General features: G+C 74.2%; 40 protein-coding genes, 2 pseudogenes and 1 riboswitch. Of the genes and pseudogenes, 25 read left to right on the top strand and 17 right to left on the bottom strand.

The features are described 5' to 3' along the window. From ABZ948_RS32930 to ABZ948_RS32920, 3 genes and pseudogenes are all read right to left on the bottom strand, one after another. Positions 1–96, bottom strand: a pseudogene (locus ABZ948_RS32930) (GatB/YqeY domain-containing protein); the annotation flags it as partial. 4 nt (positions 97–100) lie between these two features. Next, positions 101–505, bottom strand: a pseudogene (locus tag ABZ948_RS32925) (FAD-dependent oxidoreductase); the annotation flags it as partial. A gap of 1 nt (position 506) precedes the next feature. Continuing rightward, positions 507–695 (bottom strand): ferredoxin, encoded by a 189-nt coding sequence (locus ABZ948_RS32920; RefSeq protein WP_359765758.1) that lies wholly within the window; start codon positions 693–695, stop codon positions 507–509. Between the two features lie 339 nt (positions 696–1,034). Between ABZ948_RS32920 and ABZ948_RS32915 the strand changes: the two genes are divergently transcribed. Together ABZ948_RS32915 and ABZ948_RS32910 are read left to right on the top strand one after the other, a co-directional pair. Beyond that, complete coding sequence (locus ABZ948_RS32915) at positions 1,035–2,384, top strand: glutamine synthetase family protein (protein WP_359765756.1); 1,350 nt, start codon at positions 1,035–1,037, stop codon at positions 2,382–2,384. A gap of 41 nt (positions 2,385–2,425) precedes the next feature. Continuing rightward, positions 2,426–3,712, top strand: coding sequence for a cytochrome P450 (locus ABZ948_RS32910; RefSeq protein WP_359765754.1), 1,287 nt, complete (start codon positions 2,426–2,428; stop codon positions 3,710–3,712). A gap of 181 nt (positions 3,713–3,893) precedes the next feature. On the opposite strand, the gene ABZ948_RS32905 is transcribed toward ABZ948_RS32910, so the two are convergent. Continuing rightward, the gene (locus ABZ948_RS32905; RefSeq protein WP_359765752.1) at positions 3,894–4,517 is read right to left on the bottom strand and encodes a sigma-70 family RNA polymerase sigma factor; all 624 of its coding nucleotides are present in this window, start codon (positions 4,515–4,517) and stop codon (positions 3,894–3,896) included. A 237-nt stretch (positions 4,518–4,754) separates the two neighbouring features. Further along, positions 4,755–5,414 (bottom strand): hypothetical protein, encoded by a 660-nt coding sequence (locus ABZ948_RS32900; RefSeq protein WP_359765750.1) that lies wholly within the window; start codon positions 5,412–5,414, stop codon positions 4,755–4,757. A gap of 144 nt (positions 5,415–5,558) precedes the next feature. On the opposite strand from ABZ948_RS32900, the gene ABZ948_RS32895 reads away from it, so the two are divergent. Then, positions 5,559–6,698: a winged helix DNA-binding domain-containing protein gene (locus ABZ948_RS32895; protein WP_359765748.1), complete on the top strand. Its 1,140-nt coding sequence runs from the start codon at positions 5,559–5,561 to the stop codon at positions 6,696–6,698. Positions 6,699–6,761: 63 nt separating this feature from the next. Here the strand turns inward: ABZ948_RS32895 and ABZ948_RS32890 are convergent, their stop codons facing one another. Beyond that, positions 6,762–7,238 carry a DUF4396 domain-containing protein gene (locus tag ABZ948_RS32890; RefSeq protein WP_359765746.1) on the bottom strand — a complete coding sequence of 159 codons (477 nt, stop codon included), beginning with the start codon at positions 7,236–7,238 and terminating at the stop codon, positions 6,762–6,764. 103 nt (positions 7,239–7,341) lie between these two features. Between ABZ948_RS32890 and ABZ948_RS32885 the strand changes: the two genes are divergently transcribed. Further along, on the top strand, positions 7,342–8,148 hold the full coding sequence (locus ABZ948_RS32885; RefSeq protein ID WP_359765744.1) for an SDR family NAD(P)-dependent oxidoreductase: 807 nt from the start codon (positions 7,342–7,344) through the stop codon (positions 8,146–8,148). Between the two features lie 15 nt (positions 8,149–8,163). Here the strand turns inward: ABZ948_RS32885 and ABZ948_RS32880 are convergent, their stop codons facing one another. After that, positions 8,164–9,012: a class I SAM-dependent methyltransferase gene (locus ABZ948_RS32880; protein WP_359765764.1), complete on the bottom strand. Its 849-nt coding sequence runs from the start codon at positions 9,010–9,012 to the stop codon at positions 8,164–8,166. 233 nt (positions 9,013–9,245) lie between these two features. On the opposite strand from ABZ948_RS32880, the gene ABZ948_RS32875 reads away from it, so the two are divergent. After that, positions 9,246–10,043, top strand: coding sequence for a VOC family protein (locus tag ABZ948_RS32875; RefSeq protein WP_359765742.1), 798 nt, complete (start codon positions 9,246–9,248; stop codon positions 10,041–10,043). Positions 10,044–10,053: 10 nt separating this feature from the next. On the opposite strand, the gene ABZ948_RS32870 is transcribed toward ABZ948_RS32875, so the two are convergent. After that, the gene (locus ABZ948_RS32870; protein ID WP_359765740.1) at positions 10,054–10,782 is read right to left on the bottom strand and encodes a carbonic anhydrase family protein; all 729 of its coding nucleotides are present in this window, start codon (positions 10,780–10,782) and stop codon (positions 10,054–10,056) included. A 292-nt stretch (positions 10,783–11,074) separates the two neighbouring features. Between ABZ948_RS32870 and abc-f the strand changes: the two genes are divergently transcribed. The 9 genes from abc-f to ABZ948_RS32825 all read left to right on the top strand — a co-directional run bounded on the left by abc-f (position 11,075) and on the right by ABZ948_RS32825 (position 21,186). Then, the gene (abc-f, locus tag ABZ948_RS32865) at positions 11,075–12,760 is read left to right on the top strand and encodes a ribosomal protection-like ABC-F family protein (RefSeq protein ID WP_359765738.1); all 1,686 of its coding nucleotides are present in this window, start codon (positions 11,075–11,077) and stop codon (positions 12,758–12,760) included. 7 nt (positions 12,761–12,767) lie between these two features. Then, a complete protein-coding gene (locus ABZ948_RS32860) occupies positions 12,768–13,304 on the top strand; it encodes a GNAT family N-acetyltransferase (protein ID WP_359765736.1) in 537 nt (178 codons plus the stop codon). 71 nt (positions 13,305–13,375) lie between these two features. After that, complete coding sequence (locus tag ABZ948_RS32855; protein ID WP_359765762.1) at positions 13,376–15,223, top strand: ABC transporter permease subunit; 1,848 nt, start codon at positions 13,376–13,378, stop codon at positions 15,221–15,223. Further along, complete coding sequence (locus ABZ948_RS32850) at positions 15,220–16,527, top strand: MDR family MFS transporter (RefSeq protein ID WP_359765734.1); 1,308 nt, start codon at positions 15,220–15,222, stop codon at positions 16,525–16,527. Before ABZ948_RS32855 ends, ABZ948_RS32850 begins: the two co-directional genes overlap by 4 nt. Positions 16,528–16,733: 206 nt before the next feature. Further along, positions 16,734–18,158, top strand: coding sequence for a serine/threonine-protein kinase (locus ABZ948_RS32845; RefSeq protein WP_359765733.1), 1,425 nt, complete (start codon positions 16,734–16,736; stop codon positions 18,156–18,158). Positions 18,159–18,285: 127 nt separating this feature from the next. Further along, positions 18,286–18,471: riboswitch (cobalamin riboswitch) on the top strand. Between the two features lie 30 nt (positions 18,472–18,501). Beyond that, positions 18,502–19,203, top strand: a complete 702-nt coding sequence (locus tag ABZ948_RS32840) for an energy-coupling factor ABC transporter permease (protein ID WP_359765731.1) — start codon at positions 18,502–18,504, stop codon at positions 19,201–19,203. Then, the gene (locus tag ABZ948_RS32835) at positions 19,200–19,574 is read left to right on the top strand and encodes an energy-coupling factor ABC transporter substrate-binding protein (protein ID WP_359765729.1); all 375 of its coding nucleotides are present in this window, start codon (positions 19,200–19,202) and stop codon (positions 19,572–19,574) included. Before ABZ948_RS32840 ends, ABZ948_RS32835 begins: the two co-directional genes overlap by 4 nt. Positions 19,575–19,579: 5 nt before the next feature. Then, a complete protein-coding gene (gene cbiQ / locus ABZ948_RS32830) occupies positions 19,580–20,329 on the top strand; it encodes a cobalt ECF transporter T component CbiQ (protein WP_359765727.1) in 750 nt (249 codons plus the stop codon). Continuing rightward, positions 20,326–21,186 (top strand): energy-coupling factor ABC transporter ATP-binding protein, encoded by an 861-nt coding sequence (locus tag ABZ948_RS32825; RefSeq protein WP_359765724.1) that lies wholly within the window; start codon positions 20,326–20,328, stop codon positions 21,184–21,186. The genes cbiQ and ABZ948_RS32825 overlap by 4 nt, the downstream gene beginning before the upstream one ends. Before the next feature lie 39 nt (positions 21,187–21,225). Here the strand turns inward: ABZ948_RS32825 and ABZ948_RS32820 are convergent, their stop codons facing one another. Then, positions 21,226–22,362: an amidinotransferase gene (locus ABZ948_RS32820; RefSeq protein WP_359765722.1), complete on the bottom strand. Its 1,137-nt coding sequence runs from the start codon at positions 22,360–22,362 to the stop codon at positions 21,226–21,228. 166 nt (positions 22,363–22,528) lie between these two features. On the opposite strand from ABZ948_RS32820, the gene ABZ948_RS32815 reads away from it, so the two are divergent. The 5 genes from ABZ948_RS32815 to ABZ948_RS32795 all read left to right on the top strand — a co-directional run bounded on the left by ABZ948_RS32815 (position 22,529) and on the right by ABZ948_RS32795 (position 27,895). Next, a complete protein-coding gene (locus ABZ948_RS32815; RefSeq protein WP_359765720.1) occupies positions 22,529–23,206 on the top strand; it encodes a maleylpyruvate isomerase N-terminal domain-containing protein in 678 nt (225 codons plus the stop codon). Positions 23,207–23,342: 136 nt separating this feature from the next. Next, positions 23,343–24,146 (top strand): alpha/beta fold hydrolase, encoded by an 804-nt coding sequence (locus tag ABZ948_RS32810; protein ID WP_359765718.1) that lies wholly within the window; start codon positions 23,343–23,345, stop codon positions 24,144–24,146. Continuing rightward, positions 24,146–25,567 carry a PP2C family protein-serine/threonine phosphatase gene (locus ABZ948_RS32805; RefSeq protein ID WP_359765760.1) on the top strand — a complete coding sequence of 474 codons (1,422 nt, stop codon included), beginning with the start codon at positions 24,146–24,148 and terminating at the stop codon, positions 25,565–25,567. The genes ABZ948_RS32810 and ABZ948_RS32805 overlap by 1 nt, the downstream gene beginning before the upstream one ends. After that, complete coding sequence (locus tag ABZ948_RS32800; protein WP_359765716.1) at positions 25,564–25,896, top strand: STAS domain-containing protein; 333 nt, start codon at positions 25,564–25,566, stop codon at positions 25,894–25,896. Before ABZ948_RS32805 ends, ABZ948_RS32800 begins: the two co-directional genes overlap by 4 nt. 184 nt (positions 25,897–26,080) lie before the next feature. Beyond that, positions 26,081–27,895, top strand: coding sequence for an ABC transporter ATP-binding protein (locus ABZ948_RS32795; RefSeq protein ID WP_359765714.1), 1,815 nt, complete (start codon positions 26,081–26,083; stop codon positions 27,893–27,895). Positions 27,896–27,954: 59 nt separating this feature from the next. Here the strand turns inward: ABZ948_RS32795 and ABZ948_RS32790 are convergent, their stop codons facing one another. Continuing rightward, the gene (locus ABZ948_RS32790; RefSeq protein ID WP_359765712.1) at positions 27,955–35,328 is read right to left on the bottom strand and encodes an SDR family NAD(P)-dependent oxidoreductase; all 7,374 of its coding nucleotides are present in this window, start codon (positions 35,326–35,328) and stop codon (positions 27,955–27,957) included. A 183-nt stretch (positions 35,329–35,511) separates the two neighbouring features. Between ABZ948_RS32790 and ABZ948_RS32785 the strand changes: the two genes are divergently transcribed. The 6 genes from ABZ948_RS32785 (at position 35,512) to ABZ948_RS32760 (ending at position 40,830) form a co-directional block, all read left to right on the top strand. Continuing rightward, the gene (locus ABZ948_RS32785; protein ID WP_359765710.1) at positions 35,512–36,516 is read left to right on the top strand and encodes a 3-oxoacyl-ACP synthase III family protein; all 1,005 of its coding nucleotides are present in this window, start codon (positions 35,512–35,514) and stop codon (positions 36,514–36,516) included. Between the two features lie 17 nt (positions 36,517–36,533). Further along, complete coding sequence (locus tag ABZ948_RS32780) at positions 36,534–37,457, top strand: alpha/beta fold hydrolase (protein WP_359765708.1); 924 nt, start codon at positions 36,534–36,536, stop codon at positions 37,455–37,457. Beyond that, complete coding sequence (locus ABZ948_RS32775; RefSeq protein WP_359765706.1) at positions 37,454–39,049, top strand: AMP-binding protein; 1,596 nt, start codon at positions 37,454–37,456, stop codon at positions 39,047–39,049. The genes ABZ948_RS32780 and ABZ948_RS32775 overlap by 4 nt, the downstream gene beginning before the upstream one ends. Then, on the top strand, positions 39,046–40,026 hold the full coding sequence (locus tag ABZ948_RS32770; RefSeq protein ID WP_359765704.1) for an NAD-dependent epimerase/dehydratase family protein: 981 nt from the start codon (positions 39,046–39,048) through the stop codon (positions 40,024–40,026). The genes ABZ948_RS32775 and ABZ948_RS32770 overlap by 4 nt, the downstream gene beginning before the upstream one ends. Positions 40,027–40,092: 66 nt before the next feature. Beyond that, positions 40,093–40,506: an SRPBCC family protein gene (locus ABZ948_RS32765; RefSeq protein WP_359765702.1), complete on the top strand. Its 414-nt coding sequence runs from the start codon at positions 40,093–40,095 to the stop codon at positions 40,504–40,506. Between the two features lie 15 nt (positions 40,507–40,521). Next, complete coding sequence (locus ABZ948_RS32760) at positions 40,522–40,830, top strand: hypothetical protein (RefSeq protein ID WP_359765700.1); 309 nt, start codon at positions 40,522–40,524, stop codon at positions 40,828–40,830. 16 nt (positions 40,831–40,846) lie between these two features. On the opposite strand, the gene ABZ948_RS32755 is transcribed toward ABZ948_RS32760, so the two are convergent. From ABZ948_RS32755 to ABZ948_RS32725, 7 genes are all read right to left on the bottom strand, one after another. Next, positions 40,847–42,025 carry a Rieske 2Fe-2S domain-containing protein gene (locus ABZ948_RS32755; protein ID WP_359765698.1) on the bottom strand — a complete coding sequence of 393 codons (1,179 nt, stop codon included), beginning with the start codon at positions 42,023–42,025 and terminating at the stop codon, positions 40,847–40,849. Positions 42,026–42,196: 171 nt separating this feature from the next. Continuing rightward, positions 42,197–42,862 (bottom strand): hypothetical protein, encoded by a 666-nt coding sequence (locus tag ABZ948_RS32750; protein ID WP_359765696.1) that lies wholly within the window; start codon positions 42,860–42,862, stop codon positions 42,197–42,199. A 71-nt stretch (positions 42,863–42,933) separates the two neighbouring features. After that, a complete protein-coding gene (locus ABZ948_RS32745; RefSeq protein ID WP_359765694.1) occupies positions 42,934–43,566 on the bottom strand; it encodes a potassium-transporting ATPase subunit C in 633 nt (210 codons plus the stop codon). A gap of 5 nt (positions 43,567–43,571) precedes the next feature. Beyond that, the gene (kdpB, locus tag ABZ948_RS32740) at positions 43,572–45,650 is read right to left on the bottom strand and encodes a potassium-transporting ATPase subunit KdpB (protein WP_359765692.1); all 2,079 of its coding nucleotides are present in this window, start codon (positions 45,648–45,650) and stop codon (positions 43,572–43,574) included. Continuing rightward, positions 45,647–47,326 (bottom strand): potassium-transporting ATPase subunit KdpA, encoded by a 1,680-nt coding sequence (gene kdpA / locus ABZ948_RS32735; protein ID WP_359765690.1) that lies wholly within the window; start codon positions 47,324–47,326, stop codon positions 45,647–45,649. The genes kdpB and kdpA overlap by 4 nt, the downstream gene beginning before the upstream one ends. A gap of 1 nt (position 47,327) precedes the next feature. Further along, positions 47,328–47,417 carry a K(+)-transporting ATPase subunit F gene (gene kdpF, locus ABZ948_RS32730; protein ID WP_009326374.1) on the bottom strand — a complete coding sequence of 30 codons (90 nt, stop codon included), beginning with the start codon at positions 47,415–47,417 and terminating at the stop codon, positions 47,328–47,330. After that, a complete protein-coding gene (locus tag ABZ948_RS32725) occupies positions 47,414–47,542 on the bottom strand; it encodes a hypothetical protein (RefSeq protein ID WP_359765688.1) in 129 nt (42 codons plus the stop codon). Before ABZ948_RS32725 ends, kdpF begins: the two co-directional genes overlap by 4 nt. Positions 47,543–47,729 lie beyond the last annotated feature (187 nt).

Below are 47,729 nucleotides of genomic sequence, written 5' to 3'. Positions count from 1 at the left end.
GGCGAGCGTCAGCCGGAGCGTCGAGGAGCGGAGCTCGTCGCGCTCCTTGATCGCGGCGTTGAGGTCATCCTGCAGCTTCGACTTGAGCGTGGTCACCGGCGCGCAGGGCCCGGGCGTCGTCGATCGTGCGGAGGGTGTGCCGGCCGGCGACCGGCCCGGGGCAGCGCAGCCGGCGGGGCCGCATCCCGGTGGCGACGACCAGTGAGTCGTAGGAGAGGACCGAGCCGTCGTCGAGTGTGACGGTCCGCTCGGCGAGGCGCGCCGCGGCGACCCTGGTGCCCAGCCGCCATTCCACGTCGGCGGCGGACGGCTTCGGCGTGAAGGCGAGGGAGGCGAAGGACGCTTTGCCCGCGAGGACCTCCTTGGAGAGCGGGGGCCGGTTGTACGGCGGGTGCGGCTCGTCGCCGATCACCGTGATGCCGCCGGTCCAGCCCGCGGCGCGCAGCTGCTCGGCGGCGCGCAGTCCGCCGAGGGAGGCGCCGGCGACGACGATGCGCCCGCTCATGTCAGTCCTCGATCCGGATGGCCTGGAGCGGGCAGACGTCCGCGGCCTCCTCGACCTCGTCGCGCAGGGCGTCGTCGGGGTCGGGGACGTAGGCGAGGCGGCCGTCGTCGTCCAGCCGGAAGACGTCGGGGGCGGCGAAGACGCACTGGCCGTGGTCCTGGCACTTGGTCATGTCGACGACGACCTTCATGGCCGGTCCTCCTGGAGGTGAGGGCGTCGAGGGGAAGGGGGAGAAGGGGCCCGGCGGGAAGGGGCCGGGCCCCGGCCAACGGGGTGCGGTGATCCGCGCCCCGAACTCGTTTGGCTTCAAACAAGGTAGGCAGGGGCAGGGGTCTGGTCAATAGCTATCCGGATGGATAAATTCTTGCCCCCGCCCTCTTGCGGACCCCTCCCCTCACCCCTACCGTTTGGCATCAAACGAGACTTGGGCGGTCCTGGCTCCGCCGCGCCCGGCCGCTCGCTCCCACGCCACCCGCCTCCCCGGCCCCGTGTCCCGGAGGTGTCCCGACGTCCGCCCGAGGAGACAACGGTGAGCGCTCACGACCTTGAAGAAGTCCGCCGCCACATGGACCGGCTCGCCGCCGACGGCATCGACGTGGTCCGGGTGACCTATCCCGACCTGATCGGCACCGACCGGGCGCGGGACGTGCTGCTGGACGAGCTGCCCCGGGCGTGCGAGCACGGGCTGGCGTTCTGCCGGGCCGTCTACCACACCAGCCCGCAGGGCGATGTGGTCCCGGTCAGCGGCGGGCTCGACGCGGGCCTGCCGGACATCTGCGTCCGGCCGGACCTCGACACGCTGGTGCCGCTGCCCTGGGAGCCGGGGGTGGCCGCATGCCTGGGCGAGGTCGTCGACCCGGCGACCGGCGCGCCGGCCCCCGAGTCGCCCCGCGACCTGCTGCGCGCGGTCCTCGCCCGGTGCGCCGAGCACGGCCTGCGGCCGGTGGTCGGGCCGGAACTGGAGTACTTCCTGTGCGACCCGGACCCGTCGGGCGGCTGGCGCCGCTACGCACCCGGCCCCGGGGTCGTCTACACCGCCGGGCTGCGCGCCGACCCGGACAACCACCTGCTGCGCACCCTGCGCCACGTGCGGGACCTGAAGGTCCGCGCCATCAGCGGCAACCACGAGTTCGACGGCGGCCAGATCGAGATCAACCTAGCCCACTCGGACGCCGTGTCGGCCGCCGACCGCTCGTTCCGCTTCAAGGCCGCGATCAAGGAACTGGCGCGGAAGGAGGGCCGGCTGGCCACCTTCATGGCCAAGCCCTTCAACGACGCGGGCGGCTCCGGCTTCCACCTCCACCTGTCCTGCGACGACGAGCAGGGCCGCAACACCTTCGACGACCCGTCGGGCCCGTACGGCCTGTCCGCGACCGCCCGGCACGCCGTCGCCGGTGTCCTGGCGCACGCGCCCGCCCTGGCCGCGCTGCTCAACCCCACGGTCAACTCCTACAAACGCTTCGGGCCGGACACGCTCGCGCCCTGGCTGATCGACTGGGGCCTGGACAACCGCAGCGCCATGGTGCGCATCCCGCCCGAGCGGGGCTCGGGTGCCCGGCTGGAACTGCGCCTGGGCGACGCGAGCGCCAACCCGTATCTGGCGATCGCCGCGACGACGGCCGCCGCCCTGCTGGGTGTCCTCGCCGGCGAGGAGCCCCCCGCCCCGCTGGAGGGCTACGGCTACGACACCGCCCGCTCGGCCGTCCTGCCGCAGACCCTGTCCGCCGCGCTGGACGCGCTGGAGGCGGACACCGCCCTGACCGACCTGCTCGGCAAGGGCTTCACCACGTCCTTCCTGTCCTACAAGCGCGACGAGGTCGAACGCTTCCACCGGCACGTCACGGACTGGGAGTTCACCGAGTACGCCTACCACCTGTGACGCCCCCTGTGACGACCCCTGTGACGCCGAGGAGCACGCCGATGACGACCGAGACCCTGCCCGACGCCGTGCGCGAGCCGCTGCCCCTGGCCGACGTGGACCTCACCGACCTGGACCGCTTCACCGACGGTGTCACCCCCTGGCGGATGTTCCACACCCTGCGCCACGAGGACCCGGTGCACTGGCAGCCCGAGGAGGCGCCCAACTCCGGTTTCTGGGCGGTGACCCGGCACCAGGACATCGTCCGGGTGGACCGCGACGCCGAGACCTTCACGTCGACGAGGTTCGTCAACCTGGAAGAGGTCGACGACGACCAGATCAAGAAGCGCGCCTCGATCCTGGAACTGGACGGGGTCCGGCACCGCGCGCTGCGCAGCCTGATCCAGCGGCAGTTCGGCGCGAGCGTGATCAACGGCTACACGGACTTCCTGCGCGGACTGACCGCGAGGACCCTCGACGCCGCCCTCGCCAAGGGCCGCTTCGACTTCGTCGAGGACGTCTCGGCGGACTTCCCGATCAACGTCCTCGCCCGGCTGCTGGACGTGCCGCCGGAGGACAACCGGAAGCTCATCGACTGGGGCAACCGGATCATCGGGCACACCGACCCCGACTACGCGGACGTCCTGCTGCACAGCGAGGAGAGCGAGCGGTACCGCGATCTGCCGTTCCGCTCCCCCGCGTCCCTGGAGGTCTTCGAGTACGGCCGCGAACTGGCCCGGCAGCGGCGCGGCGGCGACGGCACGGACCTGGTCTCGCGCCTCGTCAACACGACGCCCCGGGACGGGGTACCGCTCTCCCCGCAGGACTTCGACAACTACTTCCTGCTCCTGGTCGTCGCCGGCAACGAGACCACCCGGCACACCATCTCCCACTCCATGCTGGCCCTCATCCAGCACCCCGAGCAGCTCGCCCGGCTCCAGGAGGATCCCTCCCTGATCCCGGTCGCCGTCGAGGAGTTCCTGCGCTGGGCCTCCCCCGTCTACCACTTCCGCCGCACGGCCACGCGCGATGTCGAGCTGGGCGGCAAGCAGGTCAGGGAGGGCGACAAGGTGGTGATGTGGTTCGCCTCCGGCAACCGGGACGAGGAGGTCTTCGGCAACCCGTACGACTTCGACGTCACGCGCGCGGACAACGACCACGTCACCTTCGGCAAGGGCAGCCCCCACCTGTGCCTGGGCAATCTCCTGGCCCGCACGGAGATCCGCATCATGTTCGAGGAGCTGATCCCGCGCCTGGCGGACATCCGTCTGACCGGTGAGGTCCCGCGCGTGCGCTCGAACTTCGTCAACGGCGTCAAGAAGCTGCCGGTGGAGGTCACCCTCGCCTGAGTTCCACCCGGCCGCGCCTTGCCGCCGAGCGGTCCGGACCCGAACCGAGTTGGCCGGAATCCCACTGCACGTCACCAAGATCGCGAGAGTGGAGGTGAACAACACGGCGGCTGAGCAGCCGCGGGTCTTCCGCCGTCCGAGAAGGCGCGAGCGGCAGGGGGCGCCTGCCGCTCGCGCCGTGTCAGGCCGCGACCGGCGCTGCGGGCGCCGGGGGCCGGGCCTCCTCCTCCGCCTCGGCCAGCAGCGCCAGGAGCGTGGCCCGGGCGCGGGACACACGGGAGCGGACCGTGCCGACCGGGCAGTCGCTCAGCTCGGCGGCCTCCGCGTACGGCAGTCCGAGCAGCTGAGTGAGGACGAACGCCTCGCGCCGCTCCTCGGGCAGCCCGGCCAGCAGCTCCCGCAGCGCCACGCCGTCGTCGAAGCCGGGCAGGCCGCGCGGCTGGGCGTGCTCGACCGCCAGCTCCCAGTCCGGCAGGTCGGCCGGACGGGGGCGCACGGCGGTGTGGCGGATGCTGTCGGCGACCGCGCGGCGGGCGATGGCGAGCAGCCAGGCGCGGGCCGAGGAACGGCCCTCGAACCGGTGCAGGCTGCCGAGCGCCCGCAGGAACGTGTCCTGCGCCAGATCGTCCACGGCCTGCGGGTCGGCGCACAGGTGGGCGACGTACCGGATGACGTCGCGGTGCAGGGCGCGCACGAACCGGTCGACGGCCACGGAGTCGCCGCCCCGGGCGGCCAGCGCCCAGGCGGTCGCGGACTCGTCGGCCGTGGCCGGTCTCGCGGCGAGGGGCGGGGCAGGAGTGATCATCTGATGTCCTTCTCGGGTGTCCGGGACCACGGGCGCGCGGGCGGGCACGCGGACACACCGGGGTGTCCGGCGTGCGGGCCCGGCCGCGTGGTCCGGTGAGCGGGGATGCGGCCGTACCGGTACGACGCGCCCGGGCCGAGCAGGCCCTGGCTGCCGCGGGCAGTGCGGCGCGGCGACGTACGCGGGGACGACCGGGACCGGGGCGCACACGGGCTGCCCCGGAACGACCGGCTGCCGTCAGGCGGCAGCGGCCCCCACCGGTGGCCCCCGGGAGGTGATCGCGTGGACGAGGGGACAGAGGCGCGGTGCCCGGTCCGAAGACGCGCGCCGGGCCCGCACGGGCGGGGGCGGCGGCGCCGGCAGGGCGAGCAGCAGCCGCAGGGGCGCGGCGAGCCGGCCGCCGACGGCGCGCAGCAGCCGGAAGGCGGCCCGTTCGCCGTGGCCCAGCCACAGTCCGCACAGCAGCGCGGCCAGGAGGTGGGCGGCGAGCATGCCGAGGGAGGAGTCCCCACCGGGGGTGTGGCCCATGTGCCCCAGGTGCTGGGCGGACATGGCCTCCATGGATCCCGTGCCGTGCCCCGTGGCACCCCTGTCCATGGAGTGCGCGCCGGGGAAGGACGCGTCGGCGGCCGGACCGGTGCCCGCCTGCGGGGCGAGCGAGAACGCCGAGTGCAGGGCGGTCTGGACGGCCACGGCGACGGTGACGACGAGCCGGAGGCCGCGCTCGCGGCCCGCCAGGCACCAGCCCGCCACACCCGTGACGGCCCATCCGGCCACCAGGGCCGGCAGGGGCACGTGGTCGCCGGACATCATGACGTGGCCCAGGGCGGCGAGCACGACACAGACGGCCGCGAACACCGCGGCCCGTATCGCGCGAGCACACCGCCCAGCTGTCATGGCGCCTCATCCTCGCATTCGGCCCCGCCCCCGTCGTCCATGAGTACGAACATGGTCCCGGCCGTTCACTCACACCACGAGGTGTGATCCAGGCCACTTTCCAGGAACCGCTGCCTCCGGTCGGGCCACGGCAGAATCCCCGGCGTGGAGATCACCGCGCAGGAGCTCAACCGGGCCACGCTCCAACGCCAGTTACTGCTGGGCCGGGAGGTGATGGAGGCCGGGGAGGCCGTGCGGCGCGTGGTCGCGCTCCAGGCGCAGCACGCCGCTTCGCCGTACCTGGCGCTGTGGAACCGGCTGGCCGGCTTCGACCCGGCCGAGCTGGACGACGCGTTCGCGCGGGGGACGGTGGTCAAGGCGACCCTGATGCGGATCACGCTGCACGCGGTCCACGCGGACGACTACCAGGTCTTCCGTGAGGCGATGCAGCAGACGCTGTACGCCGCACGCCTCGGCGGCCGGTTCGCCGGGGCGGGGCTCACGCCGGCCGACGGCGAGGCGCTCGTCCCGGAGCTGCTGGACTTCGCCGGCCGGCCGCGGACGGCCGCGGAGCTGCAGGAGTGGCTGGAGAAGCGGGTCGGCAGCGAGCGGAAGGCCGGCGCGTGGTGGGGGCTCAAGGGGTATGCGCCGCTGTTCCACGTGCCGACCGGCGGGCCGTGGTCGTTCGGCCCCCGGGCGTCGTTCACGGCGGCGCGGACCGGTCCCGTGCTCCGGGGGCGGGTGACGGTGCCGGAGTCGCTGCGGCGGCTGGTTCTGCGCCATCTGCGGGCTTTCGGGCCGGCGTCGGTGGCGGACGTGGCGCAGTTCGCCATGGTGCCGCGGCAGCCGGTGCGGGAGGCGCTGCGCGCGCTGACCGACGCGGTGGAGGAGCTGCGGGGCCCGGACGGGACCGTCCTGTACGACGTGCCGGGCGCCCCGCGACCGCCCGCGGAGACGCCGGCTCCGCCCCGGCTCCTGGGCATGTGGGACAGCGTGCTGCTGGCCCACGCCGACCGCAGCCGGGTGATTCCGCCGGCCTGTCGCCATCTGGTGATCCGCGTGAACGGCGACGCGCTGCCCACACTGCTGGTCGACGGCCGGGTCGCCGGCGTGTGGCGCGCGGTGGACGGCGGCATCGAGGCCACGGCCTTCCACGAGCTGCCGCCCGCCGTGTGGGACGGACTCACCGCGGAGGCCGCGTCCTTGACGCGCCTGCTGTCCGGCCGCGACGGCGAGGTCTACCGCCGCTACCACCACTGGTGGCCCAAGCTCCCCGACGGGCAGGTACGACTGCTCACGGGCTGAGCGCCGGACGCTCACGGCCGAGCGCGCCGGACGCTCACGGGCCGAGCGCCGGACGCCGCCGCGTCAGTGGTGGGCGTGGACGACGGCGTGGCCCTTACCCCGGCCGATCATCCACTTGTTGACCGGGGTCGTGATCACGAAGGCGACGGCGAATCCGCCCAGCAGCGCGGACCAGAACAGCGCGTCCGTGAGGTGGGCGTCCATCGCGCCCGGGGTCAGGGCGATGATCGCGTTGTCGACGAACTCCATCACCGTGATCGAGACCGTGTCCGCGGCCAGCGCGACCTTGATCGCCGCCCCGAGCCCGAGGCCGGCCCGCAGGACCGCGAACAGGGTGAACGAGTAGCCGAAGAGGAACGCCAGCCCGATCGCCAGCACCATGGTGGGCACGTTGCCCCATCCCAACGCGGTCCCGATCACCATGCCGAGGATCTCGCCGATCGCACACCCGGTCAGACAGTGCAGCGTCGCCTTCACGGCGGTCCCCCAGGACGCCGTCCCGTGCGCGTGCTTCGCAGGTTCATGAGTGGTGTGGTCCATGACTCCGACCATATACCCCCCAGGGGTATATGGCCAGAGGTGACGCGACCACGTCGGCCGCCCGCTGACGGCCGGCCCGCCGAGTCGATCTAGAGTGCTGGCCATGACGACGCAGCCGCCGCGGTCGACCCGGCAGACGCAGGCCTATCTCTCCGAGCTGTTCTCCCTGGACGGCCGGGTCGCGGTGGTCACGGGCGGCAGTTCCGGCATCGGCCGCGCCATCACCGGCGCCCTCGCGCGGGCCGGGGCGAGCGTCGTGGTCGTGGCCCGCACCGAGGCCGGCCTGGCCGCGACGGTCGAGGAGCTGACGGCCCAGGGCTGCCGCGCCGCCCGGGTCAGCGCGGACCTGAGCACGCGCGAAGGGGTGCGGACGGCCGCCGAGCGGGCGGTCGAGGCGTTCGGGGAGCCCGACATCCTCGTCAACAGCGCCGGCATCAACCTGCGTCCGCCGATGGACGAGCTCACCGAGGACGTCTGGGACGCCACGATGGCCGTCAACCTGGAGGCGCCCTTCCTGCTGGGACAGCGCTTCGGCCCCTGCATGGCGGAGCGCGGGTACGGGCGGATCCTGCACATCAGTTCGCAGCAGGCGCACCGGGCGTTCGTCCAGAGCGGCGCCTACGGTGCCTCCAAGGGCGGGCTGGAGGCGCTGGCGCGGTCCCAGGCCGAGGCGTGGTCGCCGCGCGGCGTCACCTGCAACGTGCTGGTGCCGGGCTTCGTCATGACACCGCTCAACGCGCGACTGTCGTCGGACCCGGAGAAGGTGGCCGCCCTCGCGGCCCGCACGATGATCGGACGCAACGGCCTGGCCGAGGACTTCGCGGGCGCGGCGGTCTTCCTGGCGAGCCCGGCCTCGTCCTACATCACCGGGCAGTCGGTCTTCGTCGACGGCGGGCTGTCCGTCCACTGACGCGGCCCGGGCCGGTCAGCCCGCGGACGGGTCCTTACCCCACACGAACACCTCCGTGCTCGGGCCCCGTTCGGAGAACCGGCCGGACGCGGAGGCTCCCCGCAGCAGTCGGCGCAGGTCCGCCTCGAAGTCGTCCCGGCGCCCTTCGAACAGGTGCGGAGCCGAGAACGACATGGAGAACACCCAGGCGACGACGTCGTCGACGCTCCGCTCCAGCGGCTGCCCGCCGGGCAAGACGAGCCGCCTGGGGCCGGAGAAGCCGGCCCGGGCGAACACCTCGGCCTCGCCGCCCGGCGTCCCGTTCGGCAGCACTCCCCGGCCCGCTCGCCGCACCGGCCCCAGGTAGTGCCTGACCAGTTCGTCCACCGCCGCGTACGGGACCGCGGGGTGCGGCAGGCCGTCGACGGTCCGGGCCTCCGTCTTCAGGTCGGAGATGTGCACCAGGGCCCCGCCGGGGAGGAGCATGTCGCGGACGGTCGCCGCGACGAGGTCGCGGTCCATCCAGTGGAAGGACTGGCCGAAGACGGCGACGGAGAACGTGCCGAGCCCCGCGGGCAGCGCTTCGGCACGGGCCCGCACCCACCGGGACCTGTCCGCGAGGCCCCGGCCGGCGGCTCCGCGCGCTGCTTCGGCGATCATGCCGCTGTCCGGGTCCACGCCGACGATCTCGGCGAACAGGTGCGCGAGGCTCAGCGCGATGATCCCGGGCCCGCAGCCCACGTCGATGAGGCGCCCCCGCCCGTCGGGCCGCAGCGCCTCGGCGAGCGCGTCCGCCAGTCCGGGGGCGTACGGGAGCCGCCCCCGCTCGTAATAGGCGGCGGTCCCCGAGAACAAGGTGTCGTCCCACTCCCAGCCGGCGACCACGCCGCCCACCACCCTCACCGCACAGAGATCCGCCACCACCCGGCCGGGCGGCGGGCCCGATCCTCCCACGGCCGGAGATCCGGGCGGGCCCCACCGACCGGGCCCCCCAACCGGGCCCCACGACCGGACCGCCACCGGACCACCACCGGACGACCAGGGACGCGGCCGACGGGCGAGTGTCGGTGCCCGGTGCCACGCTGGGCAGACAGGACCTGCGAAAGGGATGCATCGCCATGATCACCACGGAGTACGCGCCCGGTTCCCCCTGCTGGCTCGACCTCGGCACGCCGGACGTCCCGGCCGCCGCGGCCTTCTACGGCGCGGTGCTCGGCTGGGAGTACGAGTCCATGGGCGAGAGCGAGGACTTCGAAGGGGGGATGTTCAAGAAGGACGGCAAGATCGTCGGCGGACTCGGCAAGCTCACCGAGGAGGGCGCCCGCTCGGCCTGGATGCTCTACTACTGCGTCACCGACGCGGACGCCACGACCCAGGCCGTGCAGCAGGCGGGCGGCACCGTGCGCGTGGCGCCGATGGACCTCGACGAGTGGGGCCGCATGGCGCAGTTCAGCGACCCCCTGGGCGGCCAGTTCGCCGTCTGGCAGCCGGGGACTAACCAGGGCATGGAGCTGGTGGACCAGCCCGGCTCACTGTCGTGGGTGGAGCTGTACACGAGCGACGCCGCGGCGGCGAAGGAGTTCTACGGCGGCCTCTTCGGCTGGCAGTTCAGCGACATGCCGCTGCCCGGCGGCGGGGGCACGTACACCCTCATCACCCCCGCCGGCCTGCCCGAGGAGCGCATGCACGGCGGTCTCATGGAGTTGGGCAAGGAGGCCCTCTCGCTGGCGAACGGCCGGCCGTACTGGCACCCGGTCTTCGCCGTCGACGACTGCGACGCCGCGGTGGCCAGGGTCAGGGAGAACGGCGGCAGCGTGCAGATGGGTCCCGAGGACGCGGAGGGCGTGGGCCGGCTGGCCGTCTGCCTGGACCCGGCGAACGCGGACTTCGTGGTGCTCACCCCGGCGGAGGGCTGAGCCGGCCGCGTCACCACCAGCGGTGGCGGTCCCCGGCGATGCGCCGGTCCCCGAGCGGCTGCACCGCACGGGCGTTGCCCTCCGGGAAGAGGCTCCGGTAGTGCGCCAGCGCGGCGGCGGACGCCTGCACCGGGTGGGTGAGCACCGTCCAGCGCACACCGGTGGCGTAGGGGCAGGTGGTGGTGGAACCGAGGTAGCGGTACGACTCGGTGCAGGGCGGCAGCAGCGCGTCGAGCGCCACGTCGGGCACGGGCCAGGGCTCCTCGCAGCGGCGGGCCGAGCCCAGCAGCCGGTCCAGGGAGTCGTTGGCCTCGCCCGGGTGGACGAAGACGCCCAGCACCGCGTACTCCTTCGCGGCGGCCCCGTCCACTGCTCCGTCCCCGACCGTCCGTACGTACTTCAGGTGCTGTTCCATCGGGAACGCCACCCCGCCGACGGTGTGCTCGGAGGGGGTGTGCCAGTGGACGTCGTCCAGCCGGTAGGTGGCGTCGCCGATGCTCAGCAGGCACTCCTCGCCGGTCGGCGGCTCGGCCTTCACGGTGCCCTCCTCGGGCCGGACGCAGCCTGGCTGGTGCTCGGGGGGCCGCTCGAAGCGCAGACTCAGCGCGAGCCGTGCGGGATGCCGCAGGCGCAGCGGCGGCAGGGCCGAGACGTCGATGGCCTGCGGCCGGATGTCGACGGGGCTCTGCGACAGCAGCGGCGTGCCGACTGCGGACTGCGCGGGGGCGGTGAGAGACACGGGCGTACCCCTTCGGGCTGAGACAGGCGGGTCGGCGATCACCCGCATGCTTTCCCTCCCCCGCTCCCGGAACGCGGCAGGTCACCTGGACTGCTGAACATCCGGCGGCACGGGGTTGACCCGGCCGCTTCGGTCGAGCGCACCCGGACTGCACGTCCGCGCGAATTGAGGCGAGACGGTTCGTCTTGTTATGGTGGGGGCATGGCTTTCCTCTTCTTCGTCTGAGTCCGGGCACGGCCGACGCCGCCGTTTCTGCCGCCCGTTGACCCTTCGCATGCCCAGGGAAAGCCCTATGCGCGACCGCGCCCCCACCTCCCTGTCCACCACCGTCCCCGGTGTGGCGCAGTTGTCCGTCAAGTCCGTCACCAAGTCGTACGGCACCCGGACCGTCCTCGACCAGGTCTCCTTCACCGTCCGGCCGGGCGAGAAGGCCGCCGTCATCGGCGAGAACGGCTCCGGCAAGTCCACCTTGCTGCGGCTGCTCGCCACGGCCGAGACGCCGGACACCGGGGACATCACCGCCCGCTTCCCCGGCGGCACCGGCCACCTCGCCCAGACTCTCGGCCTCGACGCGGACCGCACCGTGCAGGACGCCGTCGACCTCGCCCTGACCGAACTGCGCGACATGGAGCGAAGGCTCCGTGCGGCGGAGGAGTCCCTCGCCGACGCGTCGGAGGAGGAACTCTCCTCGTACGGCGCACTGCTGAGCGCCTACGAGGAACGCGGCGGATACGAGGCGGACGCCCGTGTGGATGCCGCCATGCACGGGCTCGGGCTCGCCCGGATCACCCGTGACCGCCTGCTCGGTTCGCTCTCCGGCGGCGAGCAGGCGCGCCTCGCGCTCGCCGGCGTGCTGGCCGCCGGCCCCGAGCTGCTGCTCCTGGACGAACCGACGAACCACCTCGACGCGGCGGCCGTGCGCTGGCTGGAGGAACACCTGCGCGCGCACCGCGGCACCGTGGTCGCGGTCACCCATGACCGCGGCTTCCTGGAGCGCATCGCGACCACGATCCTCGAGGTCGACGGGGACGAGCGCACCGTGCGCCGGTACGGCGACGGCTGGGCCGGCTACCGCGCCGCGAAGGCCGCCGCCCGGCGCGCGGCGGAGCAGCGGTACGCGGACTGGGTCGAAGAGGTGGCGAGCACCGAGGAGTTGCTGGAGGCCGCGGGCAGGCGGCTGGCCACCACCGGCCGCGACCCCAAGCAGGGCTTCGGCAAGCACCGCCGCTCCAGCGAGGCGAAGCTCGGCGGACAGGTGCGCTCCGCGAGGGAGCGCCTGGACCGGCTACGGCGCGACCCGGTGGCCGAACCGCCGGTACCGCTCCGCTTCCGGACCGCGCTGCCGCCGGCGGACGGCGCCCCACCCCAGGGCCCACTCGCCGAGCTCGACGACGTACGGGTCGGGGAACGGCTGTGTCTGGACGGGCTGCTGGCGATCGAGCCCGGAGGGCGCCTCCTCGTCACGGGCGAGAACGGCGCGGGCAAGACGACGCTGCTCCGCGTCCTGGCGGGCGACCTGGAGCCGGACGCCGGCACGGTGCGCCGCCCAGCCCGGATCGGCTACCTCGCCCAGGAACTGCCCGCGCACGCCACGCGGCTGCCGCTGCTCGCCGCGTTCGCGGCCGGACGGCCCGGACTGCCGGACGAGTACGCCGAACAACTCCTGTCCTTGGGCCTGTTCCGTGAACACGACCTGCACGTCCCGGTCGCCGCCCTGTCCGTGGGGCAGCAGCGGCGGCTGCAGATCGCGACCCTGGTGACCCGGCCCGCGGACCTCCTCGTCCTCGACGAGCCGACGAACCACATCGCGCTCGACCTGGTCGAGGACCTTCGGACCGCGCTCGCGGCATACCCCGGGGCGGTGGTCGCGGTCTCGCACGATCGCGACTTCCGCGCGCGCTTCGAAGCCGAGCAGCTGGACCTGCACGCCGGCCGCAGGCGCAGCCCCCGGCCGAGCCGAAAACCTACTTGCATATGATGTGCAAATGCACGACTACACCATCAGGGAAGCCACGGCAGCCGACGTCGACGGGGCCCGGGTGGTGATGCTCGACACGGTGTACCGCGACTTCGACACCGGTTATGTGCCGCGGTGGCACGCCGACATCATCGACCCGGTGTCGTTCTACGTCGCGCCCCCGCGGCACACGCTCCTGGTGGCCGTGGACGAGCGCGACGGGACGGTGGCGGCCACGGCGGCGCTGGACGCGCGCGGGCCGGCGCATCCGCCGAACCCGCGCTGGCTGGCCGAGCGGTTCCCCTCGGGCGAGACCGCGCAGCTGCGGCGGGTGTACGTGCGCCCCGAGCACCGGCGGCGGGGCCTGGCGCGGCACCTCGTGGAGGGGCTGCTGGAGTTCGCGCGGGCCGACGGCGGTTACCGGTCCGTCTATCTGCACACGTATCCGCACTCACCCGGCGCCATGGGCCTGTGGCGGGCGCTGGGCAAGGTGCTGTGCGACGAGCGCGAGGAAGTGCCCGGCGGAGGCACCGGGGTCGTGCACTTCGAGATCCCCTTCTCCTGAGCGCAGTGGTGTTCAAGACCTCCTCCGTGACCAGGGGCCTCGCCGCCCTGCGCGTCCTCGCGCGGGGCGGGATCCCGACGCTGCTGTGGCGGGCCGTGCTCACGGCCGCCCTGGTGGGCGCGATCGGCCTGCTGCCCTGGCTGTCGCGCACCGACCCGGCGCTGACCGTGCTCAAGGCCCGCTCGGCCGACCGCGACCCGACACCCGGGACGCTGCGGGCCGTCCGTGACCAGCTCGGCCTCGACGACGGCCCGCCGGCCCTGCTCGGCCGCTGGCTCCGCGGGCTGCTGCACGGCGACGCGGGCACCTCGTGGGTGTCCGGCGCCGAGGTGCTGCCCGGCGTGGCGCAGGGACTCGGCGCATCGCTGCTGCTGATGTCCGGGGCCCTGGTCGTCGCGGCGGGCACGGCGGCGGCGGTGTGCGCCCGTACGCTCCGGCTCGGCTCGCGCGGACGGCTCGCCGCGCGCGGCCCCGGCGGCACGGCGGCCGCCGTGCTGGCGGCGCTGCCCGAGTTCCTCGTCGCCTCGGTGCTGGCGTCCGTGATCGGAGTGCAGCTCGGCTGGCTGCCCGCCCTCGGCTGGTACGGGCCGCAGTGGATGGTGCTGCCCTCGCTGGCCCTCGGGCTGCCCGCCGGGGCGGTCCTCGGACGGATGCTGGACGACCTGCTGCCCGGCGCGTTCGCCGAGCCGTGGGCGCTGGCCGCGGCGGCGCGCGGGGTGCCGCCGAAGTCCGTGGCGCGGCAGGCGGTGCGCCGCTGCGTGCCCGGGCTGCTGCCGAACCTGGGCCTGTTCGTGGTCGGTCTGACCGGCGGGTCGGTCGCCGTCGAGCAGATCTTCGACATCCCGGGCCTGGGCCGGCTCACCCTGCAGGCCGCCCTGGCCCAGGACCTGCCCGTGCTGCAGACCGGCACCCTCGCCCTCGTCCTGCTCGCGGCCGCCGCCGGGTTCCTCGCCCGGTGCACGGCCCGGCTGCTGATCGGGCCCGCGCTGCGCGACGGCGCCCTGCACTCCCCGCACCCGACCGGCCCGCCCGCGCCGCGCACCCTGCCCCTGCTGTACGGGGCGCTGCTCGCCGCCGTCATCGGCTTCGGCCTGCCCCGTGACGCGCTCACCCTGGACGCCCTGGGCCGGCTGCAAGCCCCCTCCGCGGCCCACCCGTTCGGCACGGACGCGCTCGGGCGGGACGTCCTCGCCCGGGTCTCCCACGGGGCGCTGACCACCCTCGGCACCGCCCTCGCGGTGAGCGCCGCCGCGCTGGTCGCGGGCCTGCTGCTGGGGCTGCTGCCGAGGCTGTCCGGGCCGCTGGTCGACACCGTCAGCGCCGTACCGCCCGTCCTCGCCGGTCTGCTCGTCGCCGGCGTCGCGGGCAGCGGCCCCTGGACACCGGCGTTCGCCGTGGGCGTCGTGGCCTGGGCCCCGCTGGCCGCGCACACCTCCTCCCTGCTGCGGCAGGAGCGCGCGACCACACACCTGGCCGCCACCCGCGCGCTGGGCGCCGGGCGCCGCCACCTGCTGCGGCACGAGCTGCTGCCCGCCGTGCTGCCGCCGGTGACCCGGCACGCGCTGATCCGGCTGCCCGGCGTCGCGCTGAGCCTCGCGGCGCTCGGCTTCCTCGGCCTGGGCGCCCAGCCGCCGTCACCCGAGTGGGGTCTGCTGCTCGCCGAGAACCAGCCGTACGCCGAGCGCGCCCCTTGGGCCGTCCTGTTCCCCGCCGCCGTGCTCGCCCTGCTGGGGGCGCTCGCGGTGACGGCCGCGGGCGGCGTACGGCCGCCCCGGCGGCGCGCGCGGCCCGGCGGCCCGGCCGGACCGCCCGGGAAGCCGGTCGAACCCGTCCCGGGCCCTCGGCGGAACCACCCCGCCGCCCTCCTCGTCCCCGTGTCCTCCTCACCGACGTCCCCCTCACCGACAGAAGAACGATGACCGATCGCATCTCCCGCGCGCTCCCCCGCCGAACCGCCCGTCCGTCCAAGGCCCCGCGCAGCCCGCGCGCCCCGCGCGAGAGCACCTGGCGGCTGTGGAAGGACCTGTCCCCGCTGCTGCGGCTGCTGATCCTCACCCAGCTCGCCTTCAACATCGGCTTCTACGCCGTCCTGCCGTTCCTCGCCGAGCACCTGGGCACCGCGATCGGCATGGCGGGCTGGCTGGTCGGGTTCGTGCTCGGGCTGCGCACCTTCAGCCAGCAGGGGCTGTTCGTGGTCGGCGGCTGGCTCGTCGACCGGTGGGGCGTGCGGCCGGTCGTGCTGTCCGGCTGCGTGCTGCGGATCGCCGGCTTCGTGTGGCTCGGGTACGCGGAGGCGAGCTGGGCCGTGATCGGGGCGGTGCTGGTGATCGGTTTCGCCGCCGCGCTGTTCTCCCCCGCCGTGGAGTCCGAGGTGGCCCGCCAGGCGGTGGTCTGGGAGGAGGACGGGCACGGCCCGCGTACGCGGGTGCTGGCCCTGTTCAGCGTGGCGGGGCAGGCCGGGGCCTTCGTCGGACCGCTGCTCGGCGCCCTGCTGCTCGCCGTCGACTTCCGCACCGCGTGCCTGGCCGGCGCCGCGGTCTTCGTGCTCGTCCTCGCCGGGCACCTGTGGCTGATGCCGCAGCACATCCCGGGCCGGGTCCGCGTCCGGCAGCGGGGCGGGGTGCGCGTGCTGCTGCGCAACCGCCGTTTCCTGGCCCTGTGCTGCGCGTACGGCACATACCTGCTCGCCTACAACCAGCTGTACCTGGCCCTGCCGGACGAAGTGCAGCGCGCGGCGGGCTCCCAGGCGCCGCTGTCCTGGCTGTTCGCCCTGTCCTCGGTCCTCGTGGTGTTCGCCCAGCTCCCGGTGACCCGCTGGGCGGGCGACCGGCTGGACCTGCGCCGCTCCATGACCGCCGGGCTGCTGCTGATCGCGTCCGGCTTCGCGGTGGTGGCCGCCGCCCGTCCCGCCGGGTGGACGGGCGCCGCCGGGCTGCTGCCGGCCGCCGGGTTCGTGGTCCTGCTCACCGTGGGGCAGATGCTGGTGGTGCCCGCCGCCCGTGCCTGGGTCCCCGACCTCGCCGAGGAGGGCCGGCTCGGCCTGTACATGGGTGCGCTGTCCTCCGTCTCCGGCCTGATCGTGCTCGTCGGCAGCGCCGCCACCGGTTCCCTGCTCGACCTGGGCCTGCCCGCCGCCGTGCCGTGGCTGGTCCTCGCGGCCGTGCCGGCCCTGGCGGTGGCGCTGCTGCCGCGCCGGGAGGAGGGGGCGCTCCCGGCGGGCTGACCGGGCCCGGCAACCACGCGGGCGGGAGCGTCACCCCCGAGGGCGACAGCGCGCTCCCGGGTTTTCCGGGACCGTATCCGCCGGGGACACCGCAGCGGAGCACACTGATCATCCGGCGCCAGTATCCTGGGTCGGCTGCGGCACCCCCCACCAATCCCCGTGCGAACGCGGGGAGTTCGGCCTGCGGCGACGACCTTCCCACACGCATGAGACGAGGACGAGTGCTGCTAGCGGGCCGCTACCGGCTGGATGTTGAGATCGGGCGCGGTGGAATGGGAGAGGTCTGGCGTGCGTACGACGAGACGCTCGCCAGAGCGGTGGCCGTCAAGCTGCTGCTGCCCCAGGACACCGACGCCACGGCGGCCTCCCGGTTCCGCCTGGAGGCTCAGACCGCCGGGCGTCTCAACCACCCGAACCTGGTCGGTGTGCTGGACTTCGGCGAGTACGACAACCGGCTGTACCTGGTGATGGAGCTGGTCGAGGGCGACAGTCTCGCCGGGGTGCTGGCCGCGTCGGGCGCGCTCCCCGCCGGCCGGGTGGCCGACCTCGCCGCCCAGGCCGCCGCCGGGCTCGCCGCCGCGCACGCGCAGGGCATCGTCCACCGCGACGTCAAGCCCGCCAACCTGCTGCTGGACGCGGGCGGCACCCTGAAGATCGGCGACTTCGGCATCGCGCGCTTCCTCGACGATCCCGGGGCCGCGCTCACCGCCACCGGCCAGATCGTGGGCACCGGTCTCTACCTCGCGCCCGAACGCGCCCTGGGGCAGCCCGCGGGGCCCGCCTCCGACATGTACTCCCTGGGGTGCGTGCTCTACCAGCTCCTCAGCGGCCGCCCGCCGTTCCAGGCGGACACCGCCGTCGCACTCCTCCACCAGCACCTCGACAGCGCCCCGGTGCCGCCCCGCGAGCTCGGTGTCGCGGGTCTGCCGCCGGCCTTCGAGAACTACCTCCTCGGGCTCCTCGCCAAGCAGCCCGAGGACCGGCCCTCGGCCCAGCAGGCCGCCGAGTGGTTCGCCGGCGGCGCCTGGCGGGGGCTGCCCGAGCCGCTGCCGGAGGCCGCGTCGCCGGTGCCGTCCGCCGCTCCCGGGGCGTACGCGCCCGCCGAGCCCCGCAGCGTGACCACCTACGCGCTGCCCGGCGCCCCCGCGCTGCTCACCACCCGCACGCCCCACGCCGGACGCGCGCGCCGCGCCGCGCCCCGCGACCGCCTCGGCGACCGGCGGCGCGCGGCCGCGACGATCGCCGCGGCGGCCCTCTTCCTCGCCGCGATGCTCGCCGGCATGCTCTGGTTCTCCCCCGACGACACGGCGACGGAGGGCACGGAACCGGACGCGTCACCGACCGCGAGTAGCCCGGCCGCCACCCCGTCCGGCGGTTCCGCCTCGCCCCTCTCCTCCGCCCCGGGCGCGGACACCGCTCCGGCCGCCGGCACCGTGGCCGATGTCACTCCGCCCACGACTCCGTCCCCGTCGACCGCTCCCCCTTCTCCCACCCCGAGCCCCGCGGCCCCCACGCAGGAGGCGACCGCCGACGCACCGCGACAGGCGGAGCAGCCTCGGCAGGAGAAGCCCCGTAAGGTCCGGCCGGTCGGGGACGGCGACGACGACGGGGACGACGGGGGCGACGACTGACACGGCCCGCCGTCCGGCGGCCCGGGGCCGCCCGTCCCGCTCGGATCCGCGGCGGCATGCGCCGGTGTGCGAGCGGGCGCCCCCTCACGCGCCCCCTGCGTGGCTTGTCATCGCCCTTATCCCGGCCTTATTGTCACCACGCCTTGGTGAACGGGAAATCCGGTGTGATGCCGGTGCGGCCCTCGCCACTGTGAATCGGGAAGTCCGGCTCCAGCCCCCACGGGCAGCCACTGGGTCCTGAAGGACCCGGGAAGGCGGAGCACGGGCGGTGGTACCCGTCAGCCAGGAGACCGGCCAAGGCGCGTCAACCATCCACGAGGTGCTGGAGAGGGTCTGCTGAGCCATGCACATAGCCGAGGGTTTCCTGCCTCCGGCGCACGCGGTCGCCTGGGGCGTCGCGTCGGCGCCGTTCGTCGTCCACGGAGTCCGGTCGCTCACCCGTGAAGTGCGCGAGCACCCCGAGAGCACCCTGCTCCTCGGTGCCTCCGGCGCCTTCACGTTCGTCCTGTCCGCCCTGAAACTGCCGTCCGTCACCGGCAGTTGCTCCCACCCGACCGGCACCGGACTGGGGGCCATCCTGTTCCGCCCGCCCATCATGGCGGTCCTGGGCACCATCACCCTGCTCTTCCAGGCCCTGCTGCTCGCGCACGGCGGCCTCACCACGCTCGGCGCCAACGTCTTCTCCATGGCGATCGTCGGGCCCTGGGCCGGATACGCGGTGTACAGGCTGCTGCGGCGGTACGACGTGCCGCTGATGGGGGCCGTGTTCTGCGGGGCGTTCGTCGCCGACCTGTCCACCTACTGCGTCACCAGCGTGCAGCTGGCGCTCGCCTTCCCGGACCCGGGCAGCGGATTCCTCGGCGCGCTCGGCAAGTTCGCCTCCATCTTCGCCGTCACGCAGATCCCGCTCGCGGTGAGCGAGGGCCTGCTCACCGTCCTCGTGATGCGGCTGCTGGTGCAGTCCAGCAAGGGCGAACTGACCCGGCTGGGCGTGCTCCTCGCCGACAAGCGCGCGCGGACCGAGACCGAGGCGGTGGCCCGATGAACCGGAACACGAAGATCAACCTGGTGCTGCTGCTCGCCGTGGCCGCGCTCGCCGTGCTGCCGCTCGCACTCGGCCTCGGCGACCACAAGGAAGAGCCGTTCACCGGCGCGGACGCCCAGGCGGAGACGGCGATCACCGAGCTGGACCCGGGCTACGAGCCCTGGTTCTCGCCGCTGTACGAGCCGCCGTCCGCGGAGATCGAGTCGGCGCTGTTCGCCCTCCAGGCGGCGCTCGGCGCGGGCGTCCTCGCCTACTACTTCGGTCTGCGGCGCGGCCGGCGCCAGGGCGAGGAACGGGCCACGGCCCGTCAGGAGGCCGCCGACCGGGCCACCGCGGGCGTCCCCGGGGAGTCCCCGGCCGACGGGGCCTGAGCCGCGTGCTGCCGATCGACGCGGCGGCGCACAGCAGCCGCTGGCGCCGCCGCCACCCCGTGGACAAGGCCGTGCTGGGACTCGGCCTCACCGTGCTGGCGGTCTCGCTGCCGCCCTGGCCGGGCGCGGCCCTGGTGCTCGTGGCGGCGCTGTCCCTGCTGCTGGGTCCGGCCGGTGTGCCCGGCCGGCGGCTGTGGCGGGCCTACCGGGTGCCGCTCGGCTTCTGCGTGACCGGCGCGCTCACCCTGCTCGTCCAGGTCGGCGGGCCGGGGGGCTTCGTCTCCCTCGCCGGTGACGGGCCGGTGCGGGCCGGGGAGTTGCTGCTGCGCACCTCGGCGGCCTCCCTGGGGGTGCTGCTGTTCGCCTTCACCACGCCGATGTCCGACCTGCTGCCCCGCCTGGTGGCGGCGGGCGTGCCCGCACCCGTCGTCGACGTCGCCCTGGTGACCTACCGGATGAGCTTCCTGCTGCTGGACTCCGTGCGCCGTGTCCGGGACGCCCAGGCCGCCCGGCTCGGGCACACCAGCCGGGCCGCGGAGTGGCGGTCCCTGGCCGGGCTGGGCGCCACCGCGTTCGTCCGGTCCTTCGACCGGGCGGCCCGCCTCCAGGCCGGTCTCGCCGGGCGCGGCTACGACGGCACCCTGCGCGTCCTGGTGCCCGAGGCCCGGGTCTCCGTCCGCTTCACCGCGGCCAGTTGCGCGCTCCTCGCGGCGCTGGCCGTCCTCACCTTCGTTCTGGAAAGGCCGCTGACATGAGCGAGGCCGCCCTCGTCGCCCTGCGGGGCGCGTCCTTCGCCTACGAGGACGGCCCGGCCGTGCTCAGCGGCCTCGACTTCGAGATCCGCGAGGGGCGCGCCCTCGCGCTGCTCGGCCGCAACGGCAGCGGCAAGACCACGCTGATGCGGCTGCTCAGCGGCGGACTGAAGCCGCACGAGGGCCGGCTGACGGTGGACGGGCAGCCGGTGACGTACGACCGCAAGGGCCTGACCCGGCTGCGCACGACCGTCCAGCTGGTGGTGCAGGACCCGGACGACCAGCTGTTCGCGGCCTCCGTCGAGCAGGACGTGTCCTTCGGGCCGCTGAACCTCGGGCTCGACGACACGGAGGTGCGGGCCCGGGTGGCTCAGGCGCTCGACGCCCTGGACATCGCCGCCCTCGCCGACCGGCCCACCCATCTGCTCTCCTACGGGCAGCGCAAGCGGACCGCCATCGCGGGCGCGGTCGCCATGCGGCCCCGGGTCCTCGTCCTCGACGAGCCGACGGCCGGGCTCGACCCCGACGGCCAGGAACGGCTCCTCGACACCCTCGACGGGCTCCGCGCGCGGGGCACCACGGTGGTGATGGCCACTCACGACGTCGACCTCGCCCTGCGCTGGGCCGACGACGCGGCGCTCCTCACCCCGTCCGGCGTCCGCACCGGGCCAGCGCCGACGGCACTGGCCCGCACCGATCTCCTCCGGCAGGCGGGGCTGCGGCTGCCGTGGGGCGCCGCGGCGGCGGAACTGCTGCGCGCCCAGGGCGTGTTGACCGACTCCGCGCCGGGCCCGCGGACGCCGGACGAGCTGGCCGCCCTCGTGGCGGGACAGCGGCCGGCGACACCCCGGAGCGGCTGAGGGGAGTGCGGTCGGTCGGTTACGGTCGGTCAAGCACGGTCAGTCGAAGTACGACTGGAGCGAGCCACGGCGGCGGACGTCGAGCGTCGCGCAGTGGAACGAACCGCCGAACGGCGCGTAGTGCAGCAGGTCGCACGGGATCGGCTCGAAACCCCACTTCTCCAGCGCGCGCAGCATGCCGGTGTGGTGCCGCTCCGCGATCACCCGCCGTTCGTCGACCATGAGCACGTTCATGCTGAGCCACTTGCCGCACATCGAGGTGACCCTGAGCAGCCGCTCGTCGATCGGCTCGGGCTCGGGGGCGACCAGGACGTCCCAGGAGTCCAGGACGGCGGGCAGCCGGTCGACGTCGATGTACTCGGGGTTGACCAGCACCTTTCCGGGCGCGAGCAGGACGAACGTCGTGTCGATGTGCATGGGCGTGCGGCAGCGGCTCTCGATCTCGTGGATGCGGTACCCCGGCCCGAGGTGGCGGCGCAGCCAGTCGATGCCCATCGCGTTGGTGACGTTGCTGCGCGTGACGAACAGGTCGCGTCCCGCCCGGACGAAGTCCGCCGCGTCGAAGACGGGCTCGAACTCGGTGAGGATGTACCGCATGGGCTCGCCGTCCTCCGGGACGCGGAAGTCCGGGTCGAACAGCTCGTCCGTGAGCTGCGGCCTGGGCGCAGCCGTCCAGCGCGCGCCGCGCCGGAAGTAGTCCTTGAGGATCGGGCGGTAGGAGTGCGTCTCGAAGTACCGGCACGGCCATGCCATCGGGGTCTCGATGATCTCGTCGCCGATCACGAGCATGCTGTCGCGCGGACAGGTGTTGCAGAAGCCTCGTGAGGACCAGTCCGGGGTGCCGAAGCGGCGCCGGTGGTCGACCGCGTCCGGGCGCCGGACCGTGACGCCGAGGGACTCCAGCAGGGTGACGAACCCGTCGATCTCCTGCTGCGCCTGCTCCACCAGCATCCGCGGGTACCTCAGGCCCGCGGCGAGCCCCTGCAACCGCCCGGCCCACGGGGGCACGTTGCAGCTCACGACCGGGTGGTCGGAGGGGATCGTCGCGCCGTCGAGACGCCCGACGATGATCTCCTCCAGCGGATCCCACTCGGTGTGCGAGTGGACCGGCGACACGAGCCGCTCCGGCTCGCCGGCCGGCGGCGATGGTGGTCCGGGGTTCTGCAGGACGGTCATGGTCACCCCCTCGGGATCGTGGGCTCCCGTGATGCGCCGCACGTGCCCGGTCACTCGGCGTGGTCGGCCGGGGCCGTCCGCGTCGGCGGTCGGGACACCCTCGGTACCCTGCCGGTTGCCCCGAATTCGCTTGTCCACGCTCGCGGCGCGGCACTACGTTGCCGGGGTGGATCACTACGGTGCCGACGCGGATCTCTTCGCACGCTCCTGGGCGGCCTTGCGCGAGGCGGTGGCCGGTCTCTCCGACGAGGACTTCGCCCGGCCGTCCGGCTGTACCGGCTGGCTGGTGCGGGATCTGGTGTGCCATCTGGTCATCGACGCCCAGGACGTCCTGATCACCCTCGCCACCCCTTCCCGCCGGGAGCCGACCCGGGACGCGGTGACCTACTGGGAGGTCTCCGGTACGCCGCCGACCGGCGACGACCCGCTCGACGCGCTCACGGTGCGGCTGGCCGCGGCGTACCAGGAGCCGCACCTGCTCAAGTTCCACCTGGACGACGTCGGCTCCGCCGCCGGCCGCGCGGCCCTGCTCGCCGACCCGGCCGCCAGGATCGGTACCCGCGACGAGGTCCTCACGGTGGCCGACTACCTCTCGGTGTACGTCCTGGAGTGGACGCTGCACCACCTCGACCTGATCGCGTACCTGCCGGACCCGGAGCAGCCGCCGGCCGAGGGGCTCACCCGGTCCCGAGAGTTGCTGGAGCGGATCGCGGGGAGCGCGTTCCCCGCCGCCTTCCACGACGTGGACGCGCTGCTGGTCGGGACCGGGCGGCGGGCGCCGACCGAGGCGGAGCGGGCCTGGCTCGGCGATCTGGCCGCGCGGCTCCCGCTGTACCTGGGCTGACCGACTTCCCCCGGCTGACCGGCTCCCCGGCCGGGCTTCGGGCTTCGGGCTTCGGGCTTCGGGCTTCGGGGAGGACGATCGCGCTGTTCAGGAGCCTGCCGTGGGACGGTCCCGGGTGTGGTGGGATCATGGGGGCATGGACATCCGCCGCCGGAACAACGTCAAGGTCACCGGTCGCGGCGACGCACCGGTGCTGCTGCTGGCACACGGGTTCGGCTGCGACCAGAACATGTGGCGCCTGGTGGTGCCCGCGCTGGCGGAGCGGTACCGGGTCGTGCTGTTCGACTACGTCGGCTCCGGCGGCTCGGACCTGTCGGCGTGGAGCGAGGAGCGGTACGCCTCGCTGCACGGCTACGCCGCGGACGTCGTCGACGTGTGCGAGGAGCTGGATCTGCGGCGGGCGGTGTTCGTGGGGCACTCGGTCAGCGCCATGGTCGGGGTGCTGGCGGCGCAGGCCGCGCCCGGGCGGATCGGGGCGCTCGTGATGGTGACGCCCTCGCCCTGCTACATCGACGACGAGGGCTACCGCGGCGGCTTCAGCACGGCGGACATCGACGAACTGCTGGACTCCCTGGAGGCGAACTACCTGGGCTGGTCGTCCGCGATGGCCCCGGTGATCATGGGCAATCCGGAGCGGCCGGAGCTGGGCCGGGAGCTGACCAACAGCTTCTGCGCCACCGACCCCGACATCGCCCGGGTCTTCGCCCGTACGACCTTCCTCACCGACAGCCGCGAGGACCTCAAGAGCGTGTCCGTGCCGACCCTGGTGCTGGAGTGCGAGCAGGACGCCATCGCGCCCCGCGAGGTCGGCGCCTACGTGCACGCGGCGATCCCGTCCTCCCGCCTCGTCACGCTCGCCGCCACGGGGCACTGCCCGCAACTGAGCGCGCCGGAGGCCACCGCCGAGGCGATCCTCGACTTCCTGGAGTCACGGCGGTGATGTGTCGCGCCGGCGGAGTGCCGGACCCCGCGGGGAACGGGGCCGGCACGGACGCGGCGTTCACCGCGCTGCTGGAGGACAGCGCGGAGGACCTGTACGAGTCGGCGCCGTGCGGCTATCTGTCCACGATGATGGACGGCACCATCGCCAAGATCAACGCGACGCTGCTGGACTGGCTCGGCCTGGAGCGCGAGGCCGTGGTGGGCCACAGGCGCTTCGCGGACCTGCTCACCGTCGGCGGGAGGCTGTACCACGAGACGCACTTCGCGCCGCTGCTGCGCATGCAGGGCGAGCTGCGCGGTGTCGCCCTGGAGATGCGGAGGCAGGGCGGCGGCCGGCTGCCCGTGCTGGTCTCGGCCGTGGTCAAGCACGGCACCGGCGGCGAGCCGCTGCTGATCCGTACCACCGTCTTCGACGCCTCCGACCGCCGCTCCTACGAGGAGGAACTGCTGCGGCGCCGCAAGGAGGCCGAGCGGGTCCGAGCCGAGGCCGAGCAGGCCCGCGTCGAGGCGGAGCAGGCCCGCGTCGAGGCCGAACGCGCCCGGGCGGAAGCGGAACGGGCCCGTGCCGAGGCCGAGCGGGCCCATGCCGAGGCGGACGAGGCCAGGCGGCAGGCCGAGGCCGACCGGACCCGGCTGGCCGCCGCGCTCGCCGTCCTGCAGCAGTCCCTCGTGCCGGACTCGCTGCCCGCCGTGCCGGGCCTGGAGACGGCCGTGCACTACCACACGGCCGCGCCCGACCAGCTCGGCGGCGACTTCTACGACCTGTTCCCCGTCGCCGGCGGCCGCTGGGCGTTCTTCCTCGGCGACGTGTGCGGCAAGGGCCCCGAGGCCGCCTCCCTCACCTCGCTGACCCGCTACACCCTCCGGGCCGCCGCGCACCACGATCCGGAGCCCGCCTCGGCCCTGGCCACGCTGAACGCCGTGCTGCACGACCGGTACACCGCCGGCGGCGACCCGCGGTACTGCACCTGCGTCATCGGTGTCGTCGAGCCCGGCGGCGAGCACGGGTCCGTGACCGTGCGCATCGCCTCCGGCGGCCACCCGCCGGCGCTCGTCCTGCGGTCCGACGGCAGCGCCGAGTACCTGCCCACCCCCGGCGGCCTGCTCGTCGGCATCCTGCCCGGCGCGCCGATCGGCACGGCGGAGACCGTGCTGGCCCCCGGCGACACGCTGGTGCTGTACACCGACGGCCTCACCGAGGCCCGTACCGGCCCCGGCCGCGACGACCTGTACGGCGAGGACGCCCTGCGGGCCTTCGGCGCCGGTCACGCCCCCGCCGGACCACGCGAGGTGATCACCGCGCTGACCGGGCTGCTGGAGAGCTTCGGCGACGGTCTGGACGACGACACCGCCCTGCTCGCCCTCGGCGTCCCCGCCGCCCCGTCCCCGACACGCCCGACCACGAGCCCCACCTCATGAAGCCGCTGACCATCGACCACCGCTCCACCGCGACCGGCCCCGTCCTGCGCGTGGCCGGCGACCTGGACTTCGACCAAGCCCCCGAACTGCGCCGCCGGATCGGCCTTCTGCCCCTCGCGCCGGGACAGTGCCTGGTCCTCGACCTGTCCGGGCTGGAGTTCTGCGACTCCTCCGGCATCACCGCCCTCCTCGCCGCCCGCCAGCACGCCCTGGCCGCCGAGACCGACGCCGTCCTCGCCGCCGTGCCGGCGCACCTGCTGCGGGTCCTCACCCTCGTCGGTCTCGACCAGGTCTTCACCCTGCGCCCGCACAGCGACCCCGCGTCCTGAGTCCGCCCGCCGTGCCCCTTGGCGCTCCCCGGACACCACCGCCGGGCCGGAAAACACTTGGACTGCGCGGTCGCGCTCGCGGGACACTTCCGGACTCGAACCGAAATCCACACATCCGTTGCGGCGATGGCCCCTGCCCGCACACAGCGCGTGGCGGCGGGCCACAGGACGACACAGGGGTGGGATGGAAACGCCTGGAACACGCAGGGTCCAGCCGGGCAAGCGCTCGGTACTTCTCGCACTTCGTTACTACGGACGGGAGTTGACCCGGCTCCGCCGGTGGACGGCTCCCGCGATGCTGCTCTCGGCGCTGGGCAACATCGGAATCAACTACGTCGCGCCGCTGATCGTCGCCAAGCTCGTCGGCGACATGGCCGGCGCCGGGGACGTCACCGTCTCCTCGGCACTGCCGTACGTGCTCGGCTTCGCCGGTGTCCTGCTGCTCGCGGAGGCACTGTGGCGCGTCGCCCTGCACTGCCTCAACCGGCTCGACGCCCTCGGCATCGAGCACCTGTACGTGATCGGGATGGACGAGCTGTTCGCCAAGGACGCCGCGTTCTTCCACGACAACTTCGCCGGCTCGCTGACCAAGCGGGTCCTCAGCTTCGCCTCCCGTTTCGAGCAGTTCGTCGACACGGTGACCTTCCAGATCGTGGGCAGCTTCGTGCCGCTGGCGTTCGGCGCGGTGGTGCTGTGGCGCTACGAACCGCTGCTCGTCGTCGGCCTGCTGGTGATGATCACGCTGACGGCGGTGCTGGTGGTGCCCCTCGTCCGGCGCCGCCAGGTCCTCGTCGACCAGCGTGAGGAGGCGATCGCCCGGGTGTCGGGCCATGTCGCCGACAGCCTGATGAACATGGACACGGTGCGGGCGTTCGCCGCGGAGGAGCGCGAGGCCGCCGAGCACCGGGCCCGGGTCGCGATCTCGCGCCGGCTCACCATGCGGTCGTGGGACTACGGCAACCTGCGCATCGACACCCTGGTCGCGCCGATGTCGGTGCTCACCAACGCCATGGGCCTGCTGCTGGCGGTCATGCTCGGCGGGGGCGCGCACGGTGTGGAGGCGATCGTGGTCGCCTTCGCCTACTACAACAACGCCACCCGGATCATGTTCGAGTTCAACCAGATCTACCGCCGGCTGGAGAGCTCGATGACGGAGGCGGCGCAGTTCACTGAGCTGCTGCTGACCCCGCCGACCGTGCTCGACCCGCCGGCCCCGGAGCCGCTGCGGCCCCGGGCCGCCGACGTGCGCTTCGAGAAGGTGACGTTCGCGCACCGGGGTGGCCGGCCGCTGTTCGACGGGCTCGACCTGACCGTGCCGAGCGGGACGAAGCTCGGCCTGGTCGGCCGGTCCGGCGGCGGCAAGACCTCGCTGACCCGGCTGCTGCTGCGGATGACGGACATCGACGGCGGCCGCATCCTGGTCGGCGGCCAGGACATCAGCCGGCTGCGCCAGGCCGACCTGCGCGGTCAGATCGCCTACGTGCCGCAGGATCCGGCGATGTTCCACCGCACCCTGCGGGAGAACATCGCGTTCGCCCGCCCGGACGCGGGCGACGCCGAGATCCGGCGGGCGGCCGAGGCGGCGCACGTCACGGAGTTCGCCGAGGCGCTGCCGGACGGCTTCGACACCATGGTCGGCGAGCGGGGCGTGAAGCTGTCCGGCGGTCAGCGCCAGCGGGTGGCGCTGGCCCGGGCGATCCTGCGGGACGCGCCGATCCTGCTGCTCGACGAGGCGACCAGCGCCCTGGACTCCGAGAGCGAGCTGCTCGTCCAGGAGGCGCTGTGGCGGCTCATGGAGGGGCGGACCGCGCTGGTGGTGGCGCACCGGCTGAGCACGGTCGCCGGCATGGACCAGTTGGTCGTCCTCGACCGCGGCCGGATCGTCGAGCAGGGCACGCACCAGGAGCTGCTCGCGCTCGACGGGGCCTACGCGAAGCTGTGGGAGCACCAGTCGGGCGGGTTCCTCGACGACACCGCCGGGCGGGCCGAGGTGCTGTAGCGCCGGCCCGGAGGCCGTCTCCCCGCCCTCGGGGGGACGGCCTCCGGGAGCCTCTGGCGTCATGTCAGGTCCAGGCGGGTGTGGACCAGTCGGGCGAAGTGGTTCAGGGTCCGGTCGCTGCTCATCAGCTCGGCGGCCGCGAGGCGGACGTCGAAGTGCTCGCCGGCCCGCACCAGGAACTCGGTGCTCAGCAGCGAGTCGAGGCCGAAGTCGGTCACCGGCCGGGCCGGGTCCAGCTCGTCGGGGTCGCTGTGCAGGACGGCGGCGAGCAGCCGGGTCAGGGTGCGGGTGATGGCGGCCCGGGCGTCGTCGGGTGTCAGGGCGGACAGTTCCCGCAGCAGGTCCGCCCGGCCCTCCGGGTCGGGGGCGGCGTCCGCCGGCACCACGCCGCTGAAGCGGGCCGTGGCCAGGGCGGGCAGCAGGCGGCGGGCGCGGCCCCAGCGGTAGCGGCCGATGCCCGCCACGTCGGCGCCCTGCCCGAGCAGGCCGTCGGCGGTGGCGAGGGCCTCGGCGACGGACAGGGGCTGGAATCCCCGTTCGGCCATGGCGTCGCCGATGGCGTGCCGGGCGACGTATCCGGTCTCGCCGATCGGGCCGAGGGCGAGGGCCGTGGCCGGCCTCCCCTGGGCGCGGCGAGCGCGGGCCTGGGCCTCCAGATAGGCGTTGGCGGCCGCGTAGGGGGCCTGGCCGGCGTTGCCGACGGCGGCGGCGATCGAGGAGTAGGTGAGGAAAAGGTCGAGTTCGTGCTCCGCGGTGAGGCGGTGGAGCCGGGCCGCGCCGTCGGCCTTGGGGGCGAGGACGGCCGTGAACCGGTCGTCGGTGAGGTCCGCGAGCGGCGCGTCGTCGAGGTGCATCGCGGCGTGGACGACACCGCGCAGCCGGTGGCCGGTGGCGTCGACCGCGTCGACGACCCGGCGCAGCGCCGCCTCGTCGGTGACGTCGGCGGCGTGGGCGGTGGCGTGGACGCCGCGCCGGGCCAGCTCCGCCAGCAGGGCCGGGGCTTCGGGGGCGGCCTGTCCGCGGCGGGAGACCAGCGCCAGGTGCCGGGCGCCGTGGTCGGCCAGCCACCGTGCGGTGGCGGCGCCGAAGCCGCTCACGCCGCCGGTCACGAGGTAGGTGCCGTCGGCGTCCAGGGCGGGCCCGCGGGGCGCGGGCCGGACGGGGACGGGCTCGTCGAGCGGGTCCTCGAAGGAGACGACGACCTTGCCGATGTGCCGGGAGTGCTGGAGGACCTGGAAGGCCTCCTCCACCCGGGCTGCCGGGTAGACCGTGTGCGGCAGCGGCCGGTAGACGCCGCGGTCGATGTGGGAGACGAGGTCGGCGATGAGGCGGGCGCCGCGCTCCCGGTCCAGGACGACGTGGTCGAGGTTGAAGCCGATGAAGGTGAGGCTGCGGTCGAAGGGGCGCAGCGGCAGCGTGTTGCTGAGGTAGATGTCCCGTTTCCCCAGTTCGACGAAGCGGCCGTTGGGGCGCAGCAGGTCCAGGCCGTGGGCGATCGCCTCACCGCTGAGGGAGTTGACGACGACGTCGACGCCGCGCCCTTCGGTGAGTTCGCGGACGCGCGGGACGAAGTCCAGGCTGCGTGAGTCGAGTACGTGCCAGGCGCCGAGGCTGCGCAGCAGGTTCCGTTTGGTCTCGGTGCCGGCGGTGGCGATGACGCGGGCGCCCCGGGCGTGGGCGCACTGCAGTGCGGCCAGGCCCACGGCTCCGGCGCCGCCGTGCACGAGCACCGTCTCCCCGGCTGCCAGGTGCGCCTGCGTGACCAGGGCGTGGTGGATCGTCAGGAAGGCGACGGGGAAGGTCGCCGCCTCGGTACAGCTCATGCCGTCGGGGATCTTCAGCAGGGCGTAGTCGGAGGTGACGGCGTGGGAGGCGAGGGCCGCGGGGACGGCGCCGCACACCCGGTCGCCGACCGCGAAGTCCGTGACTCCGGGTCCGACGGCGTACACGATCCCGGCGCCGTCGGTGCCCAGTCCGCGGCTGAGGGGGCTGTCCTCCACGGCTTCGGGCGGCAGCAGGCCGTTGGCGCGCAGGGGGTCGCGGTAGTTCAGCGCGACGGCGCGCATCTCGACGGCGACTTCCCCGGGGCCGGGCTCGGGGACGGCCGTCTCCCGCCAGACCAGGCGGCGGGCCGGGCCGGGATCGCGGGCCTCCAGGACGTAGGGGGCGCCGGTGGGGACGGCGGGCGGCTCGTCGGCCGGGTACTCGACGAGCCGGGGGGTGAAGCGGCCGGCCGGAGTGAGGACGACCTCGTCCTCGTCCGCGCCGTCGGTCCCGTCCTGGGCGGGGCCCGGGGTGAGCAGTTCGACGGCCAGGCGCCGGGCGTCGGCGGCCGGGTCCGTGGTGCGGTCGAGGGAGACGCGCCGCAGTCCGAGGCCGGGCTGTTCGTTGGCGAGGGTGCGGGCGGCGCCCCAGACGGCGGCGTCCTCGGGGTGCGCGGGGCGTTCCGGGGCGGGGAACAGGCCGGTGGGGCGCGTGACCAGCCACACCTGGGGTGCGCGGTCCTCGGGCAGGGGACGGCAGGCGGCGGCCAGGGCGCGCAGGACGGCGGCGCGGTGGGTGGTCCGGGCGACGAGTTGTCGGGGGTCGGCCTCCGCGAGGAGCAGCGCGATGCGCGGCGCGGCCCCGGCGGGCAGGGCCGCCGTCCACGCGTCGGCGTCGGCGCGCGCGGTCAGGACCGTCGCCGGGCCGAGCAGGGCGGCCAGTTCCCGTGCGGTCGGGGTCTCGGCGTCGGTCTCCGTGGCGACGATCCAGGCCGTGTCCGGCGTTGGTCCGGGCAGGGCGGGTTCGGTCGCCGGAGCGGACGGTGCGGCGGCCGCCACGACCGAGTGGTCCGTGGGCCCGGTCTGCCAGGGGGAGGTGAATCCGCACCGCTCCAGCAGGGGCGGCCAGGCGTCGCCGGGCAGCAGCCGGGTGGTGGGGCGCAGGTCCCGGTCACCGCGTTTCCACCAGGACTCCAGTCCGCCCAGCAGCAGGGCGTCGAGCCGGTCGTGGTGCCGCTCGGTGGCCAGCAGGTGGCCGCCGGGGGCGAGGAGTGTGCGCAGGTGTCCCAGGGTGGCGGCCAGGTCGGCGGTGGTGTGCAGGGCGTCGCCGGCCAGGACGAGGTCGAAGCTCGCCGGTGCGAAGCCCTGGACGGCCGGGTCGGCGTCCGGGTCGAGGGTGCGGTGGTCGATGAAGTGGCAGGCGGCGAAGCGGTGCCGGGCGCGGGCGAAGGGGGCGTTGGAGGGGGCGGTGCAGGTGTAGTGGGTGCGGTCGGCCGGGAGCAGCGGCAGTGCGGCGGCGGTCAGGGCGGTGGTGGTCGCGCCCACTTCCAGGACGCGCAGCGGGCGGTCGGCGGGCCAGTGGTGGACGATCCGCTCGAGCAGTGCCTGCACCACGCGGTGGGTGTAGCGGTGGGCGGGTGCGGTCTCCTGCCACTGTTCGAGGAAGTGCTCCCCGACGGTCAGCAGGTCGCGGGGGTCGACGTCGCCGCGCAGCACCTCGGGCAGCTGCCGCAGCTGACTGTTGATCAGCAGCGCGGCCGGGCCGAACCGCGGGTGCTCCGCCACCAGGCTCCGCAGCGACTCCTCGGGGCAGGCCGGGACGCCGGTCAGCCGCCAGGTGTCCCCGTCGCCCTGCGCCAGGTGGTGCTCGGCCAGCAGGGGCAGCATCAGGCGCACCAGCCTGCGGTGGCGCGGTGCCAGGCCCCGGCCGACCAGGTCCGCCATGGTGAACGGCGCGTCGGGGTGGGGCGTCAGGCCGCGCAGGGCCGCTGCCCAGCGGGTCGCGCCGGCTCGTTCGGCGGCGGCGGTGAACGCCGCGTGGCCGCTGTCCTCCCAGGCGGCGCGGGCGGCGGCGATACGGTCCCGGGCGGCCTCGGCCAGGTCGGCCGGAGGGGGCAGCGGGGACGGCGGGGCGGGTGTCGAGGGGTGCGGGGCCGCGCGCAGGACGGTGCGCTGGACGGTCAGCGGGGCCTGGTCGGAGACGCGGGCGCGCCGGGTGCGGCACTTGTCGATCTCGGCGCTGACGGTGCCGTCGAGGTCGGCGTAGGTGATGTCCCAGCAGATCTCGTTGGCGCTGCGGCTGCGGCGCCGCAGGTGGACGACGCCCTCCTGGGCGGGGGTGCGCCAGACCCGTACCGCCCCGAAGGCCGAGGGCAGATAGCTCGCGGCCTCCCGGGTCGGCTGGTCGGCCAGGGCGACGGTGGCCTGCAGGGGGCCGTCCAGCAGGACGGGGTGGACCGTGTAGCCGTCGGCCGGATGGTCGAGCCGGTACCGGGCGAGGAGTTCGCCGTCGCCGACGTCCAGGGTGCGCAGGAGCCGGAATCCGGGGCCGAGGTCCAGTCCGACGCGGTGGCAGTGCTCGTAGTAGTCGGGGCCGGTGAGGGTGCGGGGGCAGCGGGCCTTGAGCGCGGCGATGTCCAGCGGGGCGGGGGCGCTGCCCAGCCGGGTGCGTACCTGGGCGCGGGCGGCCGGCTGGACCTCGGTGTCGCGGGTGTCCCGGGTGCTGATGGTGAGGATGCCGTCGGCGGGGGTGACGGCGGTCTGGACCGCGGCTCCCGCCGGGTCGGGCCACGCGATCGCGAAGGGGCGGGCGATCTCCAGGTGCCGCACCTCCACCGGGCGGTCCAGCGCCCGCTGTCCGGCCGTGACGGCCATCTCCACGTACGCGGCGGCCGGCATCAGCACGTCGCCGCCGATCCGGTGGTCGCCCAGCCAGGGCACGATCTGGGGTTCGACACCGCCGTGCCACAGGGGGTGGGGGGCGGGCAGGCGTTCGCCGAGCAGGGGGTGGTCCAGCGCTCCGGTGCCGCTGGTGTGCAGGACGAGGTCCTGCGGGGAGCTGTGCCAGTGCCGGTCGCGCTGCCAGGGGTAGGCGGGCAGGTCGGCGACCCGGCCGGGGTGCGGGAAGTGCCTCTGCCAGTCCACGTCGGCGCCGGCCGCGAGCAGGGCGGCGACGGCGGCCGTGGCCTCGCGCGGCCCGTCCCCGTCCCGGTGCAGTGTCGGCACGTACGTCAGGCCCGTACGGCGCAGGTACGGGCGCAGGACCGGGTGCGGCCCGATCTCCACGACGATGCCGACGCTCTCGTCCGCGAGCCGTGCCATGGCCTCGGCGAAGCGGACGGGTTCGCGCACGTTGCGCCACCAGTACGACGCGTCGAGTTCCGGGCCGGTCAGCGGGGTCGCGGTGACGGTGGAGACGAACGGCACCCGTGCCGTGCCGGGGGCCAGGCCGGCGAGGGCGGCGCACAACGGTTCCTCGATGGGGTCCATGGCGCGGCTGTGGAAGGCGTAGTCCAGGTCCAGCTCGCGGAAGAAGACGTCCCGGGCCGTGAGGTCGGCGCCGAGGGCGGCGAGCGCGTCGGGGTCGCCTGCCACCGTGACGTCGCGGTCGCTGTTGATCCCGGCGATCTCCAACGCCCCGCCGAAGCGCGCCAGTTCCGCCCGGGCCGCGTCCTCGGCCAGCCCGACGGCGGCCATGCGGCCCCGGCCGGCGGTGGTGGCCTGGGTGCGGCTGCGCTGGGCCAGCACCAGCGCCGCCTGCTCCAGGGTGAGCGCCCCGGCCGCGCGGGCGGCGGCCACCTCGCCGACGCTGTGCCCGGCGACCGCGGCGGGGCGCAGTCCCTGGGCGGCCAGGAGTGCGGTCAGGCCCGTCTGCACGGCGAACAGCACCGGCTGGGCGATCTCGGTGCGCGCCCAGCGTGCCGCGGTGGGGCGCTCCAGCTCCTTCGCCACCGACCAGCCCAGGTGCGGGGCCAGCGCGGCGTCGGCCTCCTCCACGGCGGCGCGGAAGACCGCTTCACCCGCCATCAGGTCGGCGGCCATCCCCGGCCACTGGGAGGCGTTGCCGGAGTAGACGAACGCCACCGCGCCCCGCTCGGCCCCGCGGGTCACGGCCCCGGCGGCCGGCGCGTCGGTGAAGAGGTTCTCCAGCGCCTCGGCGGCCTGCCCCGCGTCGGCGGCCAGCACGGCGGCACGGTGCGGGTGGGCACTGCGCCGCAGTGTGCTGGTGCGGGCGAGGTCGTAGAACTCCTCCGGTGCCGCGCCGCGCAGTCGTTCGGCCATGCGCGTGCTCAACTCCCGCAGTGCCTTGGGCGACCGCGCGGAGACCACCACCGGCACGGGCCGGTCCACCGGCTCCGGCGCGGGCGGCCCGGGAGGGGGTGGTACGACGACGGCGTGGGCGTTGGCGCCGCCGAAGCCGAAGGAGTTCACCCCCACCGCGGCCCGTGCCGTGCGGGGCAGTTCGACCGGCGTGACGGTGGGTGCCAGGCCGAGGGCGTCGAAGTCGATGGCGGGGTTGAGCGGCAGGGCGTGCAGGGAGGCGGGTGCGGTCCGGTGGCGGAGCACCAGGATCGCCTTGAGCAGTCCGGCCATGCCCGCGGCGGGCTCCAGATGGCCCAGGTTGGACTTCACCGACCCGATGGGCAGCGGCCCGGCGCCGCGCCGAGTGCCCAGGGCCCGGCCGACGGCTTGGGCCTCGGCGGGGTCGCCGACCGGTGTGCCGGTGCCGTGCGCCTCGAAGTAGACGAGGTCGTCCGGGCCGATGCCGGCCTCCTCGCACACCGCCCGCAACAGCGCCTCCTGCCCTTGGGAGCTGGGCAGTGTCATGCCGGTGGTGCGGCCGTCGCAGTTGCTGCCGGTGCCGGCGAGGACGGCGTGGATCCGGTCGCCGTCGGCCACCGCGTCCGCCAGCCGCTTCAGCACGAGCACCGCGCCGCCCTCGGCCCGCACGAAGCCGTCGGCCTCGGCGGAGAAGGCCGCGCACCGGCCGCGCCGCGACAGCATCCCGGCGTAGGAGAACCCGGCGAACGAGAACGGGTTCATGAGGACGTTGACACCGCCGGCCAGGGCGACGCGGCTGGTGCCCTCCCGCAGGGTGCGGCAGGCGCGGTCCAGCGCCACCAGGGACGAGGAACAGGCCGTGTCGACGGCCATGCTGGGGCCGCGCAGGTCGAAGGCGTACGACAGGCGGTTGGCCGCGATGGACAGGGTGGCGCCGGGCATGGTGTGCGGGCTGGTGTGGTCCTCCAGCATCGACAGGACGGTGCCGTAGGCCGGGTCGGAGACGCCGACGTACACGCAGGTGTCGGACCCGGCGAGCGCCTCCGCGGGGAGGGCGGCGTCGTCCAGCGCCTCGGCGGCCATCTCCAGCAGCAGCCGCTGCTGCGGGTCGAGATGGGCCGCCTCCTTGGGCGAGATGCCGAAGTAGGCGGCGTCGAAGGACGCGATGTCGTCGAGGAAGCCGCCGGCGGCGGTGTAACTGCGGCCCGGCCGGACCGCCCCCGGATCGACGAACCGGTCCTTGGGGAACCGGTCCGGCGGCATCTCCCCGACGAGGTCGCGCCCGTCCCGCAGCGCCGCCCACAGCCCGTCCAGGCCGGTGATCCCACCCGGCAGCCGGCAGCCGATGCCCACCACCGCCACCGACCGGTCGTCCCGTCCCACCGCCATGAACTGCCCCCCTGCTGCCCAGCGTTCGTCGGTTCGAGCGGAGAGACACTGCCCTGGCGGCGCGGCGGCCAAGGTTTGTTTCACCCCTGGGTGTGATCCCGGTCCACCACACGAGTGATCGTCAGGTCACAGTGCGTGACCGGCCGTTACGGTGGCGCGGTGCTCGAAGCTCCGCGTGCCCGCTTGACAGCCGTCGCCGTCCATCTGCCGTCCCGCTTCCGGACCATGGAGGAGATCCGGGCCGGGATCGCCGCCGCCGGAAGCCCCTACGTCCCGCCGCCCGGCCTGCTGGAGGACATCACCGGCGTGCGCGGGGTGCACGCCTGCGAGGAGGGGGTGTGCGCCTCGGACCTCGCGGTCTCGGCCGCCCGCAAGGCCCTCGCCGAGGCCGGGACGACGATCGACCAGGTCGATCTGCTGCTGTTCGCCGCCACCTGCCACGACATGCTCGAACCGTCGACCTGCCACCTGGTGGCCGCCAAACTCGGCGCCACCTGCCCGGTGTTCGACGTGAAGAACGCCTGCAACAGCGTCCTCAACGCCATGGAGGTGGCGACGGCGTTCATCGCCATGCGCCGCTACCGCACGGTGCTCATCACCTGCGGCGAGGTCGGATCCATGGTCACGCGCTGGCACGTCCCTGACCACGAGGCCCTGTTGCGGGCCATGCCCGGCTACACGGTCTCCGACGCCGGCGCCGCCCTGCTCCTGACCGCCGGGCCCGCCGGGGACGACGACCCCGGGGTGCTCACCCTGCGCTTCGCGGCGGACTCCACCGCCTGGAACGCCTGCACGGTGAGCGGCGGCGGCTCCATGCACCCGCGGGCGTTCGACGACGAGCACCTGACGATCCGCCTCAACGGCGACCTGCTGCGCACGACCGCGGTGGAGGGCCTTTCGTTCCTGCGGCAGGCGGCGGAGCGGGAGTTGGACGCGGTCCGCTCCAGCGCCTTCATCGCCTTCCACCAGATCGGCGTGCCGCACTACCAGGAGATGGTCGACAGGCTCCCCCTGCCCGCCGACCGGTGCATGCCCGCCGTCGCCGAGCACGGCAACTGCGCCGCGGCGTCCCTGCCGCTGCAACTGGTCAAGGCGCGGGAGACCGACCGCATCGAGCCCGGCGACACCGTGGCGATGCTCGGCCTGGCCAGCGGCATGAGCTTCGGTCTGGCGCTGGTCCGCTGGTGACCGCCGACAACCGGCGCATGTCCGCCGCCACGCGCACCTCCGTCCTGCAGGAACTGCTGCCCGGCTACCCGGCGCGTGAGCACTGGCGGCTCGTTCCCTCGACCGGCCAGCACTACCTCGACGTGGGCACGGGCGCGCCGCTGCTGTTCCTGCACGGCAACCCCACCTGGAGCTACGCCTGGCGCAAACTGCTGCCCACGCTCGTCCCGCACGCCCGGTGCCTGGCCCCGGACCTGCCCGGCCTCGGCCTGTCGCAGCACCTGGCGTCGCCGTCCGACCCGACGGGCCGCTATCTGCACCAACTGGACCATCTGGACGCCCTCTACCGCCACCTGGTCCGTGACGAGGGCGTCCCGCCGCGGGGCTGGACGTTCGTCGTGCACGACTGGGGCGGCCCGCTCGGCTTCGCCTGGCTCCTGCGCAACCCGGGGGTGGTCTCCCGCCTGGTGGTCCTCAACACCATCGCCTTCCCCTGGCCCGAGGGGTACCGCCTGCCGTTCTACCTGCGCTGGATCCGGGACCACCGGCCGGTGGCCGCCGCCGTCCACGCCACCAACGCCTTCGCCCGGGCCACGGTCCGGCTCGGCGTGACCCACCGGCTCAGCGCCGCCGAGCGGCGCGCCTACCTGCTGCCCCATCTCCGCCGCGACAACCGCCGGGCGATCACGGAGTTCGTCCGCGCGATCCCCCGGAACCCCGGGGACGCGGCGTGGCGGCTGCTCACCCCGCCCGAGGGGGCGGACGACCCCGGACGGCTGCCCATGTTCATCGGCTGGGGCATGCGCGATCCGGTCTTCACGCCGCTGGTCCTCGCCGAGTGGATCCGCCGCCACCCGCACGCCACCGTCCACCGCTTCCCCCGCGCCGGCCATCTGGTGATGGACGACGCCGGAGCCGAACTCGGCGTCCACATCCGCGACTTCCTGCGAGGACAGCGATGACCGTCGCACCCGACAGCGTCTTCACCCGCCTGGCCCGGCTGACCGAGTGCCCGCGGGCGACCGTGCTCGTGCGCTGCGCCGGCACCCTGCGCACCGAGGAGGTGACGGCCGCCCAACTGCTGGACGGCTGCCGCCGCACCGCCGACGCGCTCCGGGCGGCCGGGGTACGGCGCGGCGACAAGGCCGTGGTCATGACGCGGGACGCCTACGGACTCGTGGCGTCCGTCTACGCGCTGGTCTCGCTCGGCGCCGTCCCCGTACTGATCGAGCCGCGCGCGGAGGTGCGGCGCTGCCTGGACGAGATCGCCCCCGGCGTGTTCATCGGGGAGCCCCTGGCCCATGTGGCGCGGCGGGCCCTGGGCTGGGGTCGCGGCCGGGTCCGTACGGCCCTGGTCACCGGCCGCGGTTTCCCCGGCCGGGGCCGGTTGCTGGGCGAGGGCCTGCCGTCGGCGGTGCCGGACGGCGGCGGCCCGGCGCCGGACGTCCCGGGGCCGGACGCCCCGGGTCCGCGGCCGGACGACCTGGCGATGATCGCCTTCACCTCGGGCTCCACCGGGCAGCCCAAGGGCGTGGAATACCACCACGCGACCCTGACGGGACAGCTCGCGACCCTGGACGCCGTGCTCCGCGCCGAGCCCGGTGACGTACTGCTGTCCTGCTTCCTGCCGTTCGCCGCGCTGGGTCCGCTGCTCGGCCTGACGACCGTCGCCCCGCAGGTCGACCATCTGGCCCCGGCCCGCACGCCCCCGGGGTACCTCGTCGGGCCCCTCCTGGGCCACCGGGCGACGATCGTCCTCGGCTCACCGGCGGTCCTCGCCCTGATCGCCGGGCACTGCGTCCGCCACGGCCTGACGCTGCCCTCGGTCCGGCGGGTGCTGTCCTTCGGCGCGCCCCTGCGCCCCCGCCTCGTCGAGATGCTGACGAAGGCCCTGCCGCCCGGGGCGGAGATCCTCAGCGTCTACGGCGCCACCGAGTGCCTGCCGGTCGCCGCGAGCGACGCCGGCGCGTTGCGCGCCGAGCCGCCGCCGGGGCACGCCGGCACCTGTCTGGGCCGTCCCCTGCCCGGTGTCAGGGCCCGGATCCTCGACGCGGACGGGACGGGGCTCGGGGAGATCGCCGTCGCCGGGCCCGTGGTCAGCCCGGCCTACCACGCCCGCCCCGACGCCACGGACGCCGCCAAGACGGTCGCGGACGGGGCCTTGTGGCATCGCACCGGCGACCTGGGGCGCCTCGACGACGACGGCCGCCTCTGGTATCTCGGCCGCACGGCCCACCTCGTGACCGGCGCGGGCTTCACCCTCACCACCGAGGACATCGAGGCCGCCGCGGACACGGCCCCCGGCGTCCGCCGCACCGCCCTCGTCGGGGTCGGGCCCGCCGGGCGGCAGCGGGCGGTGCTCTGCGTCGAACCGGAGCGCGGCGCGCGGAAGGAGGCGGTCGTGGACGCGCTGCGCGCCGCCCTCGACGGGCATCCGCAGGCCCGGAGCATCGGCACCGTCCTCTTCCGCCCGCACTTCCCGACCGACATCCGCCACAACTCCAAGATCGACCGCGCCCGGCTCGCCGCGTACGCCGAAGGAGGCCGGCGTTGAGGGTCCTGGTCACCGGCGGAAGCGGCTTCCTGGGGCAGGAGATCTGCCGCCGGCTCGTCGCCCGCGGCACCGAGGTCTCCTCCCTCGGCCGCCGCCCCAGCCCCGCCCTGGACGGCCTCGGGGTCCGGCACCACCAGGGAGACCTGGCCGACCCGGCCGCCGTCTCCCGCGCGGTCGCCGGCTGCGACGCCGTGATCCACAACGCCGCCCTCGCCGGGGTCAGCGGGCCGCTCGCGCCGTACTGGAGGACCAACGTCGTCGGCACCCGCAACGTCATCGACCAGTGCCGCGCCCACCACGTCGGCACGCTCGTCCACACGTCGACCGCCAGCGTCGTCTTCCGGCCCGGCGGCCTGCGCGACGCCGACGAACGCTGCCCCTACCCCGACCGGCACCTGGCCGCCTACCCGCGTACCAAGGCGCACGCGGAAGCGCTCGTCCTGGCCGCCCACTCCCCCGGCCTGGCCACCATCGTGCTGCGCCCCCACATCATCTGGGGGCCCGGCGACCCGCACTTCGCCCCGTCCCTGGCACGGGCCGTGCGCGCGGGCCGGCTGGTGATGCCCGGCGACGGCACGAACCTCGTCGACACGACCCATCTGCACACCGCCGCCCACGCCCACCTGCTCGCCCTGGACGGACTCCGGGAGGGCCGCCCCATCGGGGGCCGCGCCTACTTCATCACCCAGGACGAACCCCGCCCGCTGCGCGAGATCACCGCCCACTTCCTGCGGGCGGCCGGGATCGAGGCCACCTGGTGCGCCGTGCCGGGCCCGCTGGCCCGGGCCGCCGCGACGGCCTGCGAGTCCGCCCTGCGGCTGACCGGACTTGCCCGCACCCACGCCCTGAGCCGCTTCCTCGTCGCCGAGCTGCTGCATCCGCACTGGTTCAGCGTCGAAGCCGCCCGGCGCGACCTGGGGTTCGAACCGCCGATCACCTTCGACGCGGGCATCACGGCGCTGTCGGAGGCTTCCTGAGTTTTGGGCCCGGCCGGGCCGGGAACGCGGTGGGCTGTCCCATCCCGAGGCGAGGCCGGTAGCGCGATGACCGAGTACGAACGTTCACGGACGATGCCCGCACAGCCCGAGCAGGTCTTCGACGAGGCCGCGAACGTCGGCCGGCTGGACAGCTGGCTGCCGGACGCCCTGCACGTGCGGGCCGAGGACCTGCCCGCCGTCACCGTCCACGAGGACCGCACCGACGAGGACACCTCCGCCCTGCTTCAGGCCCGGCGCGAGCAGATGCGGCTCGAGTGGGGCACCCGCGACCAGGGGGCCTACGCGGGCTGGCTCCAGGTCGCGGGCGTCGGCAGCGGGGCCAGCGAGGTGACGGTCCACCTGTCGTTCTTCGACGACAGTCACGACCCCGGCGAGCAGGCTGTCGGCGAGGCGCTGGACACCAGCCTCGGGCGTCTGGAGGAGCAGGTGCGGCTGCGCGTCGACCACGCGGCCGGCTGAGCGGCGGGAGGCGCCATGGCACGCGTCAGGCAGTACGCGGTCGCGGCGTCCGGGCAGTGGACCGACGAGGAGGAGGGCCGGCGCCGGCTGCCCTCCGGGGAGGTGCACGCCTGGGAACCGGGCCGCAACGAGACCGTGTGCGGGCTCGCCCTGAGCCGCTCCCAGCTGGTCCGCTTCCCCCACGTCGGCTGGCCGGACACCTTCCCGGAGTCCGGGGGCGCGGCGGACCGGGTGCGGCGCCAGTGCCCGCGCTGCGCCTCGGTCGCCGGCCGCCGCGGCCACGACGCCCGCCGCCGCTGGCACCGCACCCGTCCCCGGCCGTGAGACGGCGCCCGCCGGCCTATCCGCCGGTGGCGTCCAGGCATCGGGGCGAGCCCGTGCCGCAGGCGGGGGCCCGCAGCGGTACGCCGTTGCCGCGCAGCACCTCGCGGACGTCCAGGATCAGGGAGAACACCTCGTGGTTGCGGTCCTCCCCCTGCTCGTCCCAGGCCCGCTGCTCGGCTTCGACGGCCATGCGGTCCTCGGCGAACACCCGCTCGGTGAAGCGCCTGATGAACGGCCACGCCAGGTGGAGCGCACCGGGCATCCGGGGTTTCTCGATCATGAGCAGGCCGTAGGTGTGACAGGTGCGCTGCTCGGCGTCCTCGGGCACGTAGGCGGCCCAGAGGCGGAAGGCCGGGCGCTCGGCGTTCTCCGGGACCAGGTCGAGTGTCTGGTACGGGTACTCGGTGCGGATGGTCATGACGTCGGTGGAGTCGCTGCCGCCGATGCCCTCGGCCGCCAGCAGGCTCGCGCCGCGGTTCCGCTTCCCGCCCGCGTGCGTGAACAGGTACCTGGCCTCCACCGACCGCGCGTCGCTGCGGTGGTCCAGCAGTTCCGGGCGGAGCCGGCCGACGACGCCCCGGTGCAGGAACTGGTGGTTCATGTCGAGCAGGTTCTCGTGCATGAACGAGTAGTGGCAGCGCACCGTCCGGGAGTAGGTCATGGTCCGGTACCGGGGTGAGCCGAAGGCCGGCAGGTCCGGCAGCGGGGTGGTGGCCGCCTTGCCGGGGTCGCCGGGGAACACGAACACCAGGCCGTACGCCTCGCGGACGGGGTAGCCGCGCACCCCGCGCGGCGGCCGGCCGTCGGCCTTGGACAGGTAGGGGATCCGCGAGATGCGGCCGTCCCCGCGATAGGCCCAGGCGTGGTAGCAGCACAGGAGGGTGTCGCCCTCCACGACGCCCATGCTGAGCGGCACCTGCCGGTGGGCGCACCGGTCCTCCAGGGCGTGGACCGTGCCGCTCTCGCCGCGGTAGAGCGCGATGCGTTCGCCGGCGAAGGCGGTCGCGAACGCCCGCTTGCCGCGCACGCTCCGCGAGCGGGCGACGGGGTACCAGAAGTCGGGGTTCGCCCCGACGCGCCGGAGGTCGGGCACCCCGGGGGCCGGTGCGGGCTGCCGCGCGAGCCGGCCGGTTCCCGCCTCGGCCTCGGCCTCGGCCTCGGCGGAGAGGGTCTCGGCCTTGTCGGTGTCGGTCATACCTCTCCCTCGCGCGTACCGGGCGGGGCAGCCGCCCGTCCCCTCAGGCATCACCGACCCGCCGACGCGGGCGTCCCGGCATCCTCCATGCTGGGGGCCGCGTCCCGTGCGCGCCCTGCACAGCGCGTACGGACGGGTGAGGGGCCCCGTCGCCGGGTGCCCGGCGAGCGCTCAGTGGGCGAAGGGCGGCGGGAAGCAGCCGCTCTCCATGTAGGGGCCGTTGGCGCGTGCCTCGAAGTTCGTCTTCTGCACGAAGGCCGTGACGCAGGCGTCGTCGTGGACGCGGAGTCCGACCATCGCCCCCTCCGGCGTGACGTAGCCGCCGTTCTCGTAGCGCGAGCGCATCCCCGTGACGGTGAGCGTCCCGCCGAGCCGGGTGCCGTCCCGGGCGACGCGCTCCTCCTCGTAGCCGAGCCGGAGCAGGGCCGTCCGCACCGACGCGGGGTCCCACGTGCGCTGTTCCCACAGCCGCTTGAGCACCGGCCTGATGCGGTCGGCCTCGCGCTCGGCGTCCCGGGCGTGGGCGGGGGACATCTCGCCCGGTTGCCGGTGGGCGTTGTTCTCGTGGTAGTGCGGGGCCCCGTCACCGGCCCCCGGCTCCACGTACGGCGAGGCTCCCGCGGCGCTGGGCGATTCCCCCGCGGCGCTGGGTGAGGCTCCCGTGGTACTGGGCGAGGCCCCCGTGGTACTGGGCGAGGCTCCCCCGGCGCTGGGTGAAGGCGCCCCTGAGCCGCTGGGTGCGCGCTGTTCGCCGCAGGCGGTGAGGGTGAGGCCCGCGGCGAGGACGAGGGCCGCGGCGGTCAGCGGGACCCGTCGGCCGGACGTTGAGATGGACATGAAGCAACCCTCTCATCACGCCCGGCTCACGGCCCCGGAAAGGCGCGCCTTCCGGTCCCCGCGCGGCGGCGTCACCTCCTCGCCACGAGGTCCCTCAGCGCGATGTTGAGTCGCAGGACGTTCACCCGCGGCTCCCCCATGAAGCCCAGGGTGCGGCCCTCGGTGTGCGCGTCGACGAGCCGGCGGACCTCCGCGATGGACAGGCCGTTCCGCTCGGCGACCCGGTGGACCTGGAGGGCGGCGTACTGCGGGGAGATGTCCGGGTCCAGGCCCGAGCCGGACGAGGTCACCGCGTCGGGCGGGATCTCGGAGGCCTTGACCGGGTGGCCGGGCACCGAGTTCTCCTTGATGACCGCGGCCTTGGCGTCCTCGACCTGTTGCACGAGTGCGGGGTTGTCGGCGGCCAGGTTGGTGGCGCCCGAAAGGATCAGCTTGTACTGGGTGTTGACCGAGTTCTCGCCGAGGCCGTGCGCCGGGCGTGGCTGGAAGTAGTCCAGGCTGTAGCCCTGTTGCCCGATGAGGGACGAGCCGACGACCTTGCCGTCCGCCTTGATCTCGGAGCCGTTCGCCTTGCCGGGGAACAGCCCCTGTGCGATGCCGGTGACGGCCAGCGGGTAGATGACGCCGGTGACCAGGGTCAGCACGAGGAGGGCGCGCAGGCCCGCCCCGAGCAACCGGGCGGTGTTCGTGAGGGCGGTGTTCATGGCGGTCAGCCGATCCCGGGTATGAGGGAGAGGAGCAGGTCGATGAGCTTGATGCCGACGAAGGGCGCGATCAGCCCGCCGACGCCGTAGACCGTGAGGTTGCGGCGCAGCAGCCGGTCGGCGCTCGTGGGCCGGTACCGCACGCCCCTGAGCGACAGCGGTACGAGCGCGATGATGATCAGCGCGTTGAACACGACGGCCGACAGGATCGCGGAGTCGGGCGAGGACAGCCGCATGATGTTGAGCTTGTCCAGGCCCGGGTAGACCGCCGCGAACAGCGCCGGGATGATCGCGAAGTACTTGGCGACGTCGTTGGCGATGGAGAACGTCGTCAACGCGCCCCGGGTGATGAGGAGTTGCTTTCCGATCTCGACGATCTCGATGAGCTTGGTCGGGTCGGAGTCGAGGTCGACCATGTTGCCGGCCTCCTTGGCGGCCGACGTGCCGGTGTTCATCGCCACGCCGACGTCCGCCTGGGCGAGCGCGGGCGCGTCGTTCGTGCCGTCACCGGTCATCGCGACCAGCTTGCCGCCCGCCTGTTCGCGCTTGATGAGGGCCATCTTGTCCTCGGGGGTGGCCTCGGCGAGGAAGTCGTCGACGCCCGCCTCCTCGGCGATCGCCTTCGCCGTCAGCGGGTTGTCGCCGGTGATCATGACGGTCCTGATGCCCATGCGGCGCAGCTCGCCGAACCGCTCGCGCATGCCGGCCTTGACGACGTCCTTGAGGTGGACGACGCCCAGCACCCGGGCGCCGTCGGCGTCCTCGACCGCGACCAGGAGCGGGGTGCCGCCCGCCTCGGAGATCCGGCGGGCGATCCCGTCCGCGTCCTCGGCGACCGTGCCGCCCCGCGCCAGGACCCAGGCAGTGACCGAGGCCGTGGCGCCCTTGCGGATCTTGCGGCCGTCGGCGTCGACGCCCGACATCCGGGTCTGCGCGGTGAAGGCGACCCACTGGGCGCCGACGGGCTCGCGGTCGCGCAGTCCGTACGCCTCCTCGGCCAGGACGACGACGGAACGGCCCTCGGGCGTCTCGTCGGCCAGCGACGACAGCTGTGCGGCGGCGGCCAGTTCGGCCTCGGTGACACCGCGCACGGGGACGAACGCGGCGGCCTGCCGGTTGCCGAGCGTGATGGTGCCGGTCTTGTCCAGCAGCAGCGTCGACACATCGCCCGCGGCCTCCACGGCACGACCGGACAGGGCGAGCACGTTGCGCTGCACCAGCCGGTCCATGCCCGCGATGCCGATCGCCGACAGCAGCGCCCCGATCGTGGTCGGGATGAGGCACACCAGCAGGGCGACCAGCACCACCATCGTCAGGTGCGTACCGGCGTGGTCCGCGAAGGGCGGCAGGGTGGCGCAGGCGAGCAGGAAGACGATCGTCAGCGAGGCGAGGAGGATGTTCAGCGCGATCTCGTTCGGTGTGCGCTGCCGTGCCGCGCCCTCGACCAGGCCGATCATCCGGTCGATGAAGGTCTCCCCCGGCTTCGTCGTGATCCTGATGACGATCCGGTCGGACAGCACCCTCGTACCGCCGGTGACGGCCGAGCGGTCGCCGCCGGACTCCCGGATGACCGGGGCGGACTCACCGGTGATGGCGGACTCGTCGACCGACGCGACGCCCTCGACGACGTCACCGTCGCCGGGGATGACGTCCCCGGCCTCGCAGACGACCAGGTCGCCGACCCTCAGCTCGGTGCCGGGAACGACCGTGCCGTCCACCCGGCGCGCCACGCTGTCGGTCCTGGCCCGGCGCAGGGTGGCGGCCTGCGCCTTGCCCCGGCCCTCGGCGACCGCCTCGGCCAGGTTGGCGAAGATCACGGTGAGCCACAGCCAGGCGCTGATGGTCCAGCCGAACCAGTCGCCCGGGTCGTCCAAGGAGAAGACCGTGGTCAGCACGGACCCGACCCACACCACGAACATCACGGGCGACTTGACCATCGTCCGGGGGTCGAGCTTGCGGAACGCGTCCGGCAGGGACGTGAGCAGCTGCCGGGGTTCGAAGAGGCCCGCGCCCACACGGCCCTGTGGCGGCTCGTGCTCCGTCGGCGCGTCCTGGCGGGGCACCGGTTCGGTGCGCGTGGTCATGAGGCCAGTCCCTCCGCGAGCGGGCCCAGAGCGAGGGCGGGGAAGTACGTCAGACCGGTGATGATCAGCACCGCGCCGACCAGCAAACCGGTGAACAGGGGTTTCTCGGTGCGCAGGGTGCCCGCGGTGACCGGGACCGGCCGCTGCCCGGCGAGGGAGCCGGCCAGCGCCAGGACGAAGACCATGGGCAGGAAGCGGCCGAGCAGCATCGCGAGTCCGGTCGTGGTGTTGTACCAGTCGGTGTTCGCGTTCAGGCCGGCGAAGGCCGAGCCGTTGTTGTTGGCGGCGGAGGTGAAGGCGTACAGCACCTCCGAGAAGCCGTGCGCGCCCGGGTTGAGCATGGAGTGCGGCGGTGTCGGCAGCGCCATGGAGACCGCCGTGCAGACGAGCACCAGGGCCGGGGTGACCAGGAGGTAGCAGGCGGCGAGCTTCATCTCCCGCGCGCCGATCTTCTTGCCCAGGTACTCGGGGGTGCGGCCGACCATCAGGCCGGCGATGAACACCGCGATGACCGCCATGATCAGCATGCCGTAGAGGCCGGATCCGACTCCGCCGGGCGCGATCTCGCCCAGCATCATGCCGAGCATCGTGATGCCGCCGCCGAGGCCGGTGAAGGAGGAGTGGAAGGAGTCCACCGCGCCGGTCGAGGTCAGAGTGGTGGACACCGCGAAGATCGAGGACGAGCCGATGCCGAAGCGGACCTCCTTGCCCTCCATCGCCCCGCCCGCGGCCTGGAGCGCCGGACCGTGGTGGGCGAACTCCGTCCACATCATCAGCGCCACGAAGCCCAGCCAGATGGTGACCATCGTGGCGAGGATCGCGTAGCCCTGCCTGACCGAGCCGACCATGACCCCGAAGGTGCGGGTCAGCGAGAACGGGACGACCAGGATCAGGAAGATCTCGAAGAGGTTGGTGAAGGGCGTCGGGTTCTCGAAGGGGTGGGCGGAGTTGGCGTTGAAGTAGCCGCCGCCGTTGGTGCCCAGCTCCTTGATGGCCTCCTGCGAGGCGACCGCGCCGCCGTTCCACTGCTGCGGGCTACCCATGCTGTGCCCATGGAAGAATTGCCCGACCTCGTGGATGCCGGAGAAGTTCTGGATCACACCGCACGCGGCGAGCACGAGCGCCGCGACGAAGGCGCCCGGCAGCAGGACGCGGGTGACACCGCGCACCGTGTCCGCCCAGAAGTTGCCCAGTTCGCCGGTCCGGGACCGCGCGAAGCCCCGCACCAGCGCCACGGCGACGGCCATGCCGACCGCCGCGGACAGGAAGTTCTGCACGGCGAGACCGGCGGTCTGCACGACGTGCCCCATGGTCTGCTCGCCGTAGTACGACTGCCAGTTGGTGTTGGTCACGAACGACACGGCCGTGTCGAAGGACTGCGCCGGGCCGACCGAGGCGAAGCCGAGCGAGCCGGGCAGGATGCCCTGGAGCCGCATGAGCAGGTAGAGGAACAGGACGCCGACGGCCGAGAAGGCGAGGACCCCGCGCAGGTACGCGGTCCAGGTCATGCCGGCGTCCGGGTCGGCACCGATGCCCCGGTAGATCCACTTCTCCACCCGCAGGTGCCTCTTCGAGGAGTAGACCCGGGCCATGTAGGTGCCGGCGGGGACGTGGACCAGCGCCAGCGCGCCGATGAGGGCCAGCAGCTGGAGCACTCCGGCGAGGACGGGACCCATCTCAGAACCTCTCCGGGAAGATCAGGGCGAGGACGAGATAGCCCAGCAGGGCGACGGCGACGACGAGGCCGACGACGTTCTCGGCGGTCACAGCTTCGTCACCCCCTTGGCGACGAGAGCCACCAGTGCGAAACCGGCGACCACGGTGACGACGAAGGCCAGGTCGGCCATCGCGAACTCCTGAGTGAGGTGCGGTGAGAGGGACGACTGAAGCAAAACGCCTCTCCGGCCGGATCAGGCCGCTCGTTGACGGCTCCCATACGGCCGCGCCCTCGGCTTTGACGGATCCCTGACGTCCCCGGCGGCGGCCGGGGCGGGCCCTGCCAGGAAGAGCAGGCAGCACAGGGCGATCAGTGAGTACGTCACCGGCGCCGACGCCCCGCGGACGGATCGGGCCGCCCGG

Origin of the sequence: Streptomyces olindensis, from assembly GCF_040645895.1 — a bacterium.
Lineage (GTDB): Bacteria > Actinomycetota > Actinomycetes > Streptomycetales > Streptomycetaceae > Streptomyces > Streptomyces olindensis.
Note: the sequence above shows the minus strand (reverse complement) of the source record. Positions and strands in the feature narration are given on the sequence as shown.

What these genes read in the sequence shown, in the direction of transcription:
- ABZ948_RS32920 (WP_359765758.1), bottom strand. Translation starts at nt 695, where the DNA reads ATGAAGGTCGTCGTCGACATGACCAAGTGCCAGGACCACGGCCAGTGC.
- ABZ948_RS32910 (WP_359765754.1), top strand. Translation starts at nt 2,426, where the DNA reads ATGACGACCGAGACCCTGCCCGACGCCGTGCGCGAGCCGCTGCCCCTG.
- ABZ948_RS32905 (WP_359765752.1), bottom strand. Translation starts at nt 4,517, where the DNA reads ATGATCACTCCTGCCCCGCCCCTCGCCGCGAGACCGGCCACGGCCGAC.
- ABZ948_RS32900 (WP_359765750.1), bottom strand. Translation starts at nt 5,414, where the DNA reads ATGACAGCTGGGCGGTGTGCTCGCGCGATACGGGCCGCGGTGTTCGCG.
- ABZ948_RS32890 (WP_359765746.1), bottom strand. Translation starts at nt 7,238, where the DNA reads ATGGACCACACCACTCATGAACCTGCGAAGCACGCGCACGGGACGGCG.
- ABZ948_RS32885 (WP_359765744.1), top strand. Translation starts at nt 7,342, where the DNA reads ATGACGACGCAGCCGCCGCGGTCGACCCGGCAGACGCAGGCCTATCTC.
- ABZ948_RS32875 (WP_359765742.1), top strand. Translation starts at nt 9,246, where the DNA reads ATGATCACCACGGAGTACGCGCCCGGTTCCCCCTGCTGGCTCGACCTC.
- abc-f (WP_359765738.1), top strand. Translation starts at nt 11,075, where the DNA reads ATGCGCGACCGCGCCCCCACCTCCCTGTCCACCACCGTCCCCGGTGTG.
- ABZ948_RS32860 (WP_359765736.1), top strand. Translation starts at nt 12,768, where the DNA reads ATGCACGACTACACCATCAGGGAAGCCACGGCAGCCGACGTCGACGGG.
- ABZ948_RS32850 (WP_359765734.1), top strand. Translation starts at nt 15,220, where the DNA reads ATGACCGATCGCATCTCCCGCGCGCTCCCCCGCCGAACCGCCCGTCCG.
- ABZ948_RS32845 (WP_359765733.1), top strand. Translation starts at nt 16,734, where the DNA reads ATGAGACGAGGACGAGTGCTGCTAGCGGGCCGCTACCGGCTGGATGTT.
- ABZ948_RS32840 (WP_359765731.1), top strand. Translation starts at nt 18,502, where the DNA reads ATGCACATAGCCGAGGGTTTCCTGCCTCCGGCGCACGCGGTCGCCTGG.
- ABZ948_RS32835 (WP_359765729.1), top strand. Translation starts at nt 19,200, where the DNA reads ATGAACCGGAACACGAAGATCAACCTGGTGCTGCTGCTCGCCGTGGCC.
- ABZ948_RS32825 (WP_359765724.1), top strand. Translation starts at nt 20,326, where the DNA reads ATGAGCGAGGCCGCCCTCGTCGCCCTGCGGGGCGCGTCCTTCGCCTAC.
- ABZ948_RS32820 (WP_359765722.1), bottom strand. Translation starts at nt 22,362, where the DNA reads ATGACCGTCCTGCAGAACCCCGGACCACCATCGCCGCCGGCCGGCGAG.
- ABZ948_RS32810 (WP_359765718.1), top strand. Translation starts at nt 23,343, where the DNA reads ATGGACATCCGCCGCCGGAACAACGTCAAGGTCACCGGTCGCGGCGAC.
- ABZ948_RS32805 (WP_359765760.1), top strand. Translation starts at nt 24,146, where the DNA reads ATGTGTCGCGCCGGCGGAGTGCCGGACCCCGCGGGGAACGGGGCCGGC.
- ABZ948_RS32800 (WP_359765716.1), top strand. Translation starts at nt 25,564, where the DNA reads ATGAAGCCGCTGACCATCGACCACCGCTCCACCGCGACCGGCCCCGTC.
- ABZ948_RS32795 (WP_359765714.1), top strand. Translation starts at nt 26,081, where the DNA reads ATGGAAACGCCTGGAACACGCAGGGTCCAGCCGGGCAAGCGCTCGGTA.
- ABZ948_RS32790 (WP_359765712.1), bottom strand. Translation starts at nt 35,328, where the DNA reads ATGGCGGTGGGACGGGACGACCGGTCGGTGGCGGTGGTGGGCATCGGC.
- ABZ948_RS32780 (WP_359765708.1), top strand. Translation starts at nt 36,534, where the DNA reads ATGTCCGCCGCCACGCGCACCTCCGTCCTGCAGGAACTGCTGCCCGGC.
- ABZ948_RS32775 (WP_359765706.1), top strand. Translation starts at nt 37,454, where the DNA reads ATGACCGTCGCACCCGACAGCGTCTTCACCCGCCTGGCCCGGCTGACC.
- ABZ948_RS32765 (WP_359765702.1), top strand. Translation starts at nt 40,093, where the DNA reads ATGACCGAGTACGAACGTTCACGGACGATGCCCGCACAGCCCGAGCAG.
- ABZ948_RS32760 (WP_359765700.1), top strand. Translation starts at nt 40,522, where the DNA reads ATGGCACGCGTCAGGCAGTACGCGGTCGCGGCGTCCGGGCAGTGGACC.
- ABZ948_RS32755 (WP_359765698.1), bottom strand. Translation starts at nt 42,025, where the DNA reads ATGACCGACACCGACAAGGCCGAGACCCTCTCCGCCGAGGCCGAGGCC.
- ABZ948_RS32750 (WP_359765696.1), bottom strand. Translation starts at nt 42,862, where the DNA reads ATGTCCATCTCAACGTCCGGCCGACGGGTCCCGCTGACCGCCGCGGCC.
- ABZ948_RS32745 (WP_359765694.1), bottom strand. Translation starts at nt 43,566, where the DNA reads ATGAACACCGCCCTCACGAACACCGCCCGGTTGCTCGGGGCGGGCCTG.
- kdpB (WP_359765692.1), bottom strand. Translation starts at nt 45,650, where the DNA reads ATGACCACGCGCACCGAACCGGTGCCCCGCCAGGACGCGCCGACGGAG.
- kdpA (WP_359765690.1), bottom strand. Translation starts at nt 47,326, where the DNA reads ATGGGTCCCGTCCTCGCCGGAGTGCTCCAGCTGCTGGCCCTCATCGGC.